Origin of the sequence: Martinezella calliandrae, assembly GCF_030272695.1 — a bacterium.
GTDB classification, from domain to species: Bacteria; Pseudomonadota; Alphaproteobacteria; order Rhizobiales; family Rhizobiaceae; genus Rhizobium; species Rhizobium calliandrae.
Map to the genome: position 1 here is coordinate 1 of NZ_JARFYN010000029.1, position 55,452 is coordinate 55,452.

Annotated in this window: 55 protein-coding genes and 11 pseudogenes (1 of these 66 only partly in view); 31 read left to right on the forward strand and 35 right to left on the reverse strand. The window is 58.2% G+C overall.

What is annotated here, in order from left to right; all coding sequences use genetic code 11:
- On the forward strand, positions 1-217 hold a 217-nt coding region (locus PY650_RS20805), incomplete at its 5' end, for a response regulator (RefSeq protein ID WP_285881451.1).
- Positions 218-749: 532 nt separating this feature from the next.
- Here PY650_RS20805 and PY650_RS20810 read toward each other — a convergent pair.
- From PY650_RS20810 to PY650_RS20840, 7 genes and pseudogenes are all read right to left on the reverse strand, one after another.
- Entirely contained in the window at positions 750-1,820 is a 1,071-nt protein-coding gene (locus PY650_RS20810) for an ABC transporter ATP-binding protein (protein ID WP_285881452.1), read from the reverse strand.
- Positions 1,821-1,822: 2 nt separating this feature from the next.
- On the reverse strand, positions 1,823-3,535 hold the full coding sequence (locus tag PY650_RS20815) for a glycoside hydrolase family protein (protein ID WP_285881453.1): 1,713 nt from the start codon (positions 3,533-3,535) through the stop codon (positions 1,823-1,825).
- 22 nt (positions 3,536-3,557) lie between these two features.
- Positions 3,558-4,445: a carbohydrate ABC transporter permease gene (locus PY650_RS20820; RefSeq protein ID WP_285881537.1), complete on the reverse strand. Its 888-nt coding sequence runs from the start codon at positions 4,443-4,445 to the stop codon at positions 3,558-3,560.
- Complete coding sequence (locus PY650_RS20825; RefSeq protein WP_285881454.1) at positions 4,445-5,374, reverse strand: carbohydrate ABC transporter permease; 930 nt, start codon at positions 5,372-5,374, stop codon at positions 4,445-4,447. Before PY650_RS20825 ends, PY650_RS20820 begins: the two co-directional genes overlap by 1 nt.
- Before the next feature lie 134 nt (positions 5,375-5,508).
- Positions 5,509-6,798, reverse strand: coding sequence for a sugar ABC transporter substrate-binding protein (locus tag PY650_RS20830; RefSeq protein ID WP_432761559.1), 1,290 nt, complete (start codon positions 6,796-6,798; stop codon positions 5,509-5,511).
- 44 nt (positions 6,799-6,842) lie between these two features.
- Entirely contained in the window at positions 6,843-7,856 is a 1,014-nt protein-coding gene (locus PY650_RS20835) for a LacI family DNA-binding transcriptional regulator (protein ID WP_285881455.1), read from the reverse strand.
- A gap of 289 nt (positions 7,857-8,145) precedes the next feature.
- Positions 8,146-8,412: pseudogene (locus PY650_RS20840) on the reverse strand (DDE-type integrase/transposase/recombinase); the annotation flags it as partial.
- A gap of 60 nt (positions 8,413-8,472) precedes the next feature.
- On the opposite strand from PY650_RS20840, the gene PY650_RS20845 reads away from it, so the two are divergent.
- The 5 genes from PY650_RS20845 (at position 8,473) to PY650_RS20865 (ending at position 11,494) form a co-directional block, all read left to right on the forward strand.
- Positions 8,473-9,291, forward strand: a complete 819-nt coding sequence (locus PY650_RS20845; RefSeq protein ID WP_285881456.1) for a transporter substrate-binding domain-containing protein — start codon at positions 8,473-8,475, stop codon at positions 9,289-9,291.
- A 115-nt stretch (positions 9,292-9,406) separates the two neighbouring features.
- Positions 9,407-10,054, forward strand: a complete 648-nt coding sequence (locus tag PY650_RS20850; protein ID WP_285881457.1) for an amino acid ABC transporter permease — start codon at positions 9,407-9,409, stop codon at positions 10,052-10,054.
- Positions 10,054-10,380: an ABC transporter permease subunit gene (locus PY650_RS20855; RefSeq protein ID WP_285881459.1), complete on the forward strand. Its 327-nt coding sequence runs from the start codon at positions 10,054-10,056 to the stop codon at positions 10,378-10,380. Before PY650_RS20850 ends, PY650_RS20855 begins: the two co-directional genes overlap by 1 nt.
- 6 nt (positions 10,381-10,386) lie before the next feature.
- Positions 10,387-10,716 (forward strand): ABC transporter permease subunit, encoded by a 330-nt coding sequence (locus tag PY650_RS20860; RefSeq protein WP_285881460.1) that lies wholly within the window; start codon positions 10,387-10,389, stop codon positions 10,714-10,716.
- Position 10,717: 1 nt separating this feature from the next.
- Positions 10,718-11,494 carry an amino acid ABC transporter ATP-binding protein gene (locus PY650_RS20865; RefSeq protein ID WP_285881461.1) on the forward strand — a complete coding sequence of 259 codons (777 nt, stop codon included), beginning with the start codon at positions 10,718-10,720 and terminating at the stop codon, positions 11,492-11,494.
- Between the two features lie 263 nt (positions 11,495-11,757).
- Here the strand turns inward: PY650_RS20865 and rpsU are convergent.
- The 3 genes and pseudogenes from rpsU to PY650_RS20880 all read right to left on the reverse strand — a co-directional run.
- Positions 11,758-11,991, reverse strand: a pseudogene (gene rpsU / locus PY650_RS20870) (30S ribosomal protein S21); the annotation flags it as partial.
- A gap of 74 nt (positions 11,992-12,065) precedes the next feature.
- Entirely contained in the window at positions 12,066-12,488 is a 423-nt protein-coding gene (locus tag PY650_RS20875; RefSeq protein ID WP_285881462.1) for a type II toxin-antitoxin system VapC family toxin, read from the reverse strand.
- Positions 12,485-12,751 (reverse strand): type II toxin-antitoxin system Phd/YefM family antitoxin, encoded by a 267-nt coding sequence (locus PY650_RS20880; RefSeq protein WP_285881463.1) that lies wholly within the window; start codon positions 12,749-12,751, stop codon positions 12,485-12,487. The genes PY650_RS20875 and PY650_RS20880 overlap by 4 nt, the downstream gene beginning before the upstream one ends.
- Before the next feature lie 308 nt (positions 12,752-13,059).
- On the opposite strand from PY650_RS20880, the gene PY650_RS20885 reads away from it, so the two are divergent.
- Both PY650_RS20885 and PY650_RS20890 read left to right on the forward strand, forming a co-directional pair.
- Positions 13,060-13,347, forward strand: coding sequence for a type II toxin-antitoxin system TacA family antitoxin (locus tag PY650_RS20885; protein WP_285881464.1), 288 nt, complete (start codon positions 13,060-13,062; stop codon positions 13,345-13,347).
- Entirely contained in the window at positions 13,348-13,965 is a 618-nt protein-coding gene (locus tag PY650_RS20890) for an N-acetyltransferase (RefSeq protein WP_349644504.1), read from the forward strand. It abuts the gene before it with no gap.
- 361 nt (positions 13,966-14,326) lie between these two features.
- On the opposite strand, the pseudogene PY650_RS37445 reads toward PY650_RS20890, so the two are convergent.
- The 4 genes and pseudogenes from PY650_RS37445 to PY650_RS20905 form a co-directional block, all read right to left on the reverse strand.
- Positions 14,327-14,398, reverse strand: a pseudogene (locus PY650_RS37445) (DNA polymerase III subunit alpha); the annotation flags it as partial.
- The gene (locus tag PY650_RS20895) at positions 14,395-14,619 is read right to left on the reverse strand and encodes a hypothetical protein (RefSeq protein WP_285881539.1); all 225 of its coding nucleotides are present in this window, start codon (positions 14,617-14,619) and stop codon (positions 14,395-14,397) included. The gene PY650_RS20895 and the pseudogene PY650_RS37445, both read right to left, overlap by 4 nt.
- Before the next feature lie 132 nt (positions 14,620-14,751).
- Positions 14,752-15,047: pseudogene (locus PY650_RS20900) on the reverse strand (type II toxin-antitoxin system RelE/ParE family toxin).
- Entirely contained in the window at positions 15,044-15,310 is a 267-nt protein-coding gene (locus PY650_RS20905; RefSeq protein ID WP_285881465.1) for a type II toxin-antitoxin system ParD family antitoxin, read from the reverse strand. The pseudogene PY650_RS20900 and the gene PY650_RS20905 overlap by 4 nt, the downstream one beginning before the upstream one ends.
- 307 nt (positions 15,311-15,617) lie before the next feature.
- Here PY650_RS20905 and PY650_RS20910 point away from each other — a divergent pair.
- The 5 genes and pseudogenes from PY650_RS20910 to PY650_RS20930 form a co-directional block, all read left to right on the forward strand.
- Positions 15,618-15,746: pseudogene (locus PY650_RS20910) on the forward strand (ArdC-like ssDNA-binding domain-containing protein); the annotation flags it as partial.
- A 66-nt stretch (positions 15,747-15,812) separates the two neighbouring features.
- Positions 15,813-16,340: pseudogene (locus tag PY650_RS20915) on the forward strand (MobA/MobL family protein); the annotation flags it as partial.
- Between the two features lie 123 nt (positions 16,341-16,463).
- The gene (locus tag PY650_RS20920; protein ID WP_285881466.1) at positions 16,464-17,717 is read left to right on the forward strand and encodes an ATP-binding protein; all 1,254 of its coding nucleotides are present in this window, start codon (positions 16,464-16,466) and stop codon (positions 17,715-17,717) included.
- Positions 17,718-18,048: 331 nt separating this feature from the next.
- The gene (locus tag PY650_RS20925) at positions 18,049-18,213 is read left to right on the forward strand and encodes a hypothetical protein (RefSeq protein ID WP_285881468.1); all 165 of its coding nucleotides are present in this window, start codon (positions 18,049-18,051) and stop codon (positions 18,211-18,213) included.
- Positions 18,214-18,238: 25 nt separating this feature from the next.
- Entirely contained in the window at positions 18,239-18,397 is a 159-nt protein-coding gene (locus PY650_RS20930) for a hypothetical protein (RefSeq protein WP_285881469.1), read from the forward strand.
- Between the two features lie 316 nt (positions 18,398-18,713).
- Here PY650_RS20930 and PY650_RS20935 read toward each other — a convergent pair whose 3' ends face one another.
- From PY650_RS20935 to PY650_RS20950, 4 genes and pseudogenes are all read right to left on the reverse strand, one after another.
- Complete coding sequence (locus PY650_RS20935; protein ID WP_285881470.1) at positions 18,714-19,550, reverse strand: bifunctional allantoicase/(S)-ureidoglycine aminohydrolase; 837 nt, start codon at positions 19,548-19,550, stop codon at positions 18,714-18,716.
- 368 nt (positions 19,551-19,918) lie between these two features.
- Positions 19,919-20,341: pseudogene (locus PY650_RS20940) on the reverse strand (RES family NAD+ phosphorylase); the annotation flags it as partial.
- Positions 20,334-20,521 (reverse strand): annotated as a pseudogene (locus PY650_RS20945) (antitoxin Xre/MbcA/ParS toxin-binding domain-containing protein); the annotation flags it as partial. The pseudogenes PY650_RS20945 and PY650_RS20940, both read right to left, overlap by 8 nt.
- A gap of 65 nt (positions 20,522-20,586) precedes the next feature.
- On the reverse strand, positions 20,587-21,762 hold the full coding sequence (locus PY650_RS20950) for a cytochrome-c peroxidase (RefSeq protein WP_285881471.1): 1,176 nt from the start codon (positions 21,760-21,762) through the stop codon (positions 20,587-20,589).
- Positions 21,763-21,980: 218 nt separating this feature from the next.
- Here PY650_RS20950 and PY650_RS20955 point away from each other — a divergent pair, with 218 nt between their 5' ends.
- Positions 21,981-23,552 carry an acid phosphatase gene (locus PY650_RS20955; protein ID WP_285881472.1) on the forward strand — a complete coding sequence of 524 codons (1,572 nt, stop codon included), beginning with the start codon at positions 21,981-21,983 and terminating at the stop codon, positions 23,550-23,552.
- Positions 23,553-23,995: 443 nt separating this feature from the next.
- Here PY650_RS20955 and PY650_RS20965 read toward each other — a convergent pair whose 3' ends face one another.
- From PY650_RS20965 to PY650_RS20990, 6 genes and pseudogenes are all read right to left on the reverse strand, one after another.
- The gene (locus PY650_RS20965) at positions 23,996-24,922 is read right to left on the reverse strand and encodes a cation diffusion facilitator family transporter (RefSeq protein ID WP_285881473.1); all 927 of its coding nucleotides are present in this window, start codon (positions 24,920-24,922) and stop codon (positions 23,996-23,998) included.
- A 40-nt stretch (positions 24,923-24,962) separates the two neighbouring features.
- Positions 24,963-25,358 (reverse strand): annotated as a pseudogene (locus tag PY650_RS20970) (arginine deiminase family protein); the annotation flags it as partial.
- A gap of 236 nt (positions 25,359-25,594) precedes the next feature.
- Positions 25,595-26,842, reverse strand: coding sequence for an alpha/beta hydrolase (locus PY650_RS20975; protein ID WP_285881474.1), 1,248 nt, complete (start codon positions 26,840-26,842; stop codon positions 25,595-25,597).
- 12 nt (positions 26,843-26,854) lie between these two features.
- On the reverse strand, positions 26,855-29,905 hold the full coding sequence (locus tag PY650_RS20980) for an efflux RND transporter permease subunit (protein ID WP_285881475.1): 3,051 nt from the start codon (positions 29,903-29,905) through the stop codon (positions 26,855-26,857).
- Between the two features lie 12 nt (positions 29,906-29,917).
- Positions 29,918-30,988 carry an efflux RND transporter periplasmic adaptor subunit gene (locus PY650_RS20985; protein WP_285881476.1) on the reverse strand — a complete coding sequence of 357 codons (1,071 nt, stop codon included), beginning with the start codon at positions 30,986-30,988 and terminating at the stop codon, positions 29,918-29,920.
- Complete coding sequence (locus PY650_RS20990; RefSeq protein WP_285881477.1) at positions 30,985-32,061, reverse strand: efflux RND transporter periplasmic adaptor subunit; 1,077 nt, start codon at positions 32,059-32,061, stop codon at positions 30,985-30,987. Before PY650_RS20990 ends, PY650_RS20985 begins: the two co-directional genes overlap by 4 nt.
- A 106-nt stretch (positions 32,062-32,167) precedes the next feature.
- Between PY650_RS20990 and PY650_RS20995 the strand changes: the two genes are divergently transcribed.
- Positions 32,168-32,785, forward strand: a complete 618-nt coding sequence (locus PY650_RS20995) for a TetR/AcrR family transcriptional regulator (RefSeq protein ID WP_285881478.1) — start codon at positions 32,168-32,170, stop codon at positions 32,783-32,785.
- A 273-nt stretch (positions 32,786-33,058) separates the two neighbouring features.
- On the opposite strand, the gene PY650_RS21000 is transcribed toward PY650_RS20995, so the two are convergent.
- On the reverse strand, positions 33,059-33,811 hold the full coding sequence (locus tag PY650_RS21000; protein ID WP_285881480.1) for a carbonic anhydrase: 753 nt from the start codon (positions 33,809-33,811) through the stop codon (positions 33,059-33,061).
- A 149-nt stretch (positions 33,812-33,960) separates the two neighbouring features.
- Positions 33,961-34,527 (reverse strand): hypothetical protein, encoded by a 567-nt coding sequence (locus tag PY650_RS21005; RefSeq protein WP_285881482.1) that lies wholly within the window; start codon positions 34,525-34,527, stop codon positions 33,961-33,963.
- A gap of 90 nt (positions 34,528-34,617) precedes the next feature.
- Between PY650_RS21005 and PY650_RS21010 the strand changes: the two genes are divergently transcribed.
- Complete coding sequence (locus PY650_RS21010) at positions 34,618-34,860, forward strand: helix-turn-helix transcriptional regulator (RefSeq protein ID WP_432761557.1); 243 nt, start codon at positions 34,618-34,620, stop codon at positions 34,858-34,860.
- Positions 34,826-35,158: an alpha/beta hydrolase family protein gene (locus tag PY650_RS21015; RefSeq protein ID WP_285881540.1), complete on the forward strand. Its 333-nt coding sequence runs from the start codon at positions 34,826-34,828 to the stop codon at positions 35,156-35,158. Before PY650_RS21010 ends, PY650_RS21015 begins: the two co-directional genes overlap by 35 nt.
- A gap of 242 nt (positions 35,159-35,400) precedes the next feature.
- On the opposite strand, the gene PY650_RS21020 is transcribed toward PY650_RS21015, so the two are convergent.
- A complete protein-coding gene (locus tag PY650_RS21020; protein WP_285881484.1) occupies positions 35,401-36,363 on the reverse strand; it encodes a phytanoyl-CoA dioxygenase family protein in 963 nt (320 codons plus the stop codon).
- Positions 36,364-36,713: 350 nt separating this feature from the next.
- Positions 36,714-37,253 (reverse strand): thiamine phosphate synthase, encoded by a 540-nt coding sequence (locus PY650_RS21025; protein WP_285881485.1) that lies wholly within the window; start codon positions 37,251-37,253, stop codon positions 36,714-36,716.
- A 143-nt stretch (positions 37,254-37,396) separates the two neighbouring features.
- Between PY650_RS21025 and PY650_RS21030 the strand changes: the two are divergent.
- The 3 genes and pseudogenes from PY650_RS21030 to PY650_RS21040 all read left to right on the forward strand — a co-directional run.
- Positions 37,397-37,830 (forward strand): annotated as a pseudogene (locus tag PY650_RS21030) (IS6 family transposase); the annotation flags it as partial.
- A gap of 371 nt (positions 37,831-38,201) precedes the next feature.
- A complete protein-coding gene (locus PY650_RS21035; protein ID WP_285881486.1) occupies positions 38,202-38,615 on the forward strand; it encodes an Ohr family peroxiredoxin in 414 nt (137 codons plus the stop codon).
- Positions 38,616-38,628: 13 nt separating this feature from the next.
- A complete protein-coding gene (locus PY650_RS21040) occupies positions 38,629-39,921 on the forward strand; it encodes an epoxide hydrolase family protein (protein ID WP_285881487.1) in 1,293 nt (430 codons plus the stop codon).
- Positions 39,922-40,061: 140 nt separating this feature from the next.
- Here the strand turns inward: PY650_RS21040 and PY650_RS21045 are convergent, their stop codons facing one another.
- The 3 genes from PY650_RS21045 to PY650_RS21055 form a co-directional block, all read right to left on the reverse strand.
- Entirely contained in the window at positions 40,062-40,985 is a 924-nt protein-coding gene (locus tag PY650_RS21045; RefSeq protein WP_285881488.1) for a LysR family transcriptional regulator, read from the reverse strand.
- Positions 40,986-41,144: 159 nt separating this feature from the next.
- The gene (locus PY650_RS21050) at positions 41,145-41,945 is read right to left on the reverse strand and encodes an SDR family NAD(P)-dependent oxidoreductase (RefSeq protein ID WP_285881489.1); all 801 of its coding nucleotides are present in this window, start codon (positions 41,943-41,945) and stop codon (positions 41,145-41,147) included.
- Positions 41,946-42,422: 477 nt separating this feature from the next.
- The gene (locus PY650_RS21055) at positions 42,423-42,782 is read right to left on the reverse strand and encodes an SPW repeat protein (protein WP_285881490.1); all 360 of its coding nucleotides are present in this window, start codon (positions 42,780-42,782) and stop codon (positions 42,423-42,425) included.
- 565 nt (positions 42,783-43,347) lie between these two features.
- On the opposite strand from PY650_RS21055, the gene bioB reads away from it, so the two are divergent.
- From bioB to PY650_RS21095, 8 genes and pseudogenes are all read left to right on the forward strand, one after another.
- Entirely contained in the window at positions 43,348-44,349 is a 1,002-nt protein-coding gene (bioB, locus tag PY650_RS21060) for a biotin synthase BioB (protein WP_285881491.1), read from the forward strand.
- Positions 44,346-45,488 (forward strand): 8-amino-7-oxononanoate synthase, encoded by a 1,143-nt coding sequence (locus tag PY650_RS21065; RefSeq protein ID WP_285881492.1) that lies wholly within the window; start codon positions 44,346-44,348, stop codon positions 45,486-45,488. The genes bioB and PY650_RS21065 overlap by 4 nt, the downstream gene beginning before the upstream one ends.
- Positions 45,485-46,123 carry a dethiobiotin synthase gene (bioD, locus tag PY650_RS21070; RefSeq protein WP_285881493.1) on the forward strand — a complete coding sequence of 213 codons (639 nt, stop codon included), beginning with the start codon at positions 45,485-45,487 and terminating at the stop codon, positions 46,121-46,123. Before PY650_RS21065 ends, bioD begins: the two co-directional genes overlap by 4 nt.
- Positions 46,120-47,391: an adenosylmethionine--8-amino-7-oxononanoate transaminase gene (locus PY650_RS21075; protein WP_285881494.1), complete on the forward strand. Its 1,272-nt coding sequence runs from the start codon at positions 46,120-46,122 to the stop codon at positions 47,389-47,391. Before bioD ends, PY650_RS21075 begins: the two co-directional genes overlap by 4 nt.
- Positions 47,391-48,374, forward strand: coding sequence for a beta-ketoacyl-ACP synthase III (locus tag PY650_RS21080; RefSeq protein ID WP_432761558.1), 984 nt, complete (start codon positions 47,391-47,393; stop codon positions 48,372-48,374). Before PY650_RS21075 ends, PY650_RS21080 begins: the two co-directional genes overlap by 1 nt.
- Before the next feature lie 92 nt (positions 48,375-48,466).
- Positions 48,467-48,680, forward strand: a pseudogene (locus PY650_RS21085) (GntR family transcriptional regulator); the annotation flags it as partial.
- A gap of 164 nt (positions 48,681-48,844) precedes the next feature.
- On the forward strand, positions 48,845-49,564 hold the full coding sequence (locus PY650_RS21090) for a helix-turn-helix transcriptional regulator (protein ID WP_285881496.1): 720 nt from the start codon (positions 48,845-48,847) through the stop codon (positions 49,562-49,564).
- Between the two features lie 370 nt (positions 49,565-49,934).
- The gene (locus PY650_RS21095) at positions 49,935-51,716 is read left to right on the forward strand and encodes a methyl-accepting chemotaxis protein (protein ID WP_285881497.1); all 1,782 of its coding nucleotides are present in this window, start codon (positions 49,935-49,937) and stop codon (positions 51,714-51,716) included.
- Between the two features lie 301 nt (positions 51,717-52,017).
- Here PY650_RS21095 and PY650_RS21100 read toward each other — a convergent pair whose 3' ends face one another.
- Positions 52,018-52,167, reverse strand: a complete 150-nt coding sequence (locus PY650_RS21100; RefSeq protein ID WP_285881498.1) for a hypothetical protein — start codon at positions 52,165-52,167, stop codon at positions 52,018-52,020.
- 69 nt (positions 52,168-52,236) lie between these two features.
- On the opposite strand from PY650_RS21100, the gene PY650_RS21105 reads away from it, so the two are divergent.
- From PY650_RS21105 to PY650_RS21115, 3 genes are all read left to right on the forward strand, one after another.
- Positions 52,237-52,479: a type II toxin-antitoxin system Phd/YefM family antitoxin gene (locus PY650_RS21105; protein ID WP_285881499.1), complete on the forward strand. Its 243-nt coding sequence runs from the start codon at positions 52,237-52,239 to the stop codon at positions 52,477-52,479.
- The gene (locus PY650_RS21110; protein WP_285881500.1) at positions 52,479-52,904 is read left to right on the forward strand and encodes a type II toxin-antitoxin system VapC family toxin; all 426 of its coding nucleotides are present in this window, start codon (positions 52,479-52,481) and stop codon (positions 52,902-52,904) included. Before PY650_RS21105 ends, PY650_RS21110 begins: the two co-directional genes overlap by 1 nt.
- Before the next feature lie 345 nt (positions 52,905-53,249).
- Complete coding sequence (locus PY650_RS21115; protein ID WP_285881501.1) at positions 53,250-53,702, forward strand: hypothetical protein; 453 nt, start codon at positions 53,250-53,252, stop codon at positions 53,700-53,702.
- A gap of 144 nt (positions 53,703-53,846) precedes the next feature.
- On the opposite strand, the gene PY650_RS21120 is transcribed toward PY650_RS21115, so the two are convergent.
- From PY650_RS21120 to PY650_RS21130, 3 genes are all read right to left on the reverse strand, one after another.
- Positions 53,847-54,272 (reverse strand): type II toxin-antitoxin system VapC family toxin, encoded by a 426-nt coding sequence (locus PY650_RS21120; RefSeq protein ID WP_285881502.1) that lies wholly within the window; start codon positions 54,270-54,272, stop codon positions 53,847-53,849.
- Positions 54,272-54,526 carry a type II toxin-antitoxin system Phd/YefM family antitoxin gene (locus PY650_RS21125; RefSeq protein ID WP_285881503.1) on the reverse strand — a complete coding sequence of 85 codons (255 nt, stop codon included), beginning with the start codon at positions 54,524-54,526 and terminating at the stop codon, positions 54,272-54,274. The genes PY650_RS21120 and PY650_RS21125 overlap by 1 nt, the downstream gene beginning before the upstream one ends.
- A 318-nt stretch (positions 54,527-54,844) precedes the next feature.
- Positions 54,845-55,452 carry the 3' portion of a mandelate racemase/muconate lactonizing enzyme family protein gene (locus PY650_RS21130; RefSeq protein WP_285881504.1) on the reverse strand. It continues 592 nt past the right edge of the window, so only the last 608 of its 1,200 coding nucleotides appear in the window; its start codon lies beyond the right edge, outside the window — the gene reads right to left on this strand; it ends in the stop codon at positions 54,845-54,847.

Here is a 55,452-nt window from a genome sequence, read left to right on the forward strand (position 1 = left end):
TATGCCTGGCATGACCGGGCTTGATTTACATCGCCACCTCATTGCGTCTGGCGAACGCATTCCGACCGTTCTGATCACCGCCCATCCGAACGAAAGCACTCGGGCGGGGCAGTCCGGCCCGGGGATCATCGGCTACCTTTTGAAGCCATTTGGCGAGCAGGACCTGCTTGATTGCATACGTTCAGCGCTTCCGCCTGGCCGCTCAGCTGGTTCATGACAGGGAACGCAACCCCAGTCGCACAGGTCGCATTGCTCCCACGAATGAGCGCCCGCCGATATTCTAATTTTAATCGCTGCTGTCGTGGCGTATCTAGAGCAAGGTGAACTGAAATGCAGCACCGCGAGGCGCATTCGCTCTTGTGCGCAGTCGCCGACATGGGGCTCGCCGCCGTGCGCGCATTCACTGCATCCAATATTTCGGCTGTTGCCGTATCCGGGCGTCCGGAATTGAACGGCGGTTGGGGGGCATATTCCAGGCCCAACTGCACGATTTCCGCAACACGCTATCCGCAGCCTTCTTCGCGGACTGGATCGCAATCACTCAGCGTAGAAGCGTTCAAGCCTTATATATACGGTCCAAGCTCCGGCGGCACATCGGCCTTACGCTGGCGCCGCGCACAGCCCGGTTGGTCAGCGCAATGCTGACGACCTGAATTGCTCCTGACCACTCCGAGCCTGCCAATCCGGCCGAAAGATGATGGCGGCTGAGTCGCTTTACGCCCGGCGGACCCGTCGACGGGGGAGACATTTCAGCGCAGCCGCTCGCCCTTCTGGCCAAACACGCGCAAATCCGCAGCGGCGAATCTTAGCTCCAGCCGATCTCCGGTGCGAACCGTACGCTCGTCGCCCAGTTCCACGGTAATTGTCTGCCCGGCTGTTGTATGGGCATAGGCATATGTCGTGGTTCCCAGGTGCTCAACGACATCCACCGTGACCGGTAGCATCAAATCGGCGTCGGTGCGTCCTTTTAGATGTTCGGGGCGAATGCCAATCGTCACCTTTTGTCCAACCGACAATGGCGCCGACAGGCCTGCCATCGAAAGCTTTGTGCCGTCGGCGCAGCGTACCGACCGCGGTCCGCTTGCCTCCGCGTCCAGGAAATTCATCTTCGGAGAGCCGATGAATCCCGCGACGAACAGATTGTCCGGATCGTCATAAAGTTGAAGTGGCGCGCCGACTTGCTCGATCCGTCCAGCTCGCAATACCACTATTTTGTCGGCCAGAGTCATCGCCTCGGTCTGATCATGCGTTACATAGATCATCGTATTGCCGAGTTCCATGTGAAGCTTGGCAATCTCGACGCGCATGGACACGCGCAGCTCTGCATCGAGGTTGGAAAGCGGCTCATCAAAAAGAAAGACTTTTGGATTGCGGACAATGGCGCGGCCGATGGCAACACGTTGGCGCTGACCGCCCGAAAGCTGGCTTGGTCGCCGCTCGAGCAAATGGGTGAGTTGGAGGATGGCGGCGGCTGCCGTGACGCGATTGTGGATGTCGCCCTTTTTTTCTCCCGCCATTTTGAGGCTGAAACCCATGTTCTCAGCAACCGTCATGTGAGGGTAAAGCGCGTAGGACTGGAAAACCATTGCGATACCGCGCTGCACGGGATCGACCTCGTTCACCAGGTCACGATCGATGAAAAGTTCGCCGCGCGAGACGCTCTCGAGGCCGGCGATCATACGCAGCAATGTGGATTTGCCACAGCCGGAAGGACCAACCAGGACGCAAAATTCGCCGTGATCGATGGTCAGATCGAGATCCTTGATGATATCGACCTGTCCGAACGACTTGCAAATATGTTTGAGTTCGACCTCGGCCATTGTTAACCCCCTACACGTCCGTCGTTTTCTTGATAGTGAATAAACGTCTTTGCGGCACGCAGCTCGTAGGCTTCGAAGGTGCCGCTGGCGTCATCGCCACTGGAGGTCATCCGGACGATGCGTATCGGTACCGCGCTGTCGAATCTTTTCGTGCAGCAATGCGCACCGCCATCCGCGAAGATCTCCAGCAGACCCCGATCGATGAGGATGCGCACATCGTTGATCCGACCGGTATGTCGCAGGTATCTCGGGGTTACGCGGTTTCCGGCGTTGAAGTGGAGCTCCATTTCGACGCCGTCATATGTTAGGCGAAGGCCGAATTCCGGATGAACGAACTCGATCTCGAAGCCAACGCCATCGATATTGTCCAGGCGGATGTCGGCCAGCCCGTTCGGCAATTCGAGCGTCGTGAAAGTCGCGAGCGGCCCCTGGGCGAGAAGGTTGGTGCGAAGCCCGTCAACCGCGGCGGCCGGTGGCGTGCGCAGTCTTGTCCCGTCGAAGGATATTGTGCGCGGAAAGGTCATGGCGCTTGGGAAGTCTAGTTCCTTGAATACATCGGCCCAATTGGCCGCCCACGCGATCGCGAGGGGACCTCTCGCTTGCGAGATCGCCTGGAAGGCATAGGCATCCGTTCCGAAATCCATTTCGAAGCGTCTTGTATCAAGGAGCCGATCCCCTTGGAGGCGCCCGACGACGCCGAAGGAAAGGTGGCGGCGGAGCGTCGTTTTGTCACGCATGCCGATGATGCCGAAGATCAACAGATGAAGCCCTTCGCCCGCTCCATGCAAGGGGATGAGACAAGGGCATTCGAGCGGCAGCGATCCGCCGATCGTTTCCCGGTAGAATATGCCGACATACCGCCAGTCCGACGCGGCGTCTTCCGCTGTCGTTTCGTAGAGGTAAATAACCCCGCCTGCCTTGTCGGCCCCGCCGAGAAGAAGTTTCCATCGGCCGTCATCACCCTTAAAGACATATGCGTCGCGATTGTCGCGGACAGCGTCTGGCTCCGGTGGGCGATCCTGAATGATGGTCTGGGGCGCTCCGGCCGTGATCCAGTCCCGGCTGAGCACGGTCTTCTGCCATTCCCAGTTTGGCAAGCGGTCGTCCTCGCGATCCGTGTAGAATGCGCGGAGCGAGCCGTCGGGCATCGGTACGGCCGAGCCGGAGAAAACGCCGCCGGTCATTTGCCGATCAGCGAGCAGTTCTTTGTCTGGGCTCAGGAAGATCGGATAATGCACCCAATCAATCAGGTTGTCCGTGGCTGCATGCCCCCAATGCATCGCGCTCCAGCGTCGTGCATGCGGGTAGTGCTGGTAGAATAAGTGCAAACGATCACCCTGCAGGGACATGCCGTTCGGATCGTTCATCCAGCCGAAAGGTGGTTTGAGGTGGCAAAGGAAGCGATCGCACGCCGGTGCATTCCGGGCCGTGGTGAAAAGGACCGTTATGCCCTCTGTTGCGACCCGTTCACGCCTGAAGACATATGCCAGTGAAACCTCGGTGTCGGATTCGTCCCACTCGATCGTGGCCGGTCCAAAAAGCGCGGCGACATGAAGTTGGAAGTCATGCGTAGGGCCAGCGTCGAGACAATGTGTCCCATCCGAAGCACGGACGCAGACTGAGGATGTTTCCACGCGATTTCCGTCGCCGGAAAGCGGGCGTTGCCAAAGATGGAGCGTAAGGGCTCCCGCTTGCAAGATCTTGAGCTTAATCATCTGTAGGTTCCGAAATTGAAGATCAGCCCTTAACCGCGGAACCGATCATCGAGGCGACGAACCAGCGCTGAAAAAGGAGATAGAACAGGAGAACAGGCGCCATCATCATGACCGATGCAGCGAATGCGCTGTTCCAGTAGACGGTGTCGTGACCAAAATATGAGGCGATACCGACCGAGATTGGACGCGCCCAGTCTGTCTGGGTGACCATCAGGGGCCAGAGATACTGGTTCCACGACTCGATGCCCTGCAGGATAGCCACGGTTGCGAGTGCAGGTGCGCTCATTGGAAGATAAATGCGCCAGTAAATGGAGAATGGCAGAGCACCGTCTACGGTGGCTGCGTCGTAAATATCATCCGGAATCTGGATGAAGAATTGGTAGAGCAGGAATATGTAAAGCGGGCTTGCGACCGACGGCAGGATGAGCGCAGCGAAGCTGTCTGACAGACCAAGCCTGGTGATCAGGCTAAGCAGTGGCAGCACGATTGACTCTTGCGGGACGATATAGAGGCCGATGAGAGCCGACAGAAGAAGCGCGCGACCCGGAATGCGGCCGCGAGCAAGAACAAATGCGGCCATCGAGTTCACTACAATTCCCGCAGCTACCGTGATCACCAATATGATGATCGAATTGACGAGATAGCGGGCCATCGGCGTCGCGCCGGAAAAGGTGGCAATTTCCGCATAGTTGGCAAGTGATGGATTGGCGACCCAAAATGCCCTGAAGCTCCCCATATCGGCAAGGATCTGGAAACGGTCGGGTTTCAGGGATCCCACAAAGAGAGCGAGAAGGGGCGATATCACCACGGCCGCGATGATGACGACAGAAAGGGATTGTACCAATTTGATCCCATTGAAGATGGTGGTGTCGGATTGCCGCGATACTGTGCTTACGGAAAGTCGCGCCATCATTTTTGGCCTCTCGTGGCGTAACGCTGAACGAGCGAGATGGTCAGCACGATCAAGAACAGCAGGATGGAGACGGCCGAGCCGTATCCCAAGCGTTGGTTCACGAAACCTGCAGTGAACATGTATTGCACGATGGTATCGGTGGTACCGCGCGGGCCACCCTGCGTTAGGATGTTGACCTGCACGAACAATTTGAATGCCTGGATGGTGGTGATGATCAACACGAAGACATTCGTCTGTCGCAGCCCGGGGAGGGTGACATGCCAAAAGCGGTTCCAGACATTTGCACCGTCAAGTTGGGCCGCCTCGTAAAGCGAAGCTGGGATGTTCTGAAGTCCGGCCAGATAGACGACCATCTGAAAGCCATAAGCCTGCCAGGCGGAGAGCAGTACGATCGAAGGCATCGCCCAGTGAGGGTCGCCCAGCCAGTCAATCGGTTGGGCATGCCCGAAGGTCAGGAGGCCAACGATCTGATTGAGCGGACCGCTTGGATACTGGAACAATGTTCCCCAGACGGTGCAAACCACGGCCATTGACGTGATCGCCGGCAAGAAAAACATGCCACGGAAGAAATTCCTGAATGGCAGTTTTTGATTCAGCAGAAGCGCAAGCGCCAGCGCAAGTCCACATTGCACCGGTAGAACCATGATGGTGAAGCGGAAGACGTTCCAAATTGCGGTCCAGAAATCGCCATCGGACAGTACATTCTGGAAATTCTCAAGGCCAACGAAGCGTGTCGGGACTGGCCGGGGTATCAAGCGCTCGTTGGTAAGCGCAAGGCGAAAAGAGCTTAAGAAGGGCGCCAACAGGAACACACTCACTAGAAGGCAGGCGGGCGCAAGCATCCCCAACTCCTGGATGTTCGCGCCATAACGTCGCCACAGCCCAGGCCGCGACCGGCTGGCATGGTGCAAAGGCAGAGTGCTCATCTTTTTTGTCCCATTTTTGTGAATCCTTGCGCTTTGGCCGGACTTTGCTATCGGCGATCGTCTATCGTCTTCCGATCCGGGCCGCACTCGTGGCGGCGCCGGATCGGGAAGGCGCGTTCGAAAGTGGGTCGTCTCTATTTGCCGAAAGGCGGATAGCCGCTGTTGTCCTCGATGTCCGCGTCGATCTTCTTGGCCGCCTTCGACAATTCCGTTTTGGCGTCCGCTCCGTCGAATATGTTCGTCATGGCGATCTGGAACGCCAGTGTGATCGTAGGATATGCCGGATGTGGAGGACGTGGCACGGCGCTCTTGCTTGCCTGCTGGAACGCAATCGCCATCGCGCCATCCTCCGCATAGAGTGGGGATTTTGCTGCGAAGCTCTTCAGTCCGGGAAACGACGAATGATCACGATAAGCGGCACGATAGGCCTCATCGCTCAGCATGAAACTCAGGAATTTGCCGGTTAGTTTCGGGTCTTGCGTCGTTTTGGAAACGGCATATATCCAGGTTCCATTCGGGCTGGCGCTCTTGGAGCCGAACTTCGGAAGCGGCAAGACGATCAAGTCGTCGCCCATGGCGGCATGGGCGTCGGCGTAGAACCAGTGCCCACCCCAAGCTAGACCGGCCATGCGCTCCTTAGCGTAGAATTGGTTCTGGCCAGCCGACTGTGGTACAACCCAGCCCTTCTTAACCCAAGAGGCCATTTCCTGCGCGACAGCAACGCAAGCGGCGCTGTCGAGCGTACCCGCAGCCTTCCAGGTCTTGCGGTCAATCAAATCGCAGCCCGCCGACAGCAATGCTGGCTCATAGGCATAGGTGATCCATTCGGTCTTTGTGCCATAGCCACGGAACAGATCGATCGGCCATTTGACGCCGCTCGCAGCAAGCTTTTGCAGCACATCTTCGAATTCTTCGCTGGTCCATGCGTCGTCGACTGAAGTTGGAATACGGATCTTCAGGCTTTCCAATTGTTTGCGACTGGCATAGATCGCGACTGTCGAGTCACTCAAGCCGGTAGCATAGAGCTTACCGTCGAGTGGGTAGGTGCCCTGAGAGATGTTCGAAGGCGTCATGTCCGATAAGACGGCGTCGTCAACGAGGCCCTTGAGAGGCTGAAGATAGCCGGACCAGACGTAATTGGCGAGGAATGGTGCATCGAGCTCCATGATATCCGGCAAGGTATTCGCGCTGATCATCGCACCGAATTTTTCATTATAGGCGTCGTGCGGTGTGTTTATCAGATCGATCGTGGTGCCTGGATTGGCTGCTTCAAAACGCTTGGCGACATCGTTGATCGCGGTGACTTCGTAGGGGTCGCCTTGAAACATCAACTTGATCGATGCCGCTTCGGTTGAAAAAGCCGTGCCGAGCGCCAAGGCGAATATGCCGCCTGCCGCCGTTATTTTGAGTAAACGTTTACCTATATAAGTCATTTCATCCTCCCATTGGATTTCGAGATACTGCCGGATCAGGTGGAAGACCGCTCGACAAGACGGAACGGAATGCGAGCAAGGCCTTGGGGAATTGGCTTCCTCCCGGTGACGATATCGCCGGCAAATCGGCCGATTTCTCTGTGGGGTAGGGCCATCGTGGTCAGCGGTGGATCGAGACGACGGGCAATGTCGACCTGGTTGTCGAAACTTATAATGGCGACGTCGTCGGGAATGATGCGTCCGACCCTGCGCAGGCTGTTATAGACTTCCATTGCCACACGATCGTTGCCGCAGATAATTCCATCGGGCGCCTCCGAAGCGCTAAACCAGGCTTCAATTGTTGCCTTGACAAGACTGCGTGCACGATCCGAATAAAGCGCTCCCTTGGTGGCAGGCATCAGCCAGTCATTCCGTACCGTCTCACCGCGCTCGGACATGGCTCGCCGGAAGCCGGCCGCGCGAAGGCTGCCAGCGATGAGGCCAGGGAGGTCGAGATAAGCGATGCGTTTTCGGCCGCCATCAAGCAGGAAGGTTGCCGCCTCGTATCCTGCAAATTCCTCATCGGGCACAAGGGAAGGGATCTCGCCGTGAATGTCGAAACAATTCAACATGAGGGAGATCTGGCGACGAACCGCCTCCGGCAAGTCGATCGCTTGATGAAACATGCTGGCATAGACGATCTGCTGGGGCATGAGCCGTCTTAGTTCGTTGATGCTTTTCTCTGTATGTTCGCCGCTGTGAATGCTGGTCACGATTACGGTTAGGCCTTGGCTGCGCAGCAGATTGTCAAACTGACGAAGGATCTCCGTGGCAAACGGCTGGGTGACAAGGCCATCCGCGAGTAGGCCAACGATTGGCATCACACCTGCGCGCATTCCGCGGGCTATTTCGTTGGGTTGATAACCCATCTCGTCGGCAAGAGTGCGAATTCGCTCTCGCGTCTCTTCCGACATTCTGATGCTGTTATTGTTCAACGCGCCGGAAACCGTCTTCACGGAAATACCCAGCTTTTCGGCGATATCGCGCAGGGAAACCGGCCGTGAGGTCATCTAATTACTCTGTTCATGGGTTAACGTTTACCCAATGCGCCAGATGACCGTTTTTGTCAAGACTATTCTGAAATGATCCGTCAGGTGGCGATGAGTTGAACATTTGAAGGCTTTCCAGCTTTCACGTTTCGTATCGGGGCCGGCGATGGAAGTCGCCTGGCAGATAAATCGGGTCTTCATCGCTTTGTGTGGAGATCGGACATTTTGATCGTTATCATCATGCGCTAAGAAGCTCAGGGGTGCTGCCAGGTTAATCCAGACCAGCGCGCTTCTGGCAGGCTCGGAGTGGTCAGGCGGCCCTCCCGGCCACGCCCTTCCAATGTGCGATCGCCCTCAAGGCGATGTAAATGGACTTCGATCGCTGCGTGTTTCGAGCGGGCCGGAACGAAGAGATTTCGGACCGCGGAGAAGACGCTGACGAAACGTTGCAGCGCAGCCGGCGAGGAAACCGCCGCATCGCACGCTCCCGTTTTCGCAGAGGCACATACGAGTTTTCGACGCGGTTGTTCAGCCCCTTGTGCGATCGATGCTCGACCGTGGGCATAATCAAGCGCCGTTGGGTGTGGCGGCGCGCGATGAATTTCGATAGCTCACTCGTCTAGTAAGGGGAACGACAATGACCTTTTCCAACCTTTTGAAATCCGCTGTGTTCGGAATTGCCATGCTGGGTGTGACCGTGCCCGCCATGGCCGACCAGCTTGCTGACATCAAGGCCAAAGGCAAGATCGAAACGGCCACCGACATGCACTACGCACCGTTCGACATGATCGATAACGGCACTTACGAAGGCATGACGAAGGATCTCTACGACGGCGTCGCGAAGGAGATCGGCGCCGAGCCGGTCTACCAGGATATTCCTTGGACCGCCGAACTGCCCGGCCTCGAGGTCAAGAAGTTCGACATCATCATCGCGCCGGTCACAATTACACCAGAGCGACTGCAGCGCTACGCCTTTACATTGCCGATCGCCGACGCCACCGTCGCGCTGTTGCGTGCCGCCAACAATACCGACCTGAAGAAGCCAGAGGACATCAAGGGCAAGACCGTCGGCGTGCAGCAGGGCACCGCGCAGTTCAAGCAGCTTCAGGCCTTCGGCGACAAGATTGGCGGGGTGAACATCAAGGAATATGGCACCACCGACGAAGCCTATGCCGATCTCGCCGCCGGCCGTCTGGACGCGGTTGCCGGCTCGCTGCCAAACCTCACCTACCTGGTCAAGACCCGCCCCGAAACATTTGCCATGTTCGATAAGGCGACTTTTGGCCAGCCGACCTATTTCGCCTGGGTCGTGTGCAAGGACGCTGACAGCGAAAGCTTCGTCAAGGCCATCAACGCCGCCATGCTGAAGATGACGGACGACGGGCGCGTCAAGGCCATTCAGGAAAAGTGGCTAGGCGCTTCCGCCGCGCTGCCGCGTGAAGTGCCGACCAAGTGAGGATCCGACGCGGGCGGGGGTGATCCCGCCCGCGTAATAGTTTCCCTTGCCGGGAGCCATCTATTGCGCAGTAGCCCATGCGACGGCCCTGCGTGAACCCGGTCCTGGAGTGGTGATGTTTTCGATCTCGACTTTTCTTGGCAGTTTCCAGCCGCTCTTCTGGGCATCGCGCTTCACGCTGCTGATCTCCATTTTGGGCATCGCGCTCGGACTTGTGGTCGGCGCGCTGATCTGTGCCGCGGCCCTTTCGCGCGCAACCTGGCTGCGCTGGGTCGCGGCCCTTTGGGTCAGCTTTCTGCGCGGCGTTCCGCTGCTGGTCCAGCTGCTCCTGTGTTATTATCTGTTGCCTGTCATCGGCATAAACGTGCCGGCTATGGTCGCGGCCGTGGTCACTGTCGGCGTCTGCTCCAGCGCCTATGTCTCGGAGATTTGGCGCGGCGCAATCACCGCATTGCCCAGAGGACAGATCGAGGCGGCAACTGCTATCGGCATGCGGCCGAGTGACATCTGGCTGCGGGTGATCCTACCGCAGGCGTTTGCCATATCGTTGCCGGCGCTGGTTAATGAGTTGATCCTTCTGGTCAAGGCCTCGTCACTGGTTTCCGTCGTCGGGATTCTGGAGGTAACACGCGCCAGCCAGGCCCAGGCGGCCATGACCTTCCGCCCACTGGAAGTCTATATCGCGGCGGCCTGTATCTATCTGATCATCAATCTATGCCTTGCAGCGCTCGGGCGCTATCTTGAACACAGGGTGGCCGTGTAATGGACCTGAGCATCCTGGTGCATTATTGGCCGACCCTGCTGGGCGGCTTCAAGTTGACGGTCTTCTGCTGGGTACTCGGCACCGTATTCAGCATGGTACTAGGCCTGATCATTTCATTGGCGCAGCGTTACGGACCGCGACCGTTCGGCTGGCTGCTACGGGCCTACATAGAGGTCATCCGTGGCACGCCCTTCCTGGTGCAACTCTTTGTGCTCTACTACGGCGGTCCCTTGCTGGGACTGCGCCTTGACGCTCTGCCGGCCGGTATTCTAGGGCTCACTGTCTATGGCAGTCCCTATTTTGCCGAGATTTTCCGTGCAGGTTAGCTCGCTGTGCCCGTAGGCCTGCTCGAGGCAGCGCGCGCCATCGGCATGTCGGAATTGACCATCGTGGCTCGCATCCTTTTGCCGCTCAGCCTGGTCTCGGCACTCCCGGCACTGGTCAATTTCTCTTTCATTTTGACCAAGGAGACGGTCATCCTGTCCATCATCACCGTCCCCGAGGTGATGTACTCGGTGCAGCGCATGTCCACCGAAACATTCCGCTATCTGGAAGCGAACCTAGTGCTGGCGCTATTTTTCTGGGCGCTGGTCGAAATCATCTCGCGTGCCGGCCGTCTGCTGGAGACACGCATTACCAAACATCTGATCGAAAGGACGTAGGATGGTTGAAGCGTCATCCGTCGAGATCCGCAAGGTCAACAAGTTCTACCGTCCCTTTCAGGCGTTGAAGGAAGTAAACCTGTCGATACTGCCAGGCAAGGTCACCTGCCTTATCGGCCCTTCCGGCTCGGGCAAGTCCACGCTGTTGCGCTGCATCAACTTCCTGGAAGAATACGATTCCGGTGAGATTACCATTGACGGCCGGTTGATCGGCTATGTCAGCCCCGGTGGCCGCAAGATGCCGGGCCGAAAGCTCCGCGAGATGCGGCGTACCATCGGTATGGTGTTCCAGCAATTCAATCTCTGGCCGCATATGACAGCGTTGCAGAACGTGGCGGAAGGTTTGATCCGCGTTCGCGGCCTGCCCAAAACGGAGGCCTTGGCTCGTGCCGCCGAGGCGCTGAAGAAGGTGGGACTGGCCGACAAGTTGGCCAACCATCCCTCACGCCTTTCCGGCGGCCAACAGCAGCGCGTCGCCATTGCCCGCGCAATCGCCATGGAGCCGCGCCTGACGCTGTTCGACGAACCGACCTCGGCGCTCGATCCTGAACTGGTGGGAGAGGTGCTCAGCGTCATGCGGACGCTCGCCGCTGAAGGCATGACCATGGTTGTCGTCACGCATGAGATGGGTTTCGCCGCCCATGTCGCGGACCGGGTCGCCTTCATGGAAAAGGGCGAACTCGTAGGTGTCGATGCGCCGGCCCGCATTCTTCATCACCCCCAAGATCAGCGCATCCAATCCTTCCTGCGCACCTATCACGAGCGCAACAGCTTTTGATTGGCTTTGGTCATCGGTTTCATCGGCCAAAAGAAGGTGAAGACGAGGATCGGACGCCACTCGATGGGGCATCTCTTTCCCGACCGTGTTGGCACGATCGTCAAGGCGTTTGTTGGCGACGTCCTTGAGACATACCACCGAAGACCAGACATAACTCTTGAAGTGGTCAAGCCCGCGCCAGGTACGCGGGCCAGATCACAAAAAATGCCGTTTGTGGCTTTGTCACCCGGGCTGAAATTTACCGAAAGGACGGCGCTCAGCGCGCCCGTCCGATCGTCTTTTTTGGGTGCAGGGAGAAGTCCCTCCCGCTGTGCTTGCTTACGGGCAAGCTTGCGCGCACGGCGAACCGCATCGGCTTTTTCACGCGCACGCTTTTTCTGACGGCTTCGCATAGGCGCTGGGAGCCTTCATTTCGCGGAAGACGCCTTCGCGCTAAAGCTTTTTCTTCAACGCGCGAAGTGCTTGATCGACGTTGTATCCCGCTCAAATACCTGCAAAATATCTCCTGACGCGGCCAAGGCCGCTATTTCCTGATCTTGATCGCGCAAAGTGCCTGTCGATGAATTTTACGTCACGCGATCCATGGATCGATGATATCGATTCCAAATCCATCCAAATCCTTGGTGTTACGGGTCGCGATTGTGAGGTCGTGAACAATCGCCGTGGCAGCAATCAAGCCATCCATGGACGACAGGCCCCGGCCGCTGCGCCTTGCAAGGCCCATAAGGTCACCCCATGCCAGGGCGATCGGTTCATTTACCGCGATCACCCGATTTTCGAAGCGTTCCGGAAGGTCTGTCGCCAGCCACTCAGCCAGCGCATCGCGCTTTCGCCCGGCGTCCATCAAAGCGACGCCTCGACGAATCTCGGCGATCGATACGACACTGATGAACGCACGATCCTCATCGATTCGATCCAGCCATTCCAGAACGCGGGCTTCAGGGATCGGCCTTGTCACTTCGGACAGAACATTGGTGTCAAGCAGAAGTCTCACAGCGACAGATCCCGCGGTTCGTCGCGTTGGCGCTCAACATCCAATTCGGCACCGCGGAGTGGTGATTCCATCAAAAACTCTGCGAGCGAGCCCCTGCGCGCGGTCTTTCTCTGCCATTCTTCGGCAGAGACGACAACGACACTTGGCTTTCCGTTTCGTGTTATCGTCTGGGGCGTGGATTGAGCCCGCTCGATGACTTCGGAAAGTTTTGCTTTTGCGCTGGCGACGGTCCAACTTTTATCGTCGTGTGGTGATGGCTGCATGTACGTGCTCTTTAACCATAGTGACCATAATGACTATATAAGCCAACACAGCAAGTGCCACAAGTGCCTTGTCAGACGGGAGGGACGTTTAAAGCCATCTTGCGATCGTGGACAAGGATGTGCGCCAAGCCCTGCGTTCCGGCGCGAAGCGTCGGCTGCATCAGCCACGGCCGAGGCGGTGAACGCAGCTCCTCGTCTCTGAACGGCATCTGTTTTCGATCGGCATGGGAGGCGGAAGGAAGGCGACCACTTCGCTATGTATTGAAATCCGCATTACAACTATACATCCGCAGCACAGGAGCGCTCTTATGGCAACAATTACAACACCAAGGAAGGAAACACCCGTCTCGATGCGCTTCCGCGATGACGATCTGACTATCATTGATCGCGGCGCGGAGTTGCTCGGCATGTCTCGCACCGAGTTCATGCGTCGTGCGGCTTTGAACGAGGCGCAGGCAGCAATTCTCAACGAGACCGTCATTCGTCTCTCGCCAGATGGTTATGAGGCCTTCATGCTGGTGATCTCGGCTCCTTCTGCCGCTCCTCGACCCAAAGCAGCCGAACGGTTACGCCGCTCAGCGCCGTGGGATCGCTAGGTGGCGCTTTCAGGCATTGAACTGCTAGACGACACCCATCGTTTGGATGAATTCGACTGTGGAAAGCCGGCTCTGAATGCGTGGCTTACCGGCTTTGCTCGGACCAACCAGTTTCGCGGTTTCACCCGCGTTCTGGTCGTTCACGACGACGGGGCCCTCGTCGGCTACTACGGCGTCGCACCGAGTGTCATCCAGCCGAACAGTGTGCCGCGTGCGATCCGTACCGGGCTACCACCGGATCCGATTCCCTGCATCCTAATCGGACAGCTTGCGATTGACCAGCGTTATGCCGGACGAGTCATTGGCAGCGGGTTGGTCAAGGACGCACTGCAACGCTGCATTGCTGGCGCTGATATTGTCGGCGGTCGCGCGCTTGTGGTCCGAGCAATCGACGCCGAGGCGGAACATTACTGGCAGAGCTGGGGCTTCATCGCCTCCCGGGACAATCCTTCCGTCCTCATGCGCTCCATTCAGGACGTCCGACTCTGGTTGGCGGATACACACCCACTAGACCTTAGCGATTGCTTTCCGGCATCTCGGCCTTTGGCACCAGACGGATGTCTCACTTCGCTTTTGACGGCATCAGGTCGAATCACCGGTGGCGCGGATCGACAGTGAGCAGCTTTTGCCGATTTACAGCCATTCTCGCTGACGCGAGTAGATAAAAGAAGGAGCGAGCCCATTTAACTAGCATCGGGACATGCCAAAATCTCCAAAGTGAAGCGATTGAAATCATTGGCATGTCGCACTTGAAAATAGAATGTACCCCGTTGGACACTCAAAAAATTCATAAGCTGAATTATGGAACCGGGAGGTTTTGCCGGTTCGGGCGGTTTCGATCAGCTTTTGTGCCTGGCGGAAAGCTCACACAAAGCTTGACCGACTTTCGTATCCTGCGTTGCGAGCACGACGCCGACTTGCATCGTTGTTGTCGTCAATTCGATCGCAGCCTGGCGCTTTTTCATCTTCGCCGTCGCAATAGCTCGTCGGCGGACGATGCGCCGCGGAGGAAGGAGAAGTGGGTCGTGACCTGCAGCTGGGCGTATCTCATGCGAAGATTCCATGCATGAACCATCGATGCGAGCCCGTCTCCGGATCGATACCGTCGCCGCTGCGATAGATCCAGAACGTCTGGCCAGTCTCGTCCTCGAAGGGGTGTCCCTCACCCGCCCCGGTCTGATCTTGCAACCGGATCAGCCGGTCAGATCGGGGCTGATCGTCGTGCCGCCTGGCGGCCAAGCGGACATTTCTACTTTGCACAAAAGCGGACATTCCAACTTCCCCGCATCAGTTATAACATAACATTTGTCCCGCGCGGCGTCCGTGTGAGAAGATGCCGGGGCGGATAAAATCACCGCTTAGCTCTGCTCGGGCGAGAGATCGTCTCAGATCGACCGATCGAACTTAATCACCGAATAGGACAGCGCCATAGTCGGTGGCGCCATGCAATACATGGACGATGACCACCTTCGCGTTTTCGACGCGGCAAAAGATCAGATAGTTGCCATGACACGCCGATGGATGCCATGGTGTTCGTAGCGGGGGACGAGCGCGAAACCGCTCGGACTATCGGCGAGATCCTCATACTTGCTCCGCAGCTCCCGGACGAATGAAAGGGCGCGCCGGGAATTTTCCCGTGCGATATAATCGGCAATCTGCTCAAGATCGTTTTCCGCCTCGTTGGAAAATTCCAGGATCATACCGATTTTTCGGCCTGGTCAGCCATCGCGCGATATTTTGTCTCGAGCCGCTCGAAGACATCGCTCGCCGGCTTCGTTCGGCCCGCGTCGGCATCGGCAATGCCGCGCATGATGGAAGCATCCAGTGCGGCAAGCCGGGTCTCGCGGTCCTGGACCAGTCGCACACCTTCCCGTAGAACTTCGCTTTTCGAGCCATAGCGGCCTGTATCGACGAGCTGCTGGATATAGCTCTCGAGCTGCTTTCCCAGATCGGCACTAATCATGCTGTACTCCATCGAATGTGATGGAACACAAAATAGGCCGCTTATCAACTATTATCAATCCTCTTCGCGCTCACCCTCATTCCGAATGTGTGAGGTGAGATAAGAAAATGGAAAGAAAGAGGAAAAGCAGAGCAAACCTTCACGGAGACCGAGCTTCCCGGCGCCGTCGGCGCTCAATCGCCCCGGCGCATCCCTGGCCGTCGTTCCCGCAAGGCTTTGCCGCGCTCGCCCTGACTGCCAGGGCCGCTCGGGCGCAGTTGCGCCGATCCGTCCGCCCTGCGGTCCGGGAAGTGTCTTCAAGCAAGCCCTGCAGCTTGGCGGGGCGGTCCGCAGAGGCGAAAGCAGGACGACCGTGGTCTTCGCCAGCAGCTTCACGAAGTCGGAAGACGACGGCAAGGGCGGTGAGATCGACCGGGAAATCCCGTTCCTGAAAGCCTATACCACCTTCAACATTGAGCAAATCGACGGCTTGCCGGATCATTACCATTATCATTCGGCTCTGGCACGAACGATCGATTACACTCGCAAGCAGGGCCTCCTGCATGAAGAGTTCGTCATCCCGGCCAACGCTCCCGAGTGGCTGCAGTTGATGATTGCCGATCGCTCTGTCTCCGGCGCGTCAGAAGCCTTCTGGAACAGGGTCGAGGATTTCGAGAAGCGCTCCGATGCCCAGATCGCCAAAGACGTGACGATCGCGCTGCCGATCGAGCTGACGGCTGCGCAGAACATCGCGCTTGTTCGAGATTTTGTCCAACTGCACATCACAGCCAAAGGGATGGTCGCAGATTGGGTCTATCACGATGCTCCAGGCAATCCGCACGTCCACCTGATGACGACGCTTCGGCCACTCACCGAGGACGGGTTCGGCGCCAAGAAGCTTGCAGTTCTCGGGCCGGACGGTAATCCGATCCGCAACGATGCCGGCAAGATCGTCTACGAACTCTGGGCCGGAAGCCTCGACGACTTCAATGCGTATCGCGACGGCTGGTTTGCCTGCCAGAATCGGCATCTGGCGATGGCCGGTCTCGATAACAGTAATTCGACGGGGCGCGCCACTGGCTGGGCTGTCCCCGCTATTAACTAGCCGTACCGTGAATTAAAATCTGCCGGACGTATACTTTAAATTAGCCGCGAATCCGGTTAATGATAGCCGATGATAGATTCGCCGCAGCCAAAAAAGCTCATTGAGCGCAAAGCCCGACCGATCGTCGAAACTGCGCTGGCTGACACACGTGTCGTGCTCATCGCCGGTCCGCGGCAAGCCGGAAAGACGACCCTTGCCCGACAGGTCTCTGGCACCGATCGTCCATTTATCACCCTCGACGATGTCGGTACGCTGAATGCAGCAAGGACCGATCCGATCGGCTTTATCCGAGGCATCAAACGGGCCGTGATCGACGAGGTGCAACGGGCGCCCGAACTGATACTGGCGATCAAGGAAAGCGTTGACCGCGATGACGAGCCCGGGCGATTCTTGCTCACAGGCTCGGCAAATCTCGCCACCGTTCCGGCGATTGCAGACTCGCTCGCCGGTCGTATGGCCGTTGTTCCATTATTGCCATTTGCCCAATCTGAGATCCGGTCCACCCCGGGTCGTCTGCTGGATCGGCTGTTCGCCGGCGAGGAGCCTTCCGCCGGGGAGGACACCGTGATTGGCGACGACCTAATGGCGATAGTGCTGCAGGGCGGCTACCCAGAAGCTTTGCGTCGGCCGACGCCAAGCCGGCGGACTGCTTGGCTGGAAGATTATGTGAAATTGATCCTCGACCGCGACGTGCGTGATATCGCCAACATCGACCAATTGGACCGGCTTCCGCGGCTGCTCGATGTCCTAGCGGAGCACGCCGGACAATTGGTCAATCACAGCAGTTTCGGTGCAGCGCTCGGATTGTCGAGCATCACCGCACAGAAATACGTTGCCATACTCGAGCGCCTCTTTCTGATCAGGACACTTGTCCCGTGGTCCAACAACCGCTTGAACCGGCTCGTTAAGACGCCAAAGCTTCACTTTCTGGACACGGGCTTGCTTGCCACTTTGCGCGAGGATGAAGCGGATCTGTTGCGCGACGACAAAACTCGATTTGGCGCTCTGCTCGAAAGCTTCGTGGTTTCAGAACTGCTGAAGTCGGCATCTTGGTCAGACCGGCGCTTATCCTTTTCGCACTACCGGACGAGAGACCGAGATGAAGTCGATGTCATTATCGAGGATCGGCGCGGCCGGATTGTTGGAATAGAGGTAAGGGCGTCTGCAACGGTGAAGTCTGACGATTTTCGCGGGTTGCGCCAATTACAAGACGCGGTCGGCGATCGTTTCGTGCGAGGCCTCGTCTTACACGACCACGACCGAGTGACGCCATTTGGAGAAAAGCTCCAAGCTGCCCCGCTATCTCTTCTATGGACAATGTGAGCAGCGTCGGGCGGTCAGGGGGCCGGGCTATCCGTGCCAGTCTTTAAGAATGTCGCTCATCCTAGCTCGAACTGCGATCGCCAGGACAGTACGGCAAGCCCGCTTTTCCATATCGCGAGCGCAAGGGCGGCAGAGAGATGACCGGTTGAAAGTCAAGGTGTGACCGTTTGAAATCCGGTCGGCGGCTGATTTAAAGCGGCCATCCACGAAGGGCTGCGTTTTCCGGCAGGAATGACGACCTCAAAGTACCGACGGGCCCTCAGGCGATCCGCTCCATCAATCAGCTTTTCATGTCGAGGTCGGCGTCACCATTCGGCATGACAAGATCAACGTGACCGACATTCAGCGCTTGAGCGAAAACAACCGCACCATCATATGTCTGATATGGTCCTGCCCACCGAAAAAAATAGCGGCGACGGCGGACCTGAAGCAGCACGTCGACGCCGTCGCGCAGGCCTTTGTGGCAAAGCGCGGCTTCGCCGACTATCGCGCCTAATACCGCGAAAGTCGGCCGTTTACGAATGATCGAACTCTATTTCATCGTTTCTTCTCACATCGGGCCGAAGGCCATCGCCGGATGGGATTCGTTTCGCGACGAGATCGGTGGCACGATCGGCGACGAAGGGCCTGACCGCTGGCTAACCGTCGTCTTCACGGGCGACCTGGAATGGGCGGAATGAGCCAACCAACGCCCATGCTGTTCGCGCAAAATCAGTTTTGGCCCAGCCTGACAACTATTAGGCGAATGTCTCTAACAGTTTTTGAAGGATCGGCTAAAATCATGCCGAGCTGATGGATTGCGCCGTGCGGTAACGGCGTCTCTTCTTGGCACCCATCGCGCCGTTTCCCTGCTATGCAACAATACGTCGGCTATCGGGGGCATAGTGGACTCTGGCAAGCCGTCCGCCCGGTGCTTTATGGGTTCACGGCCAGCACTACTTTGGAGTCCTAGAGCCCGCAGCGATACGCTGCAGGCCCATGAAGAACGAGTCCTGCTTAACGGTGCGAGCCGAAAGGGCGGAGCGTCATGTGGCGATTAACGTCCTTATAGAGCAGGTAGCGGAACGGACCTGGGCCGCCAGCGTAGCACGCTTGCGGGCAGAAGGCGCGCAGCCACATAAAGTCGCCGGCTTCAATCTCAACCCAATCCTGGTTCAGGCGATAGACGGCCTTGCCTTGCAACACGTAGAGACCGTGCTCCATCACATGGGTTTCGGCAAAGGGAATGACCGCGCCTGGCTGCAGGGTGACGATCGTCACATGCATGTCGTGCCGCAGATCGGACGGATCAACAAAGCGTGTCGTTGCCCATCGCCCCTCGGTGCCGGGCATCGCTGCGGGCGTGATATCCTTCTCGTTAAGGATCAGCGGCTCCGGATGATCCAACCCTTCGACGGCCTCATAGGCCTTGCGGATCCAGTGGAAACGCGCATGAGCACCCGCACGGTTGTGGAGCGACCACTTGAGGCCCGGTGGCAGGAAGGCGTAGCCCCCTGGCTGGAGAATGTATTTACCGGTTGGCATCGACAGTTCGATCTCGCCATCGACGACGAAGAGGACACCTTCGGCTTCCGGATCCTGCTCCGGCCGGTCGCTGCCGCCGCCCGGCGCCACTTCCATGACATATTGTGAAAAGGTCTCGGCAAAGCCGGAAAGCGGGCGGGCGATCACCCAGCAACGCGTCTGGTTCCAGAAGGGCAGGAAGCTGGTGACAATATCCTGCATGACCCCTTTGGGAATGACCGCATAGGCCTCGGTGAAGACGGCACGTCCCGTCAAGAGATCGCTCTGCGGCGGGTGGCCACCGAGGGAGGAATAGTAGATTTTTTGCATCTTCTCGCCCTTCGTTCTTACAATTTTCTGGGAGGCTGTGGCCTTCATCCCCATCTCACTAACGGATAGCGGCAAAGCCCTAATACAGCGTCACTTCACTCCCGCCTTCGCTGACAATGTCACGATCTTGCTCCCCGTTGACGATCGACTAGGCGCAGTTGCCGCGCGACATTTCCTTGACGCGCGGATAATCATAAGCATTGACCTTCGGCGTCGTATAGCCTGCACCGACAATCAGACGCGTCAATGGGGGAAGGCGCCGTTGAGCTACACGATGCCGACAAAGGCGACTTCGAGGGGACCGTGACGAGCTCGTCGCGCGTCTTCGCGGCGCGCGAGATGTTTGGCGGGCTCAGCTCGGTGGATTGCAGCCTCGCATCTAGAGCGAACGGTTCTTGAAACTTGAGCTGGTAGGCGCCGGCCGCACTACCTGCGACGAAGACGAGATTCCAGCTATGCGATGAAACGGCACTGGGCATCGCAACGAAGCGGTGCTTCTTAAGGAGGTCGTCACCGCACGCCTGCATTTCGGACACGTCACCGATGATCACCGCCGTCAACGTGTGCGGAACGGTGTCGAGCGACCGAAACCCTTTGTGCACAGCGACTTCGAGGATGGCCGTGGCGGGGTCGATCGAGCAGTAGACGGCTCGCACACCCCTGCTGTTCCATCGGCCGCCAACGCGGTATTCGCCCTCGCCACTGTCCCAGGTCGAGGCGTGGATGGTTTGATCAAGCCGCCAGCCGATGAGCTCGGGGCCTCCAAGCGCGACTGCAGCAGCGTCATGTATAGACGCCGAATTCAAGCCGCGTAAGATGGCTGGCGTGCCCAAGAGGTCGATCGGACAGTGCTGATCAAGGCCGATCGCGGGACGCTCCAGCCATTGCCCGGCTTCGGCCTGCGTCCCCAACACATCCGTTGCTTTTGCCAGGATCTCGGCGAACTTCCAAGTTCGTCCGCTTTGCTCTCGATCGCCCGCCTGCTCGATCTGCCGGCCAGGCCGCGGCGTCGGGCAAATCATGGCCGTGCACGCCCTTATTCCAACGGTTCGTAGCCGTCGGTAAGCGTGCCGAGGAAAGCAACGACATCGTCGATTTCTGCGGGCGAAAGCGCCGGCTCGTCTCCTGCCTTGCGGTCGAAAGGCGGGTCACTGTTTATGTTGGCCTTCGCCGCCTCCGGAAGGTCATTGTATTTGTCTAGGCTTCCGTCGGGCTTGCGCGGATACCAGAGCTCCGGACGGGTCTCGCGTTCGACGTAGAAGCGAACTGCGTCGCGTAAAGAGTGGATGTCGCCATTGTGGAAGAAGGTCTTGCGAAGAGCGACATTGCGCAGTGTTGGTGTGCGAAAGAGCCCGCAATAATCCTCTCGCCCCGCGAAATCAGTGCGCAGGGGACCACAAAGGCCAAGATCGTAGAACGCCGGATCCTTGTTCGCAGGAATGTCGCGATTGCGGGGCACGCCAATAGCGATCAGCCCGTAGTCAGTGAACTGCGGCGGCGTGCCGTCATTCCCGCGCTGGCTGACGTGACAGGAGGCACAATTACCCTTCTGGGCTGCATTGAACAGCTTCAGCCCCCTTGCCTCCTGTAGCGTGAACTCGGCCCTGCCAGCCAGCACTGCGTCATATTTGCTCGAGTACGGATAGAAGGTTCGGTAGTCCTGCTGAAAGACTTCCAGTGCCTTGAGCGCCGTACGAAAGACGATTGCCGGATCACCGACGGCCTTTAACCCAGCAATATCGGTGATCGCCGTCCCGTAGCCCGCGGCAAGCAGGTGACGGACGACTTCGGCTTCGCTTTTGTTGCCCATCTCGAAATCAGAAAGCAAAGGAATCCTTGCTTGCTCGTGGCCGCGATCGACCCGGCCGTCCCAGGTCAGGCCGCCGGTCGGGCCGTTATCGACACTTTCGTCGGCCTCGTCCTCGGATTCGAAGAAGTGCTCGGTGAACTGCGGCACTACCTGCAGATATTTGAGCGAGGGCACCGCCCGCAACCCGGCCCGATGCAAGTCGCTGCCGCCGAGCTGTACCACCTGGTCATTGTTTGGGCCGAAGGCATGGCTGGGATCGTGGCAGGACGAGCACGCCATCTTGCCTGACGCAGACAGGGAGGGATCGAAGAACAGGGCTTTGCCGAGCGCCGCCAAGGCCTGTGTTTGCCGTCGGACGTCGGCTCGCGACAAAGCTTGGCCCGTATGGACTGAGGCCGTCATGAACACCAATGCAGCGGCAGCGCAGATCGGGACCCACTGCCTTGTACGCGAATTGGATTGCATCGTTACAGTTGCGTCCCCTCAATCACAGTTCTCCACCCGAGAACACCGTCGTTAGCCGGATTCTAGAATTATTTCAATTAATGCTTGCGTTAGCTGGTCGCACGGATAAGCTGTTACAGAGGTGGGGCGCACCGAATTCTGGGGGACCGGTCCGAATGAAAACGATCACTGTTGCAACCGCTTGGGCGTTAGGTCTTTCTGTGGCGGCGTTGGGCCCCGCTATCGCCGGCGTCTCCGCCGCAATGGCAGGACCTGCGCCGAATACCGCCGGTGATCTGAAGCTGATCGACACTGTAGTGGTGATCTATGCGGAAAATCGCAGCTTTGACAATCTCTATGGCAGTTTTCCAGGGGCTAACGGGATTTCGAAGGCGCCGGCAAGTGCGCGCGTCCAGCGCGATCGCGACGGCAAACCTTTCCGTGATCTGCCTCCGATCTGGGAGGGTCTCACCGCCAAAGGCGTGACACCGCCGGTGACCCAAGCGGAGACGGAGCATCTGCCTAATCGCCCGTTCCACGCGGACGATTCCAAGGGATTCAACCTCAACCCGAATACGATCACGCGCGACCTCTGGCACCGTTACTATCAGAACCAGATGCAGATCGACGGCGGACGCAACGACAAATTCGTCGCCTATGCCGATTCTGGCGCGCTAGCCATGAGTTTGTGGGACGGCTCGAAGATGGCAATGTGGAAGGTCGCCCAGAAATACGTGTTGGCCGATAATTTCTTCATGGGCGCTTTCGGCGGCTCCTTCCTTAACCACCAATGGCTGATTTGCGCCTGTGCGCCCTATTATGCCAACGCCGACACCAGCGCCGCCAAGCCTTCGATCGCGGTGGTTGAGCCCGACGGGGTGACGCTCAAGACCGCCGCCAATTCACCAAAATCGGCAATCGACGGTGTTCCGAAGTTCGTCGGCGACGGTAATCTCACGCCCGATTTTTACGCCGTCAACACCATGCAGCCGCCCTATCAGCCGAGCGGTAACGGTCCCGCGCCCGACGGTGATAAGGCATTGGCGGATCCGAACAAGCCAACAACATTGCCGCCACAAACTGACCCAACCATCGGCGATATGCTTAGCCTCAAGCACGTGAGCTGGGCTTGGTATGGTGGGGCATGGCAGGATGTGCTGGACCACGGCAACAAGGACCCGGTGCCGAATCTTCAATATCACCACCAGCCTTTCAACTACTATGCCAATTTCGCTCCCGGCACCGCAGCCAGGGCGGAGCATCTGAGGGATGGCGGCTTGGCCGGCGCTGAGTTCATCAAAGCGATCGATGCCGGTACGCTGCCGCAAGTCTCTTTCTATAAGCCGCAGGGCAACCTTAATGAGCATTCAGGCTACGCCGATATTGAGGCTGGCGATGCCCATATCGCCGATCTGATTGCGCATTTGGAGAAGAGTCCGCAATGGCCACATATGCTGGTCGTTGTCACCTATGACGAAAATGGCGGCCTGTGGGATCACTTGGCGCCGCCCAAAGGCGACCGTTGGGGGCCGGGTTCGCGTATTCCTGCAATTATCGTCTCGCCCTATGCGCGGCACGGCTATGTCGATCACACGCCCATGGACACGACGTCGATCCTGCGTTTCGTCACGCGCCGTTTCGAACTGCCGACCCTGCACGGTATCATCGTGCGCGACGCTGCTATCGCCGCCCATAAACAGAAACCGCTCGGCGATTTGACCAGCGCACTCGTACTCAAGGACAAGTGAAACAGGGCTACGAACACCCGCAACCTTGCACTAGGATTTGCCGTGGGTGGAAGACTACATGGCCGGCTGATCACGACGCCCTAACGATTCGGAAGCCCTCGACTTCCTTGACCCGCGGCAGCGTGGCTTGCGCCGCCAGATTGGCATGATCTTCCAGCACTTCAACCTTCTGTCGTCGCGCACCGCCTTCGACAATGTGGCGCTACCGCTGGAGATCGCAGGTGGAATCAGATGGCAGCTGTCGGCAAAGCCTTTTTGTCCAACCTGTGACATCGTTTCACCTCGTCAATGTCGCGCGTCATCGCGACGAATTCGAAATCAAGCCACATGGCGATGGCTCTTTTCGTCTCGTTAAAACGTCGCTGTTACGACTGTCGTCGAGCGCACCGGCGTTGATTGCACCAAAAGACATTTGGCGTCTAAGGGCGCAAATTTAAAGGCATTTATTCCGCCCATTCCGCGTCGGCCGTAAACGCAATTGTCAGCCAGCGGTTGGCACTCTCATCGCCGATTGCAGCACCAATTTCGTCGCGCAGCATATCCCATTCCTCAACCGTCTTCGGCGGCAGCCCCCCAGGGACGATGAAATAGAGCTCGATCTGCGTCGCCCGGCCGACCCGCGCGACATAGGCACGATAGGAGGAGAACCCGAGGCGGTGCACCGTTTCCGATGCGACATGATCGACGTGATCCTTGAGGTCGCTTGGAGCAATCAGAAGGATTTCTGTTAACGCCTTCCAGACGGTGCCGATCGGAAGCGGAATCATCACCAGGCAGACAAGGGCGAGAACCACGGGATCGACATAGTTGGCGATCCAGGCAGAAGGTGTCTGCTGGACGGCAAGTCCGATCAGGAACGCGATCAGGAGGGCCAATGCGATGCCGCCGGACATAATCCAGGCCTTGATATCAAGCGAAATGAAGTCCGACTTGAGGCTGCGGTTCAGCCTGATGCCCATCATGGCCATCACCGCACAAACAAGCACCATAGCCGCCGAGTAGTCGATCGCCACGCCGAAGTGCAGCTGATGCCCGCCATTGAGGATGTTCATGGCTGCGTTAATCAGCGCATAGGACGCGACCGTCATGAGCAAACAGCCGTTGAGCATCAGGACGATGGGCTCCAGGTGCCAGAAGCCCATGGTGAAACGGTTGCGAATTCTACCCGACAGTGCGTCGATTTGCACCGACTTTACAATCAGGCTTGATACCCACAGGGCAAGCCCGGTCATTGCCGCATCCGCCAGCGAATAGATACCATCGAAGGCGATGGAGAACGACCCTGACAATATGCCGAACACGACACCGAGTGCGGCGACCACGAGGGTGGCAGCAATCGATATCTGCAGAAACCCCTGCTCGTTCCACATTGGCACCTCCCCGATATCCGTACGACACTGCGCTCTCAATTGGATCCATGCTGTAGCGGTGGATCTGATCCACTGCCTCAGCGAATAACCTTACGATATCCCTGTCGCAGAAGCTGAAAACAGTATCGAGATACATCGCCGCCCGCCTCTTCGGCATCAGGCAGCCGACTATCCTCTTCGCCGCCGTGCTGCGGAACAGCGCCTGAGCCACCTAACCTAATAGTATGTCGTGGGCTGGCCCATGCCGATCAGCACTGTGCCGTTCCGATCGGCGTGACGCGTCGCACCTTCCATCCTCCATGGATCCAGCAACACGGATCGCGCTGGAACAGCGTGTCGGGAATAGGCGGTTGGCGAACTCGGTTTCCAGGCCGCCTTGAAAGGGAAGTGATAAAGGTCGCAACCCGCGCCAAGCTTTGATCGCAAGTCCCGCAACCGGGGACAGCAACCAGAGTTCTCGATCCGTTCGATCTTAGACTCAATGACCATCATTCTCCAAGGTAAACAATCCGCGGATGAGAGCGTGATCAATCGTCGTCCGATCGGATCGCGGCACACCGGTCAGGTTGAATTCAACCGCCGTCGATGTAAACTCGGCGAAGGCAGCCTATGCTTCATCACACCCATGACGGTCATGAGAGCTCAGGTTTTCGAACTCCTCTTGTTCCGCCCCTAGTACGAGATTTTCCCATCAACGATAGGCTGCGACCCTGAGGAAAGTTGCTGTTTCAACACCTGTTTCGCGTCATCGCTTATGATCGACATCGGAGCGACGACGGCGATCTTTGCTGCTGATCCCGCCAGGTCGGCCGTTCGAACGGCTGCCATTCCCACTCGATTCGCGAGCGAGGCTTTTCCGGTGTCCAGCGACTGTCCTGCCAGCTGCCGTCCAAGCAACTGGACCATGTCCCTGTTATCGGCAAACGTATTGTGGCCCAACGCGTCGTCTGCTTTGACTGAGCTCGTATCGATGACCGTCACTCCGAGCTTTGCCAGATCCGCAGCATAGGGGGTCGAATCGAAGCCGCCGACGCGCGTGACGCCGCCGGAGAGCCATTGCGAAACCTGCAGCGCCTTGTCCCTCGTTGACGAATAGATCGTGAAATGCGGGCGTTGCGGCCCCATTTCGATCATCTGCCGGCGAAACACGTCGATATCGATATCGGGCGAGGCCAGGATAACGTTCCTGACTTTGGCCGGAATCGTCCCGTTGCGCATGGCAACCCCGCGCAAGGCCTCTGCGGTCAGCCAGGATCCCATGGAATGAGCCAGGATCGTCACCTCGCCGACATCGGGGCTTCTGGCAGATTGCAGGATCAGATCCTCCAGCGCCCGCCGTGAGAAATTCGTACTCTCCTTGTCGTAGATATAGTCGAAGACATTGGCGCGCGAGGGCCAGGTGAAGAGGATTGGCGCGGCATCCGTTCCGCAATCATGGGTGATCTGCGCGAAGCGAAAGACGGCATCGGCGTAGGTGTTGTTGAAGCCGTGCACGAAGATGACGACCTGCCGCTTGGCGTTGCGCCTCTTGTTGAACCATTCAAAAATGCTGCGTTCCGATGCAACCTCTCCGACTTTCAGGACGGCGAATTCCTTTTCGGGATTTGCCGGCACATGTGACGGCCATTGCACCTCGCCAACCTTGCGGTTTCGATCCGGAGGGATGGAAACGACGATATCATTGAGGGAAATCGCCGTTCCCCGCTCGCCGGAGTAAAGTTCGCCCGGTTTGTCGGTCGGCTGGCGCGTCGTCGCCACTAGCATGTCCACCGTGCTCGTGCTTGGCCCTGCGGTTGCAAGCGGCTGGAGAACATTCTCCAGCCGTCCCGCACATCCTCCCAATATCGGGAGAGCCATCAGCACGCTGGCAAGCAGATAACGGCCGCTGCCGGCAAAGGCTCTTCGTCCAGCCTTAAACATAGGGTCATCCCGTCAGTGCTGTGGTTCTTCGCGGGGAATTCTGAACCAGGCAACATAAAGTGCCGGCAGGAAGAGCAGCGTCAGGACCGTGCCAACCACAATTCCGCCCATCATCGCATAGGCCATTGGACCCCAGAATATCTCCCTGGAGATCGGGATGAGCGCCAGCGTCGCTGCGGCGGCCGTCAGCATGATGGGCCGCATGCGATGTTCCGTCGCTTCAACGACGGCTTGCCAAGCTCTCACACCCTCACTGCGAAGGTGCTCGATCTGGACAACGAGGATCACCGAGTTGCGGATCAGAATGCCGATCAGTGCCAGGACACCCAGGATCGCAACAAATCCCAACGGCGCATTGCTGAGTAGCAAAGCTGCGACGACACCGATCAGTGCCAGAGGTGCGACGGCGAAGACTAAAAAGAGCCGGCTGAAACTCTGCAACTGGATCATCAGGATCGTTGCCATGATGAACAGCATCAGTGGCGCTACCGCCACGATTGGTCCCTGCGCTTTTGCGCTTTCCTCGACCGAACCGCCCTCGACGATACGGTAGCCACTTGGAAGGCCCTTCCGAAACTTGTCGACCCTCGGCTGCAGTTCGTTGACGATCGTCGCCGGCTGTGTCGATCCGACAACCGCGGCCTTGATGGTAATGGTCGGTATGCGTGTCCGCCGCCAAATCGTCGGCTGTTCCAGCTCGTAGTGGAAGTTGGCAACTGCCGAGAGGGGCACGGACTTGCCGTTGGAGCCGGCGAGTTGAAGGTTCTGCAGCGTCTCGATCGAGCCGCGCTCGGTCGTCTGGGCCCTGCCGATCACATCGACCAGATAGATGTCGTCCCGAATGTTTGTCGCCGCCGTTCCCTCGACGATGCCGTTGAGAGCCGTTGCGATATCTTGTGACGAAACGCCCAATTGCCGCGCCTTGTCCTGAAGGACGTCGACTTTGACGACGCGCGAGGGTTCGTTCCAGTCGAAGGTCATGTTGGACAGCAAGGGATGTTGGCCGACGATACCAGCAAATTGCTGCGCGATGTCCCGGACCTTCTGGATGTCAGGCCCACTGATCCGATATTGTACCGGCTTGCCGACCGGAGGGCCGATGTCGAGCAGCTTCACGAACGCATCGGTTCCAGGGAAGGTGTTCGTCAGATAATCCTGGAGTTCAGCTTTGACCTTGTCGCGAACGTCAAGTCCCTTGGTGACGATCACCGTCTGGCCGAAGGAGACGTCTGGTGTCTGCACGTCAAAGGACAGTATGAAGCGAGGGGCCCCTTGGCCGACATAGCTCGTCCAATGATCGATGTCCTTGTTGTTGGCCAGTATCTCGCGTTCGAACCTGGCCATCTGCTTGTTCGTCTCCGAAATCGAACTGTTCTGCGGCAGGTTCCAGTCAACGATCAGTTCGGGTCTGTCGGAGGAAGGAAAAAACTGTTGCTGCACGAGGCTCATCCCGCCAATGGAGAGGGCAAACGCAGCCGCAGTCGCACCAATAGTTATCCAGCGCCAGCGAAGGGCGACGCCCAAAAGCCAAGCAAATGCGCGTGACACGCGACCTTTCTGATCATGGTGAGATTTCATTGTCTTCGGAAGGATCGTCACGCCCAAAAGCGGCGTGAACAGCACAGCAACGATCCATGAAACCAGGAGCGAAACCGCGATGACGACGAAAAGAGTGAACGTAAATTCGCCGGCGGCGCTGGTGTTAAGGCCGACGGGGATAAAACCCGCAACCGTAACAAGCGTGCCCGTCAACATTGGGAAGGCCGTCGAGGTATAGACGTATGTCGCTGCCTTTCTTAGATCATCACCCACCTCCAGTCGGGCAACCATCATCTCAACGGCGATCATCGCGTCGTCGACGAGAAGGCCGAGGGCGATGATCAGAGCCCCAAGCGAAATACGCTGCATGGAAATGCCGCAATAGGCCATGACGAGAAAAGTAATCGCCAGCACGAGCGGAATGGAGATGGCAACCACGAGCCCTGCCCGAACGCCGAGGCTGATGAAGCTGATCGCAAGGACAATGACGATCGCCTCGAACAATGCGCGCGTGAAGCCCGACACGGCCTCGTCGACGACGGCGGGCTGATCGGAAACGCGTTGGACGTCGACGCCGATCGGGAGGTCGGCGGTCACCTGTTCAATCTCCTTGTCGAGCGCCTTTCCGAATTCAAGCAGATTTGCCCCACTCTTCATTCCGATGGCAAGCCCGATCGCGGGCTGACCGTTATATCTGAACAGGGATGAGGGAGGATCGACGTAGCCGCGTTTGATCGTCGCGACGTCGGTCAACGGAAAGAAGCGGTCGTTGACCCGAAGATTGATCGATTTGAGGCTTTCCTCGGATGTGAATTGGCCGCTGACCCGCAAGGCGATGCGTTCGGGACCGGCATCGACGAAACCGGACTGTGTGACGGCATTCTGTGCCTGAAGCGTGTCGATGACGGATTGCTGGTTAAGCCCAAGAGCGGCGATCTTGCGCGTAGAAAATTCGAGATAGATGGCCTCGTCCTGCGCGCCGATGATATCCACTTTGCCGACGTTGGGAACCGTCAGCACCTTGGCGCGCGCATCTTCAACCAGATCACGAAGCTGGCGCTGTGTCAGCCCGTCGCTGGTAAAGGCATAGATATTGCCGAAGACGTCGCCGAAGCTGTCGTTGAAAAACGGCCCGACGACACCGCTCGGAAATTCTCCCTTGATGTCGCCAATCATGTTGCGGACCCGCGTCCAGATGGCATTGACATCCTTGGCCTTGGTCGTCGGCAGAAGCTCGACAAAAACGGTTGTCTGGCCGGCAACCGTCTCGCTCTTCGTATAGTCGAGCGAATCCAGTTCCTCGAGCTTCTTTTCGATGCGTTCGGTGACCTGCTTGGTCACTTCCTCCGCTGACGCGCCAGGCCACTGCGCCTGAATGATCATGGTCTTGATGGTGAAGTCGGGATCTTCTTCACGGCCGAGACCGATATAGGAAAACGCGCCGGCTAGAATGAAGACGATCATGAAGTACCAGACGAGCGAACGGTGTTCGAGCGCCCAATCGGACAGGTTGAATTTTTTCACGGGGATCTTTCCTTAATCTACCCTGACGGCCTGGCCGTCGGCAAGCTTGTGAACTCCGGCAGTGACGATGCGCTCGCCAGGGTTGACGCCTTCGGTGATCCTCACGGAACCGCCCTCGACGGGGTCACCATCGATCTTGATCGAACGAATGGAGACCTTGCGAGCCGCGGTATCGACCACCCAGACGTTCGGCTTCCCGTCTTTCATCAAGACGGATGAGGACGGCAGCAGGGTCATCGGATCTGCAACAACAGTCGCGGTTGCGGTGACGACTGAGCCCAGGCGAAACGCGGCCGGCGGATCGACAAGCGTAATTTTCGTGCGTCGTGTGCGGGTCGTAGCCTCGGCTTCTGGGGCGATCTCTCGGACGACACCGCTTGCGCGGATGGTCGGATCCAACTGCAGAGCGACCTCGAAGGGCGACCCCACCTTGAGACCGTCGAAGCTTGCCACTGGTATGTCGATAATGGCATCGCGCTGGTCAGGGCGGGCGACGGTGGCGATGCTTTGGCCTGCGGCCACGACCTGGCCCACCTCAGCCGAAGTCGCTGTCACGACGCCATCGAATTCCGCGCGAAGCTGCGCGTAGCCCAGCTGCTCCTCTGCCTTGTCCAGATTGGCCTGTGCCTTGGCGACCGAAGCGCTCGCACTCTTGCGTCCAAGCTCCGCCTCTTCGTAGGCCGCTTCACTTCCTGATCGGCTTTCAAGTAAGGACCGCTGGCGTTCTTCCGTGGACGTGGCATTCGCTAACTGCGCCTGGGCATTCGAGAGTTCGGATTGCGAACTCTTGACCGCGAGCTCCAGTGAAAGCGGATCGATCGCGGCAACGACGTCACCCTTTTTGACGATGTCGCCGACGCTAACCTTGCGTGCTATGACCCGCCCCAGAACTCGAAATGCGAGCTGGGTCTCGATCTTGGCCTCGACCGTCCCCGGCAGGGTCAAGGCAGAAGCGGCGGTGGACTTGGCGACAACCGAAAGCACGGGGCGCGCCGGCTCGTAATGAGCTTCATCCTGCTTTTGGCAAGACGTCATCAGCAATGACCCGAGGACCGCAACGCCGACAGTGATACGGATATTCATTTTGCAGCTCCCTTGTCGTATGAGACGACTTGGCCCGGTCGCAGGAATTTCGTGCCGTCGGCGACCACTATTTCGCCCGGAGACACGCCCGCCCGTACTGCAAAACGGCGTGTTTCATAGCCGGAGACATCGATCTGGCGAAGAGACACGCTCGACGAAGTGGGATCGATGATCCAAACGGCCGGCTTCCCGCTTTTCGAGGTCATTGCCGACCAGGGCAATTCGATTGCATCCCGCGCGACAGACCGAAAAAAGCCGACAACGGGAGCACCAAGCTGCACGTCCGGTGCCTCTTCGAGACCTACCTTGACCCTGATCGTCCCGGTCGATGAGTCGATCGTGGGCGAGATTTCGCGCACCGAAGCTTCTATCTTGTGAGCTGGCGCCGAAAGGAGGCTGACGGCGACCTTGTTTTCAAGCTTGCGACCGAGATAAAGCGACTCAAAGACGTTGAAGACGGCGTCCCGAGGACCGTCATGCGCAAGTGTAAAGACCAGCTGTGCAGCTTGGGCGACCTGACCAACTTCGGCGTTTCTGGCGGTGATGACGCCATCGGCGTCGGCGCGCAGTTCCGTATGGGAGAACGCGTCTTGGGCTGTGTCGAGTTGAGCTTGTGCCGATTTCACACTTCCCTGGGCAGTCAGCAGTGCTTCTTGGGCCTGATCGAGCGCAGCGCGGGTCGTAACCTGTGTCTTGAAGAGAGTCTGCTGCCGGTCGAAAGCCAGTTGGGCCTGCGTCTGCTGGGCGAGCGCCGATTGCAGGTTCGCGGTGGCAACGCCGAGATCGGCTTTCTGTTCCTCGGCATCCATACGGGCAAGCACCTGGCCCTCCTTCACCGATGAGCCGACATCGACGAGACGTTCGACAATGCGGCCGCTGACCCGGAAGGAAAGGTCGCTCTCGACGCGGGCGCTGATCTCGCCGGTGATGGCGTTGTTATCGACGACCGGCGTAACCTTGGCCACGACGGTCTCCACGTTCTTTGGCTTTGCCTCGCTCACGCTTTGCTTTTCGCATGAGGCAAGCGCGACGGCACTGACACCGAGCCAGGCCGCGACAAGGACAGTTTTCATGATTTGACCTCTCGCATCCGTTCGACAGACGAATATTATTGACTGACCAGACAGTCAATAGAATTTGTCTTGACGGTAGCCCAGCGTTAGCGCTCAAGGTGAAGACATGAATGATCAGAAGAAGCTCACGCGTGCAGAGCAAAAAGCTCGCCGGCCCGTTCAGATCTTGGATGCTGCGTTTGAGGAGTTCGTCGAGCGTGGCTATGTCGCCACGCGCGTTGAAGACATTGCGAGCAGGATCGGGGTTACGAAGGGAACCATTTATGTTTACTTCGAAACCAAGGAGCAGCTTTTCGAAGCAATGATCCGGCACATTTCGGCGCCCCTCGAAAATTTGCTGGCAAGCGCTACTGAACTGAAAGGGACCGCTACCGAGCGGCTCCAGAAAAATATCGAACTCATCTACGATCTCATAATCAAGGATCGCAAGTTACGAGAGCTGATGAGGTTCGTCATCGCCGAGGGTTCGCGGTTCCCACAGATCGTCGATAAGCACCACAACATATTTATCGATCCTATCGAGCGTCAAATGCAGTCCATTATCGATGAAGGGATAAAACTTGGGGAGTTTCGACCGGCGCCAGCGGCGTTCGCCGATGCGGTCGTTGCGCCTGCCGTCGCCTTCCTATTCTTCAAGCTCCTTTTTGATGAGCGGCGAACGCTGGACAAAGCAAGCTATCTAAAGGCACACATTGATCTCGTTTTGCACGGACTGATCGTGTGATCCACTCGGATCATAAGCAAGGAAAGGCCCAAATGCGTTATAATTGCGCCGTCGTCGCCATTGCCGGCCTCGTGGCGTGCGCCTCAGCGCCTCCAACTGCATACTGCCCAATAACCAGCGCCCCTGATCCTGTCCGTCGCCCCCAAGCCACTCTCTCTGCCAAGGACAAGCGCTTGTAAACACACCGAAATACGCGTGTTTGTGGACGGAAACTAGTCTAGCAGGGTCCGAAAGAGCGTCAAGTCCGCGACCGCTTCGGGCGCATGGTTGCCTTCAGGTGAGCAATGAGACCTTCCCGCTAGCGACGTCATATCGGGCCGGCACGACCTTCAGCTTGCCCTCCGCCACCGCTCCCGCGATTATCGGGGAGGCTTGGCTGAGCAGGCCCGCCTGGATCTTCGCATTGACGTCGATGGCAGCGTCGAGATCGGGCCCGGCGGCATCGACGGCCGGGCGGATGGGCGCATAAAGCGCGCTGATCTGGCCCGGCACCGACTTGCCGTCGATGGTCGCTTTGACCGCCCCGCAATTGCCGTGTCCCAGCACCATGAGGACCTTAGTTCCGAGGACGGCGACGCCATACTCTAGGCTCGCCATGATTTCGGGTGTCGTGATGTTGCCGGCGACGCGCGTGACGAAGACATGGCCTATGGTCTGGTCGAAGACCAGTTCCACCGGCACGCGCGAGTCCGCGCACGATAGCACGGCGGCGAAGGGCTCCTGCTTTTCGGCGGTCTTGGACTTGAGGATCGACAGATCCTCGTTGAGAGATTCCATCTCACCAGCGACGTAGCGCTTATTGCCGTCCATCAGCGCCTTGAGAGCTTCGTCCGGCGTCAACGTGCTCTGGGCTGACGCCGGCTTGACACCGGCGACCGGGCCGCCCGCCAGCACTGCGGCCGAGGCAACTACGGACCTGCACAGGAAGCCTCGTCGCGACAGGTCCGGCCGCTTGTTGCGCGCCGTATCGCCCGTCGAGCAGTCAATGCAGGTGCATGCGTTCTGGATTGCTGAACTTGTTTCCATCGTAACCCCCAAGTAGATGCGATTGCATAAGGAGCCGGCTAAGCAAGTACTACAAGAACCCGTGCCCGATTGTCTCCCCCTTGTGGCGAATTAGCAAGCTCTGCTGCGGCTCCTCTCGATGCGACCCCGAACCGTACCATGCTTGGCATTTAGTCCTTAAGGTCAGTTCGTCCACCAACACGAATCAGGTCAGCGAGAACCGACCGAATTTCCGGCCAGGGAAATTCCTCGTTCTCATTCGAGGGTTCGCCCTTCTTCAGAATCGCGAACAACTTTGCCGTAACGCCGGCAACCGAGAGCGCTCTGGTGCTCCAAAGGTCTGCTGCTAGTCGATCCTCGATGTCAGCTGCATATTCTTCCGTCCGTTTTGCTTCTTGATATTCGACCACCTGGTCAGTTGTCTGCCAAGCGGCAGATGACATCGCATTTGGACCAACCGTCGAGTATAACTTTGTTTCAAGTCGCTGCTGCCGCTCGCAGAGCAGCGAAAAATGCTCGTAAGCGGTCATCCACTCTTGCCAGTGTAAGACAGCAGGATCTTCCTCTTGGAATGCCGGTGTCGGTTGGTGCAGCTCCGAATCCACCTTCGGCGACAGGAAGGCTGCCACGAACAAGAAGGGATCGAGCTTGACCGCGGATTGCAGTTTTCCCGCTTTTTTTGAGTCGGCTATACCCTTCGTACGAAATTCTCCCGACATCATCTGATGCGTTTCCATGGTTCCGCCCTCGCCTAAAATGCTCGGTTTATTTCCGCTGAGATTTAACTATCTTGCTTTGCGCTAATCCATCGGACATATCCGACATGATTGCATAATTCGCATTCTGCGGGGATTATAGCCTGGCACATCCGAAAGCTACGGAGGCATAACAACCTCACGCAAGAGAACCTTGCGGTCGATGCGGAAGTCGATCGAACGGTGATTAGCGATCTTGAACGTGGAAAGCACAATACGTCGGTCGACCTGCTGGATCGTCTGGGTGCAGCACTAAAAAGATTGCAAGCCCGGCCACCCCATGCCGGTTACGATGGTGAACGGTACAAGCGATGAGGTGCAACGCTACGACGGCTATATCAGGTCCAACGGAAGGCTGCTTTCCGTTCCAGAGACGACGGAATATTGGCGCCGGATCGACGGATGCACCGGAGAAAATGCCACGCCGCTGCCGCGTCTTGATCCCCATGACCTGACCCGCGCCAGTCTGGTCCAATGGTCCGGATGCCGGCCCGATACTGGGGTTCAATTGTATCGCATCGAAAACGGCGGTCATTTCTGGCCCCATCTCGTCGGGTCCGGTAACAATAATCCGGTAGACGGACCGTTTCGGGGGATGCAGCAGCGATTTTGAGACAGCGGTTGAGGTGTGGAACTTTTTTAAACAGTACTACCGCGACCGATCGACACATTCAGATGAAAAGCGTTGATCATTCGGCTTATTTTCTCTGCAGGCTTCATGCGAAATATGCGCGCCGCAGCGCTCGAACAATTCCTTGTAAAATGGCTTCCGACAACCGTGGGCGTGCGGACGGTCATCGACCCAAGCGCCGGCGCCGAACAGCTATCAGCTGCTTTAAAAGGATCCCGCGCAGCCTATCGGAGGACCGGTTCGCCATGGAAACGGCGGCGCGACGGTTTCGAAACACCGAAGCCGATTTCCATCATCAATCGAGGCTTCTCGGTCGGCGCCGTACCCATGTGGAAACCGAAGGGATCCTCAACGAAGCCGGAGCCTGCCTTGCCGGTCAGCGTAACGGCACTATCCTTGCCGTAATATCGCAAGATTTCATCGGCTGGATGACCAACCAGCAGTGTCAACTGATGCTTCACTGCTCGCTTCCTATGGCTGCCCTTGATGAAAACATGCGGGCCTGTGCTGTCGTCCACATCGACCAGGTTGAAGAAGAACTTCAGCATGCGCCAGTCGTCGAGATCGAAATGGTACTTGAATGAGGCACGGCTGAGATCCGCTTCCGATGCCGATTTCGTCGGAAAGGTCCACCAGATGCGGGTCGTGATGATGCGTGCCTGCCCGCCGAGATAATGCCTGGCAACATCGGTCAACAGTGGATCGTGTTGGGCCGCCAGCACGGCATTGCAATCGAGAGAACGTTCGAAGAAATGCCCGCTGAGGATTGAGCGTCCGTATTGCTGCTCGGCGCGGGCATGATCGGGGGCCAGGAATTCAAGCTTCCGGTCGAAATTGCCGAAACAGGGTGTCGTTCGGGCAAAAGCCGCAATTTCCTGGTGGATCGCGTCAGGCAATCTAAGATCGGCAAACAGGCCCTCCGCCTTCAGCGCTCTGACGACCGCCTCCTGCTCAATTCCGGCAAATAGAGATTGGCCAGCGTTGCCGTCGGAAACCGGCCGATTTTTCGTGACCAGCCAGTGCATGCGACGGAACGGCATGGTGCGGGCCAGTACGAACATCGGCAGCCATGTCGGATTTTCTCTGATATCCGCAAGATAAGTGGGAATCCGCACCGCCATCCTCTTTAGGGGGCTGCCCCTGCGAGCGATGCTTTCCAGGTCATTTGCCGGAGAAGTGCTATGCATTATTCTTTCCCCCTTGGGAAGTGTGATGCCCCGAAAAAATCTGACCGTTCGCCAGATTTATACTGTAAGTTGAAACACTTACCACGCGGCGCGCGATCTGCTGCACCGCAACAGATAGGGGCGATCTACCGCACGTCAAGACTTCGAAGGGGTCTCAGACCTTGGTCCGACATGCAATGGCCATTGGTCGAAACATTGTGGCGATGTCCCTCTCGGCGCGCGACCTGTTTGAAAGTGGCACGATAATCGCGGTCATCCGGATCGGCGGCATACCCGGTTAAGAGGTCGCAATTTGTGCTCGCCGTCGTTTGGATGAGAGGCAAATTTCCTCTTTAGCGTTCTCGATGAACTTAGCGTGTTGCCGCAATCCAGGCCAGGGTCCTTTGTTCGGGATCGGAATTGCGCGTGATATCGGTTATGACTGCCGCACTATCGGCGCCATTTTCGAACACCCCGGCAATGCGCTCAACGGTCAGTCCGCCAATGGCGACAAGCGGTGTGTTGCCTATACGCGCCTTCCATTCGCCGATACGATCCAGCCCCTGTGGCGGCCAGGGCATCGCCTTGAGAGCGGTGGGATAGATCGGACCGAGTGCGACATAGTCCGGGCGCGCCGCAAGCGCCGTTGCCAATTCCGCCTCGTCGTGCGTCGACACTCCCAGTTTCAATCCGGCCTCACGGATGGCGGCAAGATCGGCCACCGCCAAATCCTCCTGGCAGAAATGGATGAAATCACAGCCCTCTTCGATGGAAAGCTGCCAATAGGCGTTGACGATCAGCTGGCATCCATGCGCCACGCAGACTGCTTTTGCCCGCCGGTTCACTCGGACATCGCACACCGGCTGTCGGCGGTCCTGACGCAGGAGACGACTGCGGGACGCGTTCGGCAATCGGGTAAGTTCGACGGCCGGAAGGTCTGTGGGAGATAGCCGCCTAACCTTCCCAGATCAGGTCCGGCGGCAGCTTGCGGGCCCTGTTGCAAACATTCTGGCGATGCCCGAGAGCGCGCGGAAGATTTTCGGCGAGATTTTTGATGAGCGATTTCAAGTGGCGTCATTTTCAGGGCGAAGTGATTTTGTGGGTGGTGCGTTGGTAGTGCCGCTATGTTGTTAGCTATCGCGATCTTGAAGCAAATGATGGGAGAGCGGGGCGTGCTCGTGGATCATTCCACGATTTATCGCTGGGTTCAGAAGTACGCGCCGGAGATCGAAAAGCGGTTGCGTTGGCACTGGCGCCGGCCGCAATCGAGGAGTGGGCGTCGACGAAACCTACGTGAAGGTGCGCGGACAATGGACCTACCTTTACGGGGCCGTCGATAAATTCGTCAACACGATCGATTTCTATCCTTCTCCGACACGGAATGCCAAAGCGGCCAAACGCTTCCTCGGCAAGGCTTTGAACGGTCTGAAGGATTGGGAAAAGCCAACGGTCATCAATACCGACAAGGCGCCGACTTACGGGATCGCGTCGCGTTCGGCGATGCAGCGTCCACTTCGGCACCGACCTCTTACAATGCGAAATTGCATTTAAAGCTCTTGAAGGAATCAGAGCCGGCGTCGCCTGGGTCACCTTGGCGCACGACAATCTACTCCGAACCACCGAGATCGATACCCTCTCTGAAAACGAGAGGTAACTTCCCAGTCTTGCGGTCTGATGACGCCGCTTGAGAGCACTTAGATTGACGACGTCAATGCGATGCCCGCCGGTCAAATCCGGGTTCAGCGGCCGATCGCATTGATGCAGGCCGATATCAACATGATCGCGACTTGGCTCCATATACGCGAAGCGCGTCGATCTCGGCTGGAACACGGCAACTTTGTCAAAACAGGACTGAATCAATGACCAGCAAGACCCTTTACACTGCTTACGTTCATACGATCGGCGGTCGCGACGGCGCCGCCCGAAGCTCGGATGGTCAACTCGAGGTCCAACTCGCGACCCCAGGCACCAAGCGCCCCGGCACCAATCCCGAGCAACTTTTCGCAGCCGGTTGGTCGGCCTGCTTCGAGGGAGCATTGGCGCGGGCTGCAAGCCAGGCCGGCATTGAACTGCCGAATGGCACCGCAGTCGACGCCGAAGTCGATCTGAACCTGGATGACGCAGAAGGCTTCCATCTTGTCGCAAGGCTCAACGTAAGCCTGCCCGGGCTTCATCCGGACGTGGCGCAATCACTCGTCAGCTCGGCTGATGCGATCTGCCCTTACTCGAAAATGACGCGCGGTGGCATTGCTGCCCATGTCGCGGTCGCCTGATAGGAGAAAGAAGATGTCAATCATCAGCACAGAGGTCGGCCGACGCAAGTTCATTGCCACGTCGCTGATCGGGGCTGCCTCTATTGCCCTCCCTCATATTGCCGCAGCGACAGGCGCCACCATACCGGACAGGTCGACGGTGCGTCCTTTTAAGATCGCCATACCCGAGGCCGCGCTTTTGGATATGACCCAGCGCGTCAAGGCAATGCGCTGGCCCGACCATGAGACGGTCGGCGATACCTCGCAAGGTCTAAAGCTGGCGACCATGAAGGCCGTCGCCGATTATTGGGCGAATGAATATAACTGGCACAAGGCCGAAGACTATCTGAACAATCTGCCTAATTTCATCACCGAGATCGATGGTGTCGACATCCACTTCATCCATGTGAGATCGAAGCATCCGAACGCGCTGCCGATGATCATCACGCATGGTTGGCCAGGCTCGATTTTCGAACAACTCAAGGTCATCGGCCCGCTAACCGATCCCACCCACTACGGCGGCACCGAAGCCGACGCCTTCGATGTGGTGATCCCCTCGCTGCCGGGACACGGCTTTTCCGGAAAACCGACGGAGCTTGGCTGGGATCCGATCCGCATCGCCAGGGCTTGGTCGGTCTTGATGGAGCGTTTGGGCTACACGCGTTACGTTGCACAAGGTGGCGACTGGGGCAACGCCGTTACCGAGCAGCTGGCCTTGCAGCGGCCAGCCGGTCTGATCGGTATCCATACCAACATGCCGGCAACGGTGCCGGACGACATCGCCAAGGCTCTCGCTGCAGGTGCAGCCCCGCCGGCTGGCCTTTCGCCGGATGAGCTGCAGGCCTACAACCAACTCGATTACTTCTATAAGAACGGGCTGGGTTATGCGATCGAGATGGCGAAGCGTCCGCAGACGCTTTATGCACTCGCGGACTCGCCGATCGGACTGGCCTCGTGGATGTTCGACCATGATGCGCGCAGTATGGAATTGATCACTCGCGTCTTCGATGGCGGCGAGGAAGGCCTGTCGAAGGAGGACCTGATCGACAATGTGTCGCTCTATTGGTTGACCGGAACTGCCATCTCATCGGCACGCCTCTACTGGGAAAGCAAGCTTGCCTTCTTCGCGCCAAAAGGCGTCACGCTGCCGGTCGCGGTTAGCGTCTTCCCCGATGAGCTCTATCCGGCGCCCAGGAGTTGGGCCGAACGTGCCTATCCGAAACTGATCCACTACAATCGCCTCGATAAGGGTGGACATTTCGCCGCCTGGGAACAGCCGGCCGCATTCACAAGCGAAATGCGCACCGCCTTCAGATCGCTGCGCTGATACCTGCGAAAAATCCGGACTATCGTGTCATGTCAAGCCTGCGGTCGTTGCGATCGCAGGCTTTTCTGCTTGAGATCGCGTGTGGCGACGATGGGCCTCTGCACGCTCGCCAAGCAGCAACGCATATGGCTGACAGGAATTCAGTCTCTCGCCACCTGCTTGATATCCTCGAGCTGCCGCAACCCCTCGCGCATGCGAGGTACCATCCAGTCTAGAAAGGCTCGCACCTTCAGTGGGAGCAGACCCTGGCGCGCATAGACCAGATGCACTGGAAACGTTTTGTTGTCGTGGTCGTCGAGGATGCGAACCAGCGCGCCGGTCCGCAATTCGTTCAATGCTTGATAGCTCGGCGCCCGCGCAACTCCAATACCACGCACAGCGGCCTCGATGGCATCCGTACTGGTATTGGCCCGGATTCGGATGTTCGGCACTGCCTGGACCTTCTGGCCGTCAAGATCATAGATCCACGATGCTGCCTCGATCGCACCAAAGATGGCAGCATCGTGATTGACGAGGTCCTCCGGCCTCAAAGGGAGACCCCTGCGCGCCAGATAGGCCGGGCTTGCATAGGTCACGAGACGAAAGTCGCCCACTTTGACCGCATAGAGCGAACTATCGACGAGACGGCCGAGACGGATACCGACATCGACGTGTTCATCCACGAGATGAACCACACGATCGACGGACAGGACGTTGAGGGTGATTTCAGGGTGCTCGCAAAGAAAATCGAGCGCAAGCGGCATTACATGTTGCTGGCCGAAGACCAACGGCATCGTGATCGCAAGCTCGCCTTTCGGGCCTTCATATTCGCCCGAGGCCCGAAGTTCGGCCTCTTTGATCTGGGCCACGATCTGCCGGGCTGCCTCCACATAGTCACGGCCCGCATCGGTCAATTGGATATTCCGGCTGGTGCGGATCAGCAGGTTGGTACCAAGGAAGCGCTCAAGCTCCGCTACTTTACGGCTTACACTTGGTAGCGGTGCGTTGAGCTTTCGGCTTCCCGCAGAAAGGCTGCCGGCGTCAACGACTGCCAGCAGCACTTGCATCGCATCAAGACGGTCCATGCTACCCCCCATGAAGCCCACTCGCTCACAATAGCGCCTTCGAGGGAGGTGGAACAGAAGGCCCCATATTCAGGGCCTCGATCATTGCAAGTACGCTTTGCAAATTTCACGCGCGTTGATACGCGAAGGCCATTTCCACGCTATTCGCCACGCCATCAATTATAGGGTTGAGACACGATAGCGGGCCGCTGGCTTGGCGGTGGACAGCTTGCCTGCCATGGCTTGGCGAGCTGCTTCGTAAGCATCGAACAACTCGCCCTCCTGAAGGGAGGGAATGGTAGCAAACTCGCCACGATCAAGCCCGACGAGCGCCGCATCGACCAGATCTTCACCGCTCATGACGATCGCGCTTGGAAGCAACTCGATCGGACGGCCAGCGATCGCCCAGAAGTCGGTGGCCGTCGCGCCTGGCATGACGACCTGAACATCAACACCTGTACCTTTCAGTTCGTGCCGCAGATTTTGGCTAAAGGCGACGACAAACGCTTTTGTGCCGCCGTAGACGCCGTTGAGCAGTTCCGGATTGACTGCGACGATCGACGCGATGTTGATGATCGTGCCTGATCCCCGCGCGAGGAATTCCGGCACGATCGCGTAAGTTAATCGCGTCAACGCCGTCACATTAAGCGAAATCATAGCGGTCATTTGTTCGATATCCGATTCGACAAGCCTCAAGGCACCGCCAAGACCGGCATTGTTGACCAGCAAGGTGATGTCCGGTGTCGTCCTCAAGAAATCCTCGACGTTCGCGAGGTCTGCTGTATTGGCAAGATCGGCGGGAAGGATATCCACCTGCCGGCCCTCCCTGGCGCGAATTCGATCAGCGACCTGGCCGAGCTTCTCCGCACTCCGTGCGACCAGAACGAGATCATAGCCGCGCGTCGCAAGGCGCTCTGCATAAATAGCTCCAATGCCGGTCGACGCGCCCGTCACGACCGCAGTTCCCTTGGTATTCGTCATACCAACTCCTAATCTTTCTGAAGGACGTTCGTTGACGTCCGGCCACAGGTGAAATTTAGGATAGGCAGAGCGCAGGCGGGAGTTATCGAAAACGATAGTCAGCCTCTCGAAACATGCACCTGCACAATCCGTATCCGTGGCAGCTTGATCGAGACTGCGTCTTGAACATAGGAAGATTCACTCACCCTACGAAACCCATCATGCGGCGACCAAGTGTCGACCGCGGAGACACCCTGCTCCCAGCACCAGACAGACTTGTAGGAAGAGTGATGCCAATAAAGAAAGATGCCGCGATGCACGGCTTGCAACACGGCAACGAGGAAATGATGGTGGACCGAGGACTGAGCGTTGATGACGCCTCCAAGAGCCCACAAACTTCTTCCGCCAGCCTCAAAAGGCGACGCTGCTGTTTGCACAGTTGCAACATCTCGCCGCTTCACGCGACGAATCTATTGAGTACCAATTTCGCGCCCCCGGCTAAGCGTGGGCGTGGGGATGATGAACGTCCCAGACGGCCCACAGCGATACGACAACGACGAGCGCCCCGAGAACGACATTCGTCCATCTGGCGCTTGCGTCAGCAGCAAAGCCGAGCAGCCACGGAGACGCGATCAACCATAGACCGACCACCAGATTTGCCCACTCTTCCCATTCGACAAATACCGAAAGCGCCGCAATCGCGAACGCAGCCAGCACGACGGCAACGATCCACGCGTTCCAGCTCGGTATTCTCTCGGCTGTAAAGCCAAAGATCCACGGGGAGACAAACAAACATATTGCCAGGACCAGATTTGCCCAATCCTGGGGCCTTTTTCCTTCCATCAGAGTGATTGCCATGACAACCTCCTCCCATTACGAAGCCCAACCACGGCTCCACCTCGCGTGAACTTCACGCCATATTATATAAGTAGTTACACCGGGACTTGATTCAAGATAAGTGCGATGGGCGCTCCTGAGTCGTCAGCGTCGGTGTGTCCTCTAGCTACGTAGGCGCCAGCCAGAGCATCGAGAACCTCGCCTCCAAACTTGGCAATGTCGCGGATGGTTATTCGGCGGCCGACGGCGCCTCTGCCGGCTTAGGACCTATAACGCGCTTTCCGGTCTCACGCCGTAGGTGATCTCCAGCGTCAGTGCGTCGAACAAACTCAACTTGATCTCAAACGGCGATCCGACGCTCAACAACGCCTCTTCTCCGCCGATACAATCGACGGCGGCGTCGACGGCAATCTTTCCATCGTCTCGATGCCTGATACCAGCAACCAGTCGAACAGCTCCTCTTTGACTCGGCCATCGCAAGCTTTGTCCAGAAGCCTCAACAAATTTGCCAACTCGGATTTTGCCCTTGCCAATTTATCGCCAATAGATTATTTTATCTATAATTTGGCAATGGAGTCCTGTCATTATGAAGAAATCAAGTGCATCCCATCCATTTTTCGCCGAGAATGATTGTGGTGGACCGCCAATTTCGATAGACGATGCCAAAATTATCTATAATTTGCCATTCAACGACCTTCTCTTCCGGGCTCAAACCATCCACCGCACGCATTTCAATCCCAACGCCGTGCAGATGAGCCGACTCCTATCGATCAAAACCGGCGGATGTGCAGAGGATTGCGGCTATTGCAGCCAGTCCGCTCATTATCCGACCGGCCTGAAGGCCTCGAAGCTGATGGAAGTCGAACGTGTTACCGCTGAGGCGCGCAAAGCCAAGGATGCAGGCGCAACCCGCTACTGCATGGGGGCGGCATGGCGCAGCCCGAAGGACCGCGATATGGACACGCTGGTCGCCATGGTTGAGGGCGTGAAGGCACTCGGAATGGAAACCTGCATGACGCTCGGCATGTTGACCGAGACTCAGGCGGGCGAGCTCGCGCAAGCTGGCCTCGACTACTACAACCACAACATCGATACGTCCGAGCGCTTCTATTCCGAAATCATCACCACCCGAAGCTTCGCGGATCGGCTCGATACGTTGGAAACCGTGCGCATGGCCGGCATCAAGGTGTGTGCGGGAGGGATCCTTGGCATGGGCGAGACGGTCGATGACCGGATCTCGATGCTGCTGACCCTGGCGAGCCTGCCCGTGCCGCCGGAAAGCGTACCGATCAATCAGCTCATCCCCATTCCCGGTTCGAAGCTGGCGGACGCGGATCCCGTCGATCCGATTGATTTCGTCCGCACGATCGCATTGGCGCGCATCCTGATGCCGACGTCGCATCTGCGTCTTTCGGCCGGACGCACCGAGATGAGCGACGAGATGCAGGCGCTCTGTTTCTTCGCAGGCGCCAACTCCATCTTCGTCGGCGACACGCTGCTGACGGCAGATAATCCCGGCGAGGATCACGACACAACGCTCTTCCGCCGCCTCGGCCTTTCTCCCATGCCGCTGGAGCGGGCGGTGTGACGGCGATATTTTCGGATTATGTCGCGACGCTTGAGGGCTTGCGGCGCAAGGCGCGGCTGCGCAGCCTTGCACCGCAGCGTGGCGTGGACTTCACCTCCAACGATTTTCTCGCTCTTGCGGGCTCATCGCGCCTCAAGGCAGCGATCATGGCGGCGATGGAAAGCGGCGTTCCGGCAGGCGCCGGCGGCTCGCGCTTGCTGCGCGGCAACCATCCCGAACACGAGGCATTAGAGGCGGAAGCCGCTGGATTTTTCGGCGTGGATCGGGTGCTCTATTTCGGCAGCGGCTATGCCGCCAATTCAGCACTTTTCTCGACCTTGCCACGGCGCGAAGATCTAGTCGTGCACGACGCGCTCATCCATGCCAGCGCCCATGAGGGCATCGCAGCCAGCAAGGCGGCGGCCGTCGGCGTCGCCCACAACGACGCGAACGTCTTTGATGAGACGATCCGAAATTGGCGCAAGAACGGCGGCAGAGGTCGCCCCTGGGTTGCGGTCGAAAGCCTCTATTCCATGGACGGCGATAGAGCGCCCCTTGCCGCCCTTGCCGATATCGCCGACCGTCACGAGGGCTTTCTGCTAATCGACGAAGCCCATGCCACCGGCGTTTTCGGCGCGGGCGGCAAGGGGCTCGCGGCCGGGTTGGAAGGTCGGGAAAACGTGCTTGCCCTGCATACTTGCGGTAAGGCGCTCGGCGTGTCGGGTGCGCTGCTCGCAGTGCCGGGCATCCTCGCCGACTATCTCGTCAACCGTGCCCGCGCCTTCATCTATTCCACCGCGCCCTCGCCTCTCATGGCGGCCGGCGTGCGCGAGGCCTTGCGCATTTTGAATGACGAACCTGAACGCCGCGTGGCGCTGGAACGACTGGTCGCCTTTGTCGGGGACCAATTGAAAAGCCGCTTTGGCATAGAGCCTAGCGGGTCGCAAATTCAGCCGGTTGTCATCGGCGACAATGCCGGTGCGGTACGAATTGCCGAAGCTCTTCAGGCTCAGGGTTTCGATATCCGTGCGATCCGTCCACCGACCGTGCCGGAGGGCACCGCACGCCTGCGGCTGTCGATCACGCTCAACGTCGACACGGGGCAAATTGCACACTTGCTGGATTGCCTCGCCGCCGCCATGGAGGAACACAAAAGATGACTGCCCGTTTCGTGGTAACCGGTACGGATACCGGCATCGGCAAAACCGTATTTGCCGCGGCGCTGGCCGGCGCGCTCAATGCCCGATACTGGAAACCCGTGCAATCCGGACTGGAGGGAGAGACGGACAGTGACACGGTCGCTCGACTAAGCGGGCTGCCGGCTGACCATATCCTACCGGAAGCCTATCGTCTTTTTGCCCCGGTCTCGCCGCATCTTTCCGCGCGCCTCGACGGCGTGGAAATCGACCCCGCCGGGCTTGAACCACCGGCCTGCGCCGGTCCGCTGATCATCGAGGGCGCCGGCGGCCTTCTGGTGCCGCTCGCGAAAAACACGGTTTTTGCCGACGTCTTCGCCCGGTGGCGCATTCCCGTTATCCTCTGTGCCCGAACGTCGCTTGGCACCATCAATCATACCCTGTTGTCCATCGAGGCGCTGCGCAGCCGCGACATCCCCATCCGCGACGTCGCGTTCATCGGTGCGGAAAATGCCGACACCCAGGCGACCATCGCCGCAATCGGGCAAGTGAATGTGCTGGGACGGCTGCCGCTACTGGAAAACCTGACAAGCGTAACCTTGCGTCGCGTCTTCCGTGAGAACTTTGACATTGCATCCCTTATGGAGGCACGCGCGTGACCCCCTCCCCCGTCTGGCACCCCTTCACGCAGCATGCACTTGAACCGCCGATGAAGCGCATCGTTACCACCGAAGGTGCATATCTCTTCGACGAGGACGGCAATCGCATCCTTGATGCAATCTCGTCCTGGTGGGTGATCACTCATGGTCATCGCCATCCCAGCATCATGGCGGCAATCCGCGAAGCGACGGAGGCCTACGACCAGATCATCTTCGCCGAATTTACCCATGAACCGGCAGAAGCCCTCGCCGAACGTCTGCTCGCCTTCGTGCCGTCAGGACTGAAACATGTGTTCTATTCGGATAGCGGATCGACAGCCGTCGAGGTGGCGATCAAGATGGCGCTCGGCACTTTCCACAATCGCGGCGTCGCACGCGACCGCATCGTGGTGATGGAACACGGCTATCATGGCGACACGATCGGCACCATGTCGGCGGGAGAGCGCGGCGTGTTCAACGCGCCCTTCGAACCGCTGCTATTCGGCGTTGACCGTCTTTCCTTCCCCGAACCCGGTCGGGAGCAGCAAACGCTCGATGCTTTCGAAGCCATTTGCCGCAAAGGAAAGGTCGCCGCCATCCTGATTGAACCGCTGGTGCTCGGCGCAGGTGGCATGAAATTCTATTGCAGCGGCGTCCTCTCCGCTTTGAAGGAAATTGCAGGCCGATACGGCTGCCTGTTCATCGCCGATGAGGTGATGACCGGCTGGGGTCGCACCGGCAAGCGCTTCGCTTGCGAACAGGCGGGCGTAGTGCCCGATATTCTCTGCACCTCGAAGGGACTGACCGGGGGTGCCCTGCCGCTGGCGGCAACCCTTTGCACAAGCGAGATTTTTGAAGCCCATCTGTCTTCCGACCGACGCAAGACCTTTTTCCATTCGAGCTCCTATACCGCCAATGCAATCGCCTGTGCGGCGGCTGTTGCCAATCTGCAGATCTGGCACGAAGAGCCGGTCGACGCGCGGGTTGCCGAGCTTGCGGCACTACACTCCCAGCATCTGCGCCGCTTCGAGAAAGACAGCAGATTTGTAAACGTCAGGCAGTGCGGGACGATCGCCGCTCTCGATCTTGCCGTGCCCTCGGGCGGCTACCTCGCCGAAGTAGGGCCGCGTATGCGGAGGCTGTTTCGCGAACGCGGGCTGCTTGTGCGCCCGCTCGGAAATGTCATCTACCTGATGCCACCTTATTGCACGAGCGCCGGGGATATCGCGGCCGCCTATGACGCCATCGACGAAGTTGCCTCGCTCGTTCTGGGGGAGACCGCATCTTGATGCCCCTTTCCTCCCGTCTTGCCGGATTCGGTCATGCCGTTCCATCCCGCATCGTCCACAATACGGAAATTGAAAGCCGGCTCGACCTCGAGGCAGGCTGGATCGAAAGGCGCACAGGCATCCGATCCCGCCACTGGGCAAGCGAAGGGGATACATTGAGCGGCCTTGCGGCCGAGGCCGGAAAAATGGCCCTTGAAGATGCCGGGATTGCGCCGGGCGAGATCGCGATGACCCTGCTTGCCACCTCGACACCGGATCATCTCTTGCCACCCTCAGCACCCCTTCTGGCGCACAAGCTGTGTTTAAACAATTCCGGAGCCATCGATCTTGCCGGCGCTTGCTCCGGCTTCCTCTATGCGCTGACCCTGGCTGACGGTTTCGTACGCGCGCATGGCCGATCCGTGCTGGTCGTGGCCGCCAATATTCTCAGCCGCCGCATCAACCCTTCCGAACGTGCCAGCGCCGTTCTGTTTGCCGACGGCGCCGGCGCGGTCGTGCTTACCCCTTGCCGAAACGAGCAAAGTGGCCTCAGAGCAGCGGTTTTGGCCGCGGATGGAAGCGGCTACGATCTGATTACCATCCCCTCCGGTGGCAGTAGCCAACCTTTTTCCCCCGACACGCCGGCGGATCAGGTGCTGATGACGATGCCCGACGGGCGCGAGGTCTTCTCTCGTGCTGTCGACCTAATGACACGCACCGCACGTCAGGCGATGGACGAGGCAATTCTAACAAACTGCGCCATTGACCGCTTCGTTCCGCATCAAGCCAACATCCGCCTTTGCGACGCGGTTCGTCACAATCTCGGACTGGAGGAAAGAAAGGTCGTCAGCACGATTGCGGAATTCGGCAATTCTTCGGCTGCCACCATTCCGCTGTCCCTTTCCGTTGAGAATAGACGCAGGCCCTTCAAATCCGCGGAGCATCTTCTCATGGCTGCTGCCGGCGCGGGCCTTTCGGGCGGGGCTGTGATATTCGCCGTCTGAGCATGATGCCAAGAAGAGGATGGATCGCGAGCGAATGGCTGGGTAAGATTGGCTGCGACTCGATGCGCCCTTCTGGAACCGATGACAATCAAATGAATATTGCAAAAGATGATCCCATCGCCGTGCGGGTCAGCCGGACACTCGCGATCGGATTATATCGGGTGTAATCGAAGCCGGCGCCAAACTTGCGCAGGATCATATTGCCGAGAAATTCGGCGCCAGTCACGTGCCCGCGCGCGAGGCCGTCCGCCTCCTCGAATCCCAAGGACTGTGATGGTTAGCCAGCCGTGCAGGGGCGTGTGCGTGGTCGGCTGAAGGCTTGAGACCGTCTCGGACAATGGACCGCACCGCTTCAGGTTCAATTCGTAAGATTGAGAAAGCCTTGCTACCCGTCTTTGGGCGTTAACATTTGATCAACCAAATGGCGTGAAAAGTTTCCGTCGCATACATATAGAAATTTGAGGTTGCAAATGGGCTGCGTCGCCATTCATTCCTTTGATTTATATCGAAGCCTCTCCGCCGTTCCGACGCATCGTATTCTGCGAAACAACGGGGTCGTGGACAAACTGCGCCAATCGGTCGGGTTAAAGCACATCGCCGTCGCAGGTCTCGATATCGATGGCTATCATTTTGGGGGCGGCCGCTCGAGCGAAACCTCTTTTCCTCCAGCCTATGTGGAGACCTACTTCGCCGAAGAGCTTCATCTTTCGGATCCGCTCGTAATTCTGTCACGACGCCGGAACGCGCCGACGACCGAGGAAGAAGCGCTTGACACGATTGTTGCGCCGGCGCGGCTTGAGTACTTGAATCGTTCCTTTGATATCCGAAACCGCTTCCTGGTTCCCGTGGCGAGGAATGACCGTGTCTACGGAGGTGTTTGCTTCACAAGCGACCGTCCATTTGCCGAGAGCGAACGGCAATTGCTGGCATTTCTCGCCGAACCTCTCCACAAATCTGTCACGAGGCCAGTGATGGACCGCTTCGCCGCGAGCGCGTGCTGTCTTTCAGAAGGCGAGCTGCTCTGCCTTGCAATGGCGAGCAAAGGGCTGACAAGCGACGAAATCGCCGCCACTTCCGAGTATCAAGCCGAAACGGTTAACACCTATCTCAAGCGCGCCGCGCGCAAGCTCGGCGCCACCAATCGCACGCATGCGATCGCTGAAGCGATCAGGCGGCAGATTATCAGCTAGATGCACGCAGATACGCACATGCATGCGGCCCGAGATCAACGTGTAATAGAATATCGAGAAATTCCAAGCGGCGACCCAAGAAAAATCAAGTAGTTCTTGTTTCCTTCACGGAATTGAAACCATTGCGTCCCAATTTTGGGACAGCGAGGCGACGCGCAATTTCGTCCCAGCTGCCATGATGGCGGCGGCCTTCGCGACGCGGGTATCTCCGCATTGATAGCCAAGCATTACTGCTACAGATGTCGTCCTACAAACCGTGCCGATGAACCGGCTATTCGCTGCTGATTGCTGCGGTGGCCGCATGCCGACGCGCGTGTTGCAATAGCGAGAGCGACTACAGCTCTTGAATGTAATCCTACGGGAGGAAACGATGAGGGGAATAGCATTAAGCTTTGGGTCGGACGCAAAAGCTGTACTGGCCGCGATGAGTAAGTCGCAAGCCATTATTGAGTTCGACATGTCAGGCAAAGTTTTGACGGCCAATACCAATTTCTGCCGTGCCCTTGGCTACGACGCTTCGGAAATCATCGGCCAACATCACCGTTTGTTCGTTGATCCGGCGGAGGCCTCGTCCGCCGACTATCGTGAGTTCTGGGCCAGTCTCAATCGCGGTGAGTTTGACCAGCGCCAGTACAGGCGCATCGGAAAGGGTGGCAAGGAGGTCTGGATCGAGGCCTCCTACAATCCAGTCCTTCGAGGCGGAAAACCCTACAAGGTCGTCAAGTTCGCGACCGACATTACGGCGCAAAAGCTGAAAAGTGCCGAGGACGCCGGCAAGCTCGACGCGCTGTCTCGTGCCCAGGCTGTGATTGAATTTACACCGAGCGGCGAGGTCCTGAACGCCAATCGAAATTTCCTCTCAGTGCTAGGCTATCAGCTTTCGGAAATCCTCGGCCGCCATCATTCGATGTTCTGCGACAGTGCCTATACCAAGAGTGAAGACTATCGCCGTTTCTGGCAACGGCTCTCGGGTGGCGAATTCATAGCAGAAGAATTCCTGCGCATCGGCAAGGGTGGGAAGAGGGTCTATATCCAAGCCTCTTACAATCCCATATTCGACATGAACGGCAAGGTCTTCAAGATCGTCAAATTCGCAACCGACGTTACCGCTCGGGTGAATAACGTCGATCAGCTCGCGGCCGCGTTGATGCAGCTTTCGAATGGCGACCTGACGCAGAACTTGAGCACCCCATTCATTCCTACGCTGGAACGCCTCCGCACCGATTTCAACGCCGCAATAGAGAAGTTGCGCACGGCCATGCAGGCGGTGGCTGAGAATGCCGGCGCAATCGCCGCTGGTTCGCAGCAGATCCGGTCGGCCTCCGACGATTTATCTCGGCGAACTGAGCAGCAGGCCGCCTCAGTGGAAGAGACAGCCGCGGCCCTTGAAGAGATCACGACCACCGTGGCCGATTCGAGCCGCCGCGCCGAAGAGGCAGGCGAGCTTGTCCGCAAGACACGCGAGAACGCCGAGCATTCCGGCGCGGTCGTTCGTAGCGCCATCGAGGCCATGGGCAAGATCGAAAGCTCCTCCTCGGAAATCTCCAATATCATTGGCGTCATCGACGAGATTGCCTTCCAGACCAATCTCTTGGCCCTCAATGCCGGTGTCGAGGCAGCGCGGGCTGGCGATGCCGGAAAGGGCTTCGCTGTCGTAGCCCAGGAGGTGCGTGAACTTGCCCAGCGCTCCGCCAAAGCCGCCAAGGAAATCAAGGGCCTGATCACCGATTCAAACGCGCACGTGAAAAATGGTGTAGCTCTGGTTGGTGAAACGGGCACCGCGCTTACAACCATCGTGTCGCAGGTCCAACAGGTCAACAACAACGTCGAAGCTATCGTCGAAGCCTCCAAGGAGCAGGCAACGGGGATCAAGGAGATCAATCAGGCGGTCAACACAATGGATCAGGGCACACAGCAGAACGCGGCCATGGTCGAAGAATCGACCGCAGCTGCTCACAGCCTTGCAAAAGAAACTGATGCGCTGTTCCAGTTGTTGGGTCAGTTTAATGTCGGAAGCGGCGTGGCGCGACCCGAAACTCGGCCGGCTGTCGCCACCGCCGCCTCAAAGCCGGTCATATCGCCGGCGCGGAGCGCTGTGTCGAAGGTGGCTGCAGCCTTCCACGGCAATGCGGCCGTTGCTAGTAACAGCTGAGAGTCATTTTCATAACCGAACCAAAGTCCCGACCGCACTCGAAACGATAGCCACTCTACTGTTCGGGCTGCATGATAGTGTCAGAAATATATGCGAGTTTCTGACACTACGCACCGGTCAGATCATTCTTCCGAGCTGTTCACGGCTTCGTCCGTCGCGAAGGCTTCCATGCCGGCGACCTCAGCGGCAATCGCCGCAAGTTGCAACTGGGTGTCCATCTTTTCCAGCCGTTGCCGGGCCAATCCAATAAAGGCTCGAAAGGCGGATGCTTCCTCGGAGAATTAGTCAGCGGGAAGCGTCGTCAGAAACGTCCGTAGCCGATCTCGCTCCTCCGCCTGCGCGAGCTTGCGATCGAGATATTCCACCCGCTGCTGTTCGAGCTTGCCATTTTGGATACGGCGCGTTCCCAGATCATGTCGTAAAGCTGCTGCCGGGTGAGAACGTGCCGCATCGACAAATCTCCGCGGGAATTCTTAAGTCGAACACGCTATATGACCATCTATATGGTCAGGAGCGTGACATGGATGCGATCAAACTGGCGGACGCCAAAGCCCACCAGAGCGAACTGGTCGACCGGGTCGAAGCGGGCGATTCGATCGACATCACCCGCCGCGGCAAGCCGGTCGCACGGCTCACCGCCGTGGCCAGGCCCCGCAAGCCAATCGATGCCGCGCTGCTCCAATCGCTGACGGCAGCGATGCCACCGCAGTCCCAGAGTGCCGCCGATCTCGTGCGCTCGATGCGGGATGGCGATCGCTACTGATGCTCTATCTCGACACGTCGCTGATCGTCGCGGCGCTCTCCAACGAAGCGATGACGCCGCGCGTTCAGGCATGGCTGGCAGAGCAGGACCCAGCGCAGCTCCTGATCAGCGACTGGACCGTCACCGAGGTGTCGTCGGCCATGGCGATCAAGCTGCGGACCGGACAGATCACCCTCGAGCAGCGCGCGGCAGCGCTCGCTATGTTTAACAAGCTTGTTGCCGAGAGCTTCAGCGTGCTGCTCGTAATGGGTGGGCAGTTTCGGGTGGCGGCGAGGTTTGCCGATCAGCACACCTTGGGGCTTCGCGCCGGTGACGCCCTGCATCTTGCAGTCGCGTCGGAGCATGGCGCCACAGTGCATACATTGGTCCAACGGCTTGCCGATGCCGGACCGGCGCTCGGTGTGCCGGCACAATTGTTTGCATGATCCGGGCTTCTTCCGTTTTGGCCGGCCCGCTCGGGAACCCCCATGGCCGGTGACTGATCCGATGAGCAGAGCGACGCGATCGTAGCGGGATTATTTCGCGATGCTCGCGGACGACATCGCCGGGCAGTCTTACAGCAAGGCTGAGCATAACCGTCTCCTACAGGCGGTGATCGATCGGCCGCGTGGCTCGATCGAATACAAGCATCAGAACATCAGCGCCGTGCTCAAGGGGCTCGGTGAGGACTGGATTCCAGGCTACAAGCCGGCCTTCAATTTCCAGGCTTCGCTCGTCGACGCGGTGGTGCGCTGGCTCGATCATCATCCGGATTGGCTCGGAGGAACTGCTTGCCGCGTTTTCGGACGATGCGATCGTCCATCGTCCCCTTGGCCGAAGTGCCGGGCAAGGAGGAGTTGGCGGCATTCCCGAAGGCCTGCGAGCCCATCGCCCATGGCGTTCGGCACAACTGCAACCATGTGATCGACGCCGGACCGGGCGGCGGCATTGTCGTGACCTACTGCATCCTGCTTATCCGCATCGCTCCATCGAGCGAGGCGAGCAAACTCAAGTCCGCGTCTATGGAGATCATGGAACATGACGAGCATCTGCCCAAGCTGATCTCCTACGCCATGGTGACGGATCGGCTCACCAGGACGGACGCCGGCGACTGGCGTGTGCGCCACAAGCGGGTCGAGAATGGTCTCCGAGGACACAGGCGTTTCATTTATAGAGAGGCAATGAAAATATCGTCACTCTTCCATCGCCAATTCCCGAAGGAGGCCCGCAACGAGAAGTCCTAGGAGCTATCACGATACTACCCCTCACTCCCTGAATATCATCGCCTTTCGCCTTCAGGGTTGGGGATTTTGGGCCACTGCTCTACCATTCGCGAACTTCGCAGATGGCCCCCTCGACCCTCCTTCTCATGTGGAATAGCTAAAAAGCTATACCGGGAGATCCCAAGGATTCAATAGCGCCACTCCCATGCCCTCGAAATCCTTAATATTGTGCGTGACCAACGTCAGACGACGGGTGAACGCTGTCGCCGCAATATAGGCGTCATTGGTCGGTTTGGGATTGGGCACATGCCATCGGGCCGCCTGAATTGCCGTCGCCTCGTCCAGCGGCAGAATTCGGCCGGAAAACGTGGTGAGAACGGCATTTTCCAGCCAGTTGCGAAGCATTTTCCCGGCGGCTGCATCATTGTGCTCCACCAGCCGAACGCCAATCTCCAGTTCATGCAGGACGACAGACGAAATGAAGGTTTGGGCCGGGTCGACGGTTTCGTTCCAGACGACTACATTGGGATGTGCTTTGCCGCTCGCAACTTTGCGCAGCTCGGATACGACGTTGGTATCGAGCAACAACATCAGGACAGGTCGACTGGCTGGGCATGTTCCGTGCGCAGTGGAAGCGGCAAGTCGATCTCTTCCGACCCCGGCGCGGCGAGCATGTCACCAAGCGTCAGCATCTTTCCGGTAAGCCGCTTGTACTCGTCGAACGACAAGAGGACATGCGCAGGTCGCCCCCTGTCGGTGATGATCACCGGCCCATCCTTAGCGGCGCGCTTTGCGCGGCCAAGGTCCTGGTTGAGTTCCCGACCTGAAAGTGTGGTGATAGTCATGAAAAGCGCCCAGCCGTCGTGGTTACGTAACCACATTTTATACCTGTGAAATGGAATTGCAAGATGCGTCGTCGCTACGTGACACCCATCAACGGCACCGCAAGCGGGGCGCAATATCCTATTCGATACATGCACATGTGCGGCGGCTGCGGGCGCCCTCCAGAGAGGCCGGGCTTGAGATCGACGCTCACGATCGGGGGGTGGTCGGCATCATTCTGCGATTCGCGTGGTCGGCGATAGCGCGCATCCAATGGGCCGAATGGAGCGCTGTTCCGGCCCTCTTTGCGTGGTGTTCACCCGCCAACGGTCGAGGGAGCTTCAGTCGAAAAAGCCCGCATCCTCTTCCCTGAGATATTTCCTCGCCCCCTCAGCGTCGATATCGAGGCCCAGCCCCGGCGCTTCCAGTAGGTCCACCATGCTGTCCTTCACGATCTGCGGTGGCAAGCCGATTACCAGATCCGCCCACCAGGGGTCGGAGGCGCTCGGATATTCGAACGCGATGTAATTTGCCGGCAACGTGGCGCAAACGTTGATCAAGGCGCCAAGGCCCAGCAGGCCGTTAGCGGTGCCGTGCGGTGCCATCAGGATCGAGTGCATGTAGGCGTGCTCAGCGACCCATTTGAGCTCGGCAATGCCGCCAACATCGGCTGGATCGGGGCCGATGATGCGGACCGCCTGCGTTTCAATCAGTTCCTTGAAATTGTGCCGCAGATAGATCTGCTCACCAGTGTGGATTGGTGTCGAGGTGGAAGTTGTCAGTTCCCGATAGGCCTGCGGATTGACCCACGGCACGTAGTCGCCAGTCAGCATGTCCTCGAGCCACATCAAATTGTACTTCTCGACCGCGCGAGCAAACTTGATCGCATCGGGAAGCATCCAGCCCGGGCCGCAGTCGAGCGCCAGGCTGACTTTGTCGCCCAGCACTT

What these genes read in the sequence shown, in the direction of transcription:
- PY650_RS20815 (WP_285881453.1), bottom strand. Translation starts at nt 3,535, where the DNA reads ATGATTAAGCTCAAGATCTTGCAAGCGGGAGCCCTTACGCTCCATCTT.
- PY650_RS20850 (WP_285881457.1), top strand. Translation starts at nt 9,407, where the DNA reads ATGTTTTCGATCTCGACTTTTCTTGGCAGTTTCCAGCCGCTCTTCTGG.
- PY650_RS20825 (WP_285881454.1), bottom strand. Translation starts at nt 5,374, where the DNA reads ATGAGCACTCTGCCTTTGCACCATGCCAGCCGGTCGCGGCCTGGGCTG.
- bioD (WP_285881493.1), top strand. Translation starts at nt 45,485, where the DNA reads ATGACTGCCCGTTTCGTGGTAACCGGTACGGATACCGGCATCGGCAAA.
- PY650_RS21040 (WP_285881487.1), top strand. Translation starts at nt 38,629, where the DNA reads ATGTCAATCATCAGCACAGAGGTCGGCCGACGCAAGTTCATTGCCACG.
- PY650_RS20895 (WP_285881539.1), bottom strand. Translation starts at nt 14,619, where the DNA reads ATGTCCGCTTTTGTGCAAAGTAGAAATGTCCGCTTGGCCGCCAGGCGG.
- PY650_RS20855 (WP_285881459.1), top strand. Translation starts at nt 10,054, where the DNA reads ATGGACCTGAGCATCCTGGTGCATTATTGGCCGACCCTGCTGGGCGGC.
- PY650_RS20965 (WP_285881473.1), bottom strand. Translation starts at nt 24,922, where the DNA reads ATGTGGAACGAGCAGGGGTTTCTGCAGATATCGATTGCTGCCACCCTC.
- PY650_RS20950 (WP_285881471.1), bottom strand. Translation starts at nt 21,762, where the DNA reads ATGACGGCCTCAGTCCATACGGGCCAAGCTTTGTCGCGAGCCGACGTC.
- PY650_RS21090 (WP_285881496.1), top strand. Translation starts at nt 48,845, where the DNA reads ATGGGCTGCGTCGCCATTCATTCCTTTGATTTATATCGAAGCCTCTCC.
- PY650_RS20920 (WP_285881466.1), top strand. Translation starts at nt 16,464, where the DNA reads ATGATAGATTCGCCGCAGCCAAAAAAGCTCATTGAGCGCAAAGCCCGA.
- PY650_RS21120 (WP_285881502.1), bottom strand. Translation starts at nt 54,272, where the DNA reads ATGTTGTTGCTCGATACCAACGTCGTATCCGAGCTGCGCAAAGTTGCG.
- PY650_RS21045 (WP_285881488.1), bottom strand. Translation starts at nt 40,985, where the DNA reads ATGGACCGTCTTGATGCGATGCAAGTGCTGCTGGCAGTCGTTGACGCC.
- PY650_RS20810 (WP_285881452.1), bottom strand. Translation starts at nt 1,820, where the DNA reads ATGGCCGAGGTCGAACTCAAACATATTTGCAAGTCGTTCGGACAGGTC.
- PY650_RS20935 (WP_285881470.1), bottom strand. Translation starts at nt 19,550, where the DNA reads ATGCAAAAAATCTACTATTCCTCCCTCGGTGGCCACCCGCCGCAGAGC.
- PY650_RS20955 (WP_285881472.1), top strand. Translation starts at nt 21,981, where the DNA reads ATGAAAACGATCACTGTTGCAACCGCTTGGGCGTTAGGTCTTTCTGTG.
- PY650_RS21005 (WP_285881482.1), bottom strand. Translation starts at nt 34,527, where the DNA reads ATGGAAACGCATCAGATGATGTCGGGAGAATTTCGTACGAAGGGTATA.
- bioB (WP_285881491.1), top strand. Translation starts at nt 43,348, where the DNA reads ATGAAGAAATCAAGTGCATCCCATCCATTTTTCGCCGAGAATGATTGT.
- PY650_RS21050 (WP_285881489.1), bottom strand. Translation starts at nt 41,945, where the DNA reads ATGACGAATACCAAGGGAACTGCGGTCGTGACGGGCGCGTCGACCGGC.
- PY650_RS20995 (WP_285881478.1), top strand. Translation starts at nt 32,168, where the DNA reads ATGAATGATCAGAAGAAGCTCACGCGTGCAGAGCAAAAAGCTCGCCGG.
- PY650_RS20845 (WP_285881456.1), top strand. Translation starts at nt 8,473, where the DNA reads ATGACCTTTTCCAACCTTTTGAAATCCGCTGTGTTCGGAATTGCCATG.
- PY650_RS20820 (WP_285881537.1), bottom strand. Translation starts at nt 4,445, where the DNA reads ATGGCGCGACTTTCCGTAAGCACAGTATCGCGGCAATCCGACACCACC.
- PY650_RS20905 (WP_285881465.1), bottom strand. Translation starts at nt 15,310, where the DNA reads ATGATTAGTGCCGATCTGGGAAAGCAGCTCGAGAGCTATATCCAGCAG.
- PY650_RS20985 (WP_285881476.1), bottom strand. Translation starts at nt 30,988, where the DNA reads ATGAATATCCGTATCACTGTCGGCGTTGCGGTCCTCGGGTCATTGCTG.
- PY650_RS20885 (WP_285881464.1), top strand. Translation starts at nt 13,060, where the DNA reads ATGGCAACAATTACAACACCAAGGAAGGAAACACCCGTCTCGATGCGC.
- PY650_RS21095 (WP_285881497.1), top strand. Translation starts at nt 49,935, where the DNA reads ATGAGGGGAATAGCATTAAGCTTTGGGTCGGACGCAAAAGCTGTACTG.
- PY650_RS21000 (WP_285881480.1), bottom strand. Translation starts at nt 33,811, where the DNA reads ATGGAAACAAGTTCAGCAATCCAGAACGCATGCACCTGCATTGACTGC.
- PY650_RS20930 (WP_285881469.1), top strand. Translation starts at nt 18,239, where the DNA reads ATGATCGAACTCTATTTCATCGTTTCTTCTCACATCGGGCCGAAGGCC.
- PY650_RS21080 (WP_432761558.1), top strand. Translation starts at nt 47,391, where the DNA reads ATGCCCCTTTCCTCCCGTCTTGCCGGATTCGGTCATGCCGTTCCATCC.
- PY650_RS21015 (WP_285881540.1), top strand. Translation starts at nt 34,826, where the DNA reads ATGCCGGTTACGATGGTGAACGGTACAAGCGATGAGGTGCAACGCTAC.
- PY650_RS20990 (WP_285881477.1), bottom strand. Translation starts at nt 32,061, where the DNA reads ATGAAAACTGTCCTTGTCGCGGCCTGGCTCGGTGTCAGTGCCGTCGCG.
- PY650_RS21110 (WP_285881500.1), top strand. Translation starts at nt 52,479, where the DNA reads ATGCTCTATCTCGACACGTCGCTGATCGTCGCGGCGCTCTCCAACGAA.
- PY650_RS21100 (WP_285881498.1), bottom strand. Translation starts at nt 52,167, where the DNA reads ATGCGGCACGTTCTCACCCGGCAGCAGCTTTACGACATGATCTGGGAA.
- PY650_RS20975 (WP_285881474.1), bottom strand. Translation starts at nt 26,842, where the DNA reads ATGTTTAAGGCTGGACGAAGAGCCTTTGCCGGCAGCGGCCGTTATCTG.
- PY650_RS21020 (WP_285881484.1), bottom strand. Translation starts at nt 36,363, where the DNA reads ATGCATAGCACTTCTCCGGCAAATGACCTGGAAAGCATCGCTCGCAGG.
- PY650_RS20835 (WP_285881455.1), bottom strand. Translation starts at nt 7,856, where the DNA reads ATGACCTCACGGCCGGTTTCCCTGCGCGATATCGCCGAAAAGCTGGGT.
- PY650_RS20865 (WP_285881461.1), top strand. Translation starts at nt 10,718, where the DNA reads ATGGTTGAAGCGTCATCCGTCGAGATCCGCAAGGTCAACAAGTTCTAC.
- PY650_RS21055 (WP_285881490.1), bottom strand. Translation starts at nt 42,782, where the DNA reads ATGGCAATCACTCTGATGGAAGGAAAAAGGCCCCAGGATTGGGCAAAT.
- PY650_RS21105 (WP_285881499.1), top strand. Translation starts at nt 52,237, where the DNA reads ATGGATGCGATCAAACTGGCGGACGCCAAAGCCCACCAGAGCGAACTG.
- PY650_RS20880 (WP_285881463.1), bottom strand. Translation starts at nt 12,751, where the DNA reads ATGCAGCCATCACCACACGACGATAAAAGTTGGACCGTCGCCAGCGCA.
- PY650_RS21125 (WP_285881503.1), bottom strand. Translation starts at nt 54,526, where the DNA reads ATGACTATCACCACACTTTCAGGTCGGGAACTCAACCAGGACCTTGGC.
- PY650_RS21035 (WP_285881486.1), top strand. Translation starts at nt 38,202, where the DNA reads ATGACCAGCAAGACCCTTTACACTGCTTACGTTCATACGATCGGCGGT.